Raw genomic sequence first — 48,732 nt, 5'->3', positions numbered from 1 at the left:
TTACACTAGGAACAGGCAACTGATTAGTCGCATAACTACAAAATCCAGGATCATTGTTTACAGTTAAATCTGGAAATGCAGAAGCAAAAACAGGAGCTTGATCATCTGTAACCGTTACGGTCTGTGTAGTAGGAATAGCAGAATTTCCATTATCATCGGATACATTCCATGTAATAGTAGTTATTCCTACTGGATATGCAGCGCTTAAATCCAATGCATCACTTCTTACTCCCATTGGAGAAATAGGACTTGTACAATTATCAGTAGCCGTAGCTGAAACAGTTACCAATGCACCACATTGACCTGGATCATTAGATACTTCCTCATCACCTGAAGGAGTTATTGTTGGTTTTGTTACATCTTTCAAAGTAATTGTAAAAGTTGATGTAGCTGTATTTCCATTACCATCATCAGCTGTTAAAGTAATAATTTGCGTAGTATTATGACCCGACAAAGTCCCTGAAGCAGGTGATTGTGTTACAGTAACAGCTCCACAATTATCAAAAGTAGTAACTAAACCTGTATAATCAGGAATAGTAAAATCACAATTAGTTGAATTGATATCTACATCAAAATCTGAGACAGTAGTAATAGTTGGATCAGTTACATCTTTTAAAGTAATTGTAAAAGTTGATGTAGCTGTATTTCCATTAGTATCATCTACAGTTAGCGTAATAAGTTGTGTTGTATTATGACCCGAAACTATAGAACCTGCAGCTGGCGATTGTGTTATAGTTGGAGTACCGCAATTATCAGTAGCAGAAGCTAACACTACATAATCAGGAATCGAAAATTCACAATCAGCATCAAGATTCACATTTGCATCAGCAGGCGTAGATGTAAATACTGGATCTGTTACATCTTTCAAAGTAATTGTAAAAGTTGATGTAGCTGTATTTCCATTACCATCATCAGCTGTCAATGTAATAAGTTGAGTAGTATTATGATTTGACAATACAGTACCTAATAGAGGTGATTGTGTTATAGTTGAAGTCCCGCAATTATCAGTAGCAGAAGATAACACTACATAATCTGGGATTGTAAAAGTACAATCTAAAGAATTAACATTTACATTACTATCAGTAGGTGATGAAGTAAATACTGGATTTGTTACATCTTTTAAAGTAACATCAAAACTAGTTGAAACATCATTTCCATAATCATCAGTAGCAGTTATAGTTATTGTAACTACATCATTGTTCGCTACTGACAACTCTGAACCAGCTGCAGGGGATTGCGTTATAACAACACCTCCACAATCATCTGTAGCAGAAACTAAAGATCTATAATCTGGAATAGTAAATTTACAACCAGCACCTGAACTAATATTTTTTATTATGTTAGGCAAAGGTAACGTTGTACTAATAACTGGATCAGTACTATCATTAAAATTTATAGTAAATACTGCATTAGTTGATAGATTTGGAGTCGGCGCACCCACATCGGATAATTGTATTGTTACCGTTACAATCCCCGGAACAATTGGACCCACAGGTGTTACATCAATAGATCGCAAAATACCTGTAGGATCTTGTGTAAAATTAAAAGTAACATTTTGACCACCAACAGCAGAAGCTGTAGTTACTAAATTAGCCGCAGGTGTATTAGCATCCGTAACCTGAAATTGTGTATTCGCAGCTACATATCCAGGACAAATTAACCTATTAGATGGAGGTACCTGGAAAACCGGTGCGGTATTCTGACCGTTCACCGTATTAAATAATACGGATAAAATACCCATAAAAAATAATAATTTTAATTTCATAATTATAGTTTTTAAATTTTGAACAAAATAACAATAAATATTTATAATAAACAATCTAAAATACATTAGAAATCGATGAAATACACAAAATTAATATAGCACATAAGAAAAAGTGTGTCAGAATAATTAAATAAAATTATTTAAGTGTCTTGAAATCAATTATTTACGATTGAATTCATTTTAATTTTTTTTGTGTAAGTTTTTTCTTAATTAAAATTAAACACAAAACTAAAATTGTATTAAAAGTTTACAATAAAAATAAAAAATAATTAAATTTATAAATCAAACAATTAAAATTAAAATATCTTAAAAAAGAAACAAAAAAAATGATTAACAATAGTGCAATACTATTACCTACTAAATTTATACCTTAATATATAGGAATAAATTAAGAAGGAATAAAATAACCCGTTGGGTGTGATTAATAAAAAATTTAACCACACTTCGGCAAAGCTCAGTACAGGCTAGAGTCATAGAAAAAAAAGTTAGCTAGCCCAATTTTTGGATTAAGAAAGCTATTTTTTTATTAAATATAGTGAAACGCCTTTGCAAAATCAATTAAAACTATGATGCTATGTGTTATATAAATATCAAATTTAAATTACACCCAACATGTTCTTATACTATATCTAATTAAAAACAGACAAAAAACAAAAGTAGTAACAGACTATTGTTGAATATTTTTATATTTGCCTATGATTGATTAGTCAAATCAATCAAGTGAAGCAACCTTAATAATAATGACCTATTTTTCTTCAAATTTTAAACTCGGTATTCTAGGAGGCGGGCAACTCGGCAAAATGCTATTGTTTGAAACTCGCAAATTTGATATTCAAACCTATGTATTAGACCCGAGCAACGAAGCTCCAAGTAAAATCGCTTGCAATAAATTCTTTCAAGGTGATTTAATGAATTTTGAGACTGTCTATAATTTTGGGAAACAAGTCGATATTTTAACTTTCGAAATAGAATTGGTTAATATTGATGCTTTAACACAATTAGAATCGGAAGGAGTAAAAGTATACCCCTCTCCAAAAACTTTAAAACTAATTCAGAATAAAGGTATCCAGAAAGAATTTTATATAAATAATAGTATTCCAACTTCAAAATTCGAAAGATATTCAGATTTGCAAAATCTGCAATCTGCAATCTGCAATCTGCAATCTGCAATCCAATTGCCTTTTGTATGGAAATGTACTGAGTTTGGTTATGACGGCAATGGCGTAAAAGTAGTTAGAACCGTTGACAACTTAATTAATTTACCCAATGTAGAATGTATTGCTGAAGAAATGGTTGAATTCAAAAATGAATTATCAGTAATTGTAGTTCGCAATGTTTCAGGCGAAGTAAAAACCTATCCTGTGGTAGAAATGGAATTTCATCCCGAAGCAAACCAGGTAGAATATGTAATTTGCCCAGCAAGAATTGATGACAAAGTAGCTCAAAAAGCGACACAAATAGCCTTAGAAGTTTCAAAAGCCTTTGATCATGTTGGATTGTTAGCCGTTGAAATGTTTCAAACACATACTGATGAAATTTTAGTTAACGAAGTAGCTCCGAGACCTCACAATTCTGGTCATCACACCATCGAGGCAAGTTATACCTCGCAATTTGAAAATCATCTGCGTGCTATTTTAGATTTGCCTTTAGGAAATTGCGAAAGTAAAGTGGCTGGAATTATGGTTAATTTAGTGGGTTCCGAAGGGTATTCAGGAAATGTAGTTTACGAAAACATAGAAAAAATAATGGCTATTGATGGTGTAACTCCTCATATTTATGGCAAAAAACAAACTCGCCCATTCCGCAAAATGGGACATGTCACTATTGTCAACCAAGATATGGTAACAGCCCGGAAAATAGCCGAAGAAGTTAAGAATAGTATTAAAGTAATTTCTAAATAATTAAAAAATTTAAAGATTGAAAAATTTAAAGATTACAACACTAATTTTTAAATCTTTCAATCATTTAATCTTTAAATAAAAAACAATGAGTAAAGTAGCCATAATAATGGGAAGTATATCGGATATGCCTGTCATGCAAGAGGCCATCGACATCTTAAAAGGATTTGATATAGAAACCGAAGTCGATATCGTTTCAGCACACAGAACGCCCGAAAAATTATTTGATTTCAGTAAAAACGCACACACTCGTGGAATTTCGGTAATTATCGCTGGCGCTGGTGGAGCTGCACATTTACCGGGAATGGTTGCCTCGATGTCTCCCCTACCTGTAATTGGTGTTCCTGTAAAATCAAGCAATTCTATTGATGGTTGGGATAGCGTTTTGTCTATTTTGCAAATGCCAGGGGGTGTTCCTGTAGCCACCGTTGCCTTAAACGGAGCGAAAAATGCGGGGATTCTTGCCGCACAAATTATCGGAACATCCGACAAATGCGTTTTGGATAAAATTATAGCCTACAAAGAAGGACTCAAAGAAACTGTAAACAAATCATCCGAAAATTTAAAAAAATAAAATCACAGAATCTTAATGGTTCAAAATAAAAATAGTGCTATTATTATGAAAGTTTTAATTGAAAAATTTCAAACCAAACACAATACTGCTCCCTTTTCGCAAATCAAACTTGACGATTATAAACCTGCTTTTCTAGAAAACATTGCTGCTGCAAAAGCCGAAATTGATAGTATCATAAACAATCCCGAAAAACCCACTTTCGAAAACACTATCGAAGCATTAGATTTTTCAGGAGATGCGTTAGATAGATTATCTTCTATATTTTTTAATTTGAATTCAGCAGAAACGAGTGACGAAATGCAAAAAATCGCCCAAGAAGTATCACCATTGCTGACTGAATTTAGTAATGACATCACTTTAAACGAAGATTTGTTCCAAAGAATCAAAACTATTTACGAGCAAAAAGAGGGTTTAAAGCTGAACACTGAACAAACTACTTTATTAGAAAAAAAATTCAAAGGTTTTGCCCGAAATGGGGCGCTACTTAAGGGAGAAGACAAGCTAAAATTACGTGAAATCGATACTGAATTAGCCAAACTAAAGCTTACTTATGGTGAAAATGTATTGGCCGAAACCAATAATTTTCAACTACATATTACTAACGAAAATGACCTAAAAGGACTTCCCGAAGGAACCATTGAAGCCGCTCAATCATTGGCTAAAAGTAAAGAATTAGAAGGCTGGTTATTTACTTTGGATTACCCAAGTTATATTCCGTTTGTGACCTATGCCGACAATAGAAAATTGCGAAAAAAAATGGCTATTGCAGCTGGGAAAAAAGGGTTTCAAAATAATGAATTTGACAATCAAAAAATAACTTTAAAAATTGCTAAATTACGTAATAAAAGAGCCAATTTATTAGGTTACACAACTCATTCAGACTTTGTTTTGGAAGAAAGAATGGCACAAAATCCCCAAAAAGTAAAAACTTTTTTGAATGATTTATTGGCTAAAGCAAAACCTGCCGCTGAGAAAGAATTTGCAGAACTGACAGCTTTTGCAAAAGAATTAGACGGAATAGACCAATTAGAGAAATGGGATGGTGCTTATTACTCCGAAAAGTTGAAGCAAAAACTCTTCAATTTAGATGATGAATTGCTAAAACCTTATTTTCAACTAGAAAACGTTTTAAATGGTGCTTTTACTATTGCTGGAAAACTTTTTGGATTAAAATTTACCGAAATTTTTGATATCGATAAATACCACCCCGATGTTACAACCTATGAAGTAATAGACGAATTTGGTGAATTTGTAGCGGTATTTTATGCCGATTTTTTTCCAAGAAAAGGAAAACGAAATGGAGCCTGGATGACCAGTTTCAAATCGCAATCTATCAAAGATGGCATAAACGAAAGACCTCATATTTCTAATGTTTGCAATTTTACACCCCCTACTGAAAGCAAACCTTCGCTACTCACTTTCAACGAAGTAACCACTTTGTTTCATGAATTTGGACACGGATTACACGGGATGTTAGCCAACACAACTTACCCTAGTTTATCGGGTACCTCAGTCTATTGGGATTTTGTAGAATTGCCAAGTCAAATAATGGAAAATTGGTGTTATGAACCCGAAGCTTTGGCACTTTTTGCCAAACATTATCAAACAGGTGAAATTATCCCGCAAGACTATGTCGAAAAAATCAAAGAAAGTGCTAGTTTTCAGGAAGGCATGGCTACCTTACGTCAAATTAGTTTTGGCCTTTTAGACATGGCTTTTCACAGTCAAAATCCAACTGAAATTACCAATATAAAAGCTTTCGAAAAATCCGCTTTTGCAGGCACCACTTTATACCCTGATGTTGCCGAAAATTGCATGTCGGTTTCTTTCTCTCATATTTTTCAAGGTGGCTATTCCTCAGGATATTACAGCTACAAATGGGCCGAAGTTCTCGATGCCGATGCCTTTGCTTATTTTCAAGAAAATGGAATTTTTAATAAAGAAATTGCCACTAAATTTAAAGACAATATCCTATCCAAAGGCGGCACCGAATTACCAATGGATTTATACAAAAAATTTAGAGGTCAAGAGCCAAAAGCAGATGCTTTGTTGAAAAGGGCTGGACTTTTATAAAATTTTAAAACAATAAACCATTAATAAATTGAAGAGGATTAAGATTTTGAGCTTAATTCTCTTAAAGGTTTTTTCAATGATATTATGCCTTTTTAGAGAACGTATTCACTGATTTTGTATGTTTTTCAGTGAATACATTCACTAAATATGATATTTTTGAAAGTAAATAGTAATTAGCCACCATAAAATCGGGACACTCTCCACCCAAAAAGAAGTGTAATATTTAGAACGTTTTTCATTGGCGAAAGCCAAAAAAAGAACAATGGCAATGGCAATACCAATTTCAAAAATCAATGGTAGTAATTGAAAGTTATCATTGTAATTGCTGTTTAAAAACGCTAATCCGCAAAAAATTGTCAATAAAATATATCCCAGATTTTTAGTTCGCTTCACTCCTATTTGCTGCGGAACAGTTTGCAAACGAGGATCGTCATTGGATAAATCAATAATTTCAAAAATCAAAACAAGTACAAAAATTAGAATAAACCTTTGAATTCCATAATAATAAACATGTAAATCAAGTGGGAAATTAGCATTCAAAAGAGGTAAAAAAACCGTCACTCCTAACCAACATAAAGCCACAATATAAATCTTAACACCCGCCCAATTTCTAGCATTTTTTTTGTTTGGAAAAAACGGAAGTGTATATAATAAAGTCAGAAATAGTATTAAAATCGAAACAAATTGAGTCATTCGTTCTAATTGAAAAAAACAAAAACCAACAGCAATAAATGAGGCAACACTCAAAATTAAAATTGCTTTAAGCTCCTTTCGCATTTGTGCTTTTTTGATTCTAGCCAAAACATCATATTTCACGAAATTATAACCTACAATAGTGCCAAAAAAGGCAAAAAAAGAAACAGCCTTACTTTCTGAAATATGGAAACTTAAAAAGGTAATTTGAACGAACGAAAAACAAGAAAAAGCCACGTGAATACTCGCGTCAATATAAAAATCTATTATTTTTTTTAAAATTTTCATTTTACAAAAATAACCAACACTGTTAACAACTAACGATTTTAGTTGAAAGATTCATTAAAATGAACAGTTTGAACAACTATTTTTTATGATTATAATCCATAAATTTGCACTTTTAAAAAATTACTTCTTTTTTACCGATACATGAGAACAGATGCTTTTGCTTTAAGACATATTGGACCTAGAGAAAACGAAATTCAACATATGTTGAAAACCGTTGGTGTTGAATCTATCGATCAGTTGCTTTATGAAACTTTTCCTGATAACATTCGGCTAAAAGAACCTTTAGTTTTAGATCCTCCCATGACAGAATATGAGTATCTTAATCATATTTCGCAATTAGGATCAAAGAACAAAATGTTTCAATCCTACATAGGTTTGGGATACAACCAAGCTATTGTTCCGGCGGTAATTCAAAGAAATATTCTCGAAAATCCGGGATGGTATACCGCTTATACACCCTATCAAGCTGAAATTGCTCAAGGTCGTTTAGAAGCCATTTTAAATTTCCAAACTATGGTTATCGAATTAACCGGAATGGAAATTGCCAATGCTTCACTTCTTGACGAAGGTACGGCTGCCGCAGAAGCGATGGCTTTATTATTTGATGTTCGTTCCCGTGATCAAAAAAAGAATAATGTTTGTAAATTTTTCGTTTCAGAGGAAATTTTACCTCAAACGGTATCGGTTTTACAAACTCGTTCTACTCCCATTGGTGTGGAATTAGTAGTTGGAAATCATGAAAATTTTGATTTTTCAACTGAATTTTTCGGAGCCATACTCCAGTATCCTGGTAAATTTGGGCAAGTTTTTGACTATAGCAATTTTATAGCAAAAGCAACTGCAAATGAAATAAAAGTTGCCGTAGCTGCTGATATTTTGAGTCTTGCACTACTTAAACCTCCCGGAGAAATGGGAGCTGCAGTAGTCGTTGGAACAACACAACGCTTTGGAATTCCATTAGGCTATGGCGGGCCTCATGCCGCTTATTTTGCGTCCAAAGATGAGTATAAACGAAGCATGCCTGGAAGAATTATTGGGGTAACAGTAGATACTGATGGTAATCGAGCTTTGCGCATGGCTTTACAAACTCGTGAACAACATATCAAACGGGATAAAGCAACATCAAATATTTGTACTGCTCAAGTATTGTTGTCGGTTATGGCTGGTATGTATGCCGTATATCATGGACCAAAAGGCTTACAATATATTGCAAATAAAGTGCATGCTTTGGCTGCTACACTTGCGAATGAATTAGAAAAATTGGGGATTCAACAAATTAACACTGCTTTTTTTGACACTATTATTGTCAAAACAGACGCCAAAAAAATTCGCTTAATTGCCGAAGAAAGCCAAATCAATTTCTACTATATTGACGAAAATACAGTTTCTATTTCATTGAATGAAACTAACAATATTGCTGATATAAATAAAATTCTATCTGTTTTTGCAAATGCAAACAACAAACAGGCAAACTCAATTAAAAAACTGACTGAAACTAACCATTTTCCAGTTAATTTAGAAAGAAAATCCAGCTTTTTAAAACACGAAGTGTTTAATAAATTCCATTCAGAAACTGCTTTGATGCGTTACATCAAGATACTGGAACGAAAAGACTTAGCTTTAAATCATTCTATGATTGCGTTGGGTTCTTGTACCATGAAATTGAATGCAGCAGCCGAAATGTTACCATTAAGCAACCCACTTTGGAACAATATTCATCCGTTTGCGCCATTAGATCAAGCTCAAGGATATCAGGAAATGTTATCTAAACTTGAACAACAATTAAATGTAATTACAGGTTTTGCAGGGACTACGTTACAGCCCAATTCTGGTGCGCAAGGAGAATATGCAGGACTTATGGTTATTCGGGCTTATCATCAATCAAGCGGGGATCATCACCGAAACATTGCTTTAATACCATCTTCGGCACATGGAACGAATCCTGCATCGGCAGCCATGGCGGGAATGCAAGTCGTGGTAACCAAAACATTAGAAAACGGAAATATTGATGTTGAAGATTTAAGAGAAAAAGCAATTTTACACGCAGCAAATTTATCTTGTTTGATGGTAACTTATCCATCCACTCATGGTGTTTTTGAGAGTACCATCATAGAAATCACACAAATCATTCACGATAACGGAGGTCAGGTTTATATGGATGGCGCCAACATGAACGCTCAAGTAGGATTAACCAATCCAGCTACCATTGGCGCAGATGTTTGTCATTTAAACTTACATAAAACATTCGCTATCCCTCACGGCGGCGGAGGGCCAGGTGTTGGTCCTATTTGTGTTGCGCCACAATTAGTGCCTTTTTTACCAACAAATCCCGTTATTCCAACAGGAGGTGAACAGTCCATAACAGCAATTTCGGCTGCTCCTTGGGGTTCGGCTTTGGCATGCTTAATATCGTATGGTTACATTTCGATGTTAGGAGCTGAAGGTGTTACCGAAGCAACAAAAATTGCGATTTTAAATGCCAATTACATCAAGGAAAAGCTAAATGGTCATTATGACACTTTGTATTCTGGCGAAATGGGTCGAGCCGCTCACGAAATGATTTTAGAATGTCGCCCATTCAAGGAACGCGGCATCGAAGTTACTGATATTGCCAAACGATTGATGGATTATGGTTTTCATGCGCCAACGGTTTCATTCCCTGTGGCAGGAACCTTGATGATTGAGCCTACCGAAAGTGAAAATCTAGAAGAATTAGACCGTTTTTGTGATGCTATGATTTCGATTCGAAAAGAAATTGAGGCTGCAACACTTGAAGATAAAAATAATATCTTGAAGAATGCTCCACACACTTTAGCGATGCTCACTGCCGATATTTGGAATTTTCCATACACCAGAGAACAAGCTGCTTTCCCACTAGACTATATAGCGGAAAACAAATTTTGGCCAAGTGTTCGTAGAGCCGATGACGCTTTTGGAGACCGTAATTTAGTGTGTACTTGTGCACCAATTGAGGCGTATATGGAAAGTTAATTGTGAAATACATATTCCAAATTTAACCAGTTGCTCTTCGGTAAAACCTTTATAAGACAATGGTAACTAATTTAAAATGAACGACATTCAAAACCAAGACGATTTATACCTATTAGTAGACGAATTTTACAAAAACTTTTAACCGACAATTCTATTAGCTATATTTTTACAGATGTCGTTAATATAAAAATTGAAGAACACTTACAAATTCTTGTAGCTTTTTGGTCCCAAACCATACTCGGAACTGGAGGTTACACTAATAACTTAACCGATATTCATTTGAATATTAATAAAGTAGAGCCTCTAAATCCTGAATTGTTCAAAATTTGGCTCCATCATTTTTTTACTACTGTTGACGAAAATTTTGTTGGAAAAAATGCTGAAAAAATAAAAACACAAGCTTTGAGCATTGCAACAATTATGCAAATTAAAATAGCTCAAAAACCTTTTTAAAAACAAAAAAGTATCCGAAAATTGATATTTTTTTAAATTGTATGCATGCCTATTAAATTTTATTGCTACATTTATTTTTCAAGTATAAAATAATCTAGCTCTTCAATAGAAAACGAATGAAAATAAAAATATCAGGTGTAGGAAGTTATATTCCAGAACTATCTGTTGACAATACAGACTTTAGTAAACATGTTTTTTTGAATGACAATGGAACACCTTTTGGTCATACAAATGAGGTTGTAATAGGTAAATTTAAGACTATAACTGGAATTGAAAAAAGGCGTTATGCCGATCCAGACCAAAACACTTCTGATTTAGCCTTTTTAGCCTCTCAAAAAGCAATCGAAAACGCAGGTATTGACCCAGAAACCATCGATTATATCATTTTTGCACATAATTTTGGTGATGTGAAATATGGGACAATCCAATCGGATATAATTCCGAGTTTAGCTTCTAGGGTGAAACACAAATTGCAAATAAAAAATCCAAAATGTGTGGCATACGACATCCTTTTTGGTTGCCCTGGATGGATCGAGGGGATGTTACAAGCCAATGCATTTATCAAATCAGGAATGGCAAATCGATGCTTGGTTATAGGAGCCGAAACCCTTTCGAGAGTTACAGACCCGCATGATAGAGATTCTATGATTTATTCAGACGGAGCGGGTGCAACAATTGTAGAAATGTCAGATGATGAGAGCGGATTATTATCTTATGAAAGTGCCACTTTTACTGTTGACGAAGTTGGGTATTTGTTTTATGGAAAATCATACAATCAAGACTTAGATCCTAACACTAAATACATCAAAATGTTTGGTCGTAAAATTTATGAATTTGCACTAATCGAAGTGCCTGCAGCCATGAAAAGTTGTTTAGACAAAAGCGGGTATGGGATAGATGATGTGAAAAAAATTCTTATTCACCAAGCTAATGAAAAAATGGATGAGGCCATTATTAATCGTTTTTATAAGTTGTATGAAAAACCAGTTCCTAAAGATATCATGCCCATGAGTATTCACGAGTTAGGAAATAGTAGCGTTGCAACTGTACCTACCCTTTTGGATTTATTAATTCAAGGAAAAATAGAAAATCAAGAATTACATAAAGGAGATGTTATTATATTTGCATCTGTAGGTGCAGGTATGAATATTAATGCTTTCGTCTACAAATATTAAAAAATTAAAAGCTTAAAGCTTAAGGTTTAAAGTTATCATAAATGAGAATTTTGAACCTTAATTTTTAAAATCAAATAAACTAAAGAACGAGAGATTGCCTCGTTCCTCTCAATGACAATGTACGAAAAAACGTTTCCCAATAAAAGGTTTAGATACACCTTATATTTTTTAAAAAAACACATTTCTACCTCTGAAATCATCCTTGATTTGGGTGTTCCAAATCCATTTTCTAAGATAATGTTAGAAAATAGCTATCGAGTGGTAAACACCATTGGCGAAGACATCGATGTGGATCAAACTGCCTTAAAAGTAGAAGAATATGATGTGGTTACAGCATTCGAAATTTTTGAACATTTACTAAATCCATACACTGTTTTAAATGAGATTAAATCAAAAAAATTATTGATATCCATCCCGCTACGATTGTGGTTTTCTCCTGCGTATCGCAGTAAAACCGATATGTGGGACAGGCATTACCATGAATTTGAAGATTGGCAATTAGACTGGTTATTAGAAAAAACAGGTTGGAAAATCATCGATAGAGAAAAATTTACCCATCCTGTAAAAAAAATTGGTTTTCGTCCATTGTTGCGATATTTTACGCCTAGATATTATATCGTTTATGCCGAAAGAGTTTGAAGTTTGAAGCAGGAAGTTTGAAGAAGTTAAAAAATAAAATGCGACTTTGCGAGAATATGAATTACTATATAGTCATACCTGCCTATAACGAGGAAGCATTTATTGCTTTGACATTACAATCATTAGTAGAACAAACAGTTTTGCCCAAAAAAGTAGTGGTTGTAAATGATAATTCAACAGATAAAACAGCCAAAATAGTTACAGTTTTTACCAAAGAACACTCCTTTATTTCTTTGGTAAACAAAACCTCTAGTGCGGTTCATTTGCCAGGAAGCAAAGTCATTCAAGCCTTTCATAAAGGATTTGAAACTTTGGACAATAATTACGATATCATCGTAAAACTGGATGCCGACTTGATTTTTCCTTCCAATTATTTCGAAACTATCATTAAACATTTTCAATCGGATTCGAAAGTTGGAATGGTGGGTGGATTTTGTTATATCGAAAAAAATGGTGATTGGATTCTAGAAAACCTGACCGACAAAGATCACATACGAGGCGCACTCAAAGCCTATAGAAAAGAAACTTTTAAACAAATTGGAGGTTTAAAACCCGCTATGGGTTGGGACACAGTAGACGAATTACTAGCGAAATTTTATAATTGGAAAGTGGTTACTGATTCTTCTTTAATCGTAAAGCATTTAAAACCAACAGGAGCAAATTACAACAAAGCAGCACGTTTCAAACAGGGTGAAGCTTTTTACACCCTAGGGTATGGTATTTTGATTACTGCCATTGCTTCGGCAAAATTGGCCATGATGAAAAAGAGACCTTTGCTTTTTATAGATTATTTACAAGGTTTTTGTAAAGCAAAATCAGCACAAAAACCACTGTTAGTTACCGAGGAACAAGCCTCATTCATAAGAAAATATCGCTTTAGGAAGATGAAAGAGAAATTGTTTCAAAAATTTATCCTTTTGTAAATAAAACAACGTCTATAATTTCAACAAAATAGAGTATTTTTGCATACCTATATTTGCAACTGAATACTAAGAACTGTTAACTGAATACTTAAAAAATCATGCTCATTCGCTATTTATCGCAGATAGGAAAATATTTTTTAATGTGGAAAGAAATTTTCAACAAACCTACCAAATGGTCTGTAATGAGAGGTCTTATCTTCAAGGAAATTGATGATTTAATTATTGATTCTCTTGGTATTGTGGCCTTTATTTCATTCTTTGTTGGAGGCGTTGTAGCCATACAAACCGCATTGAACTTAACCAATCCATTAATTCCAAAATATTTGATTGGTTTTGCTACAAGACAATCTGTAATATTAGAATTTGCACCCACTTTTATCTCGGTAATTATGGCCGGAAAAATGGGGTCTTTTATAACATCCAGTATTGGAACAATGAGGGTTACTGAACAAATTGATGCCTTAGAAGTCATGGGTGTTAACTCTCTTAATTATTTAGTATTTCCAAAATTAATTGCCGTCCTTTTATACCCTTTTGTTATTGGAATTAGCATGTTTCTTGGCATATTTGGTGGCTGGTTTGCAGCGGTTTATGGTGGATTTGGAACAAGTGCTGAATTTATAGGTGGTATACAACAAGAATTTATCCCGTTTCATGTCGTTTATGCCTTTATAAAAACTTTTGTTTTTGCCTTGTTACTCGCCACTATACCTTCTTTTCATGGCTATTATATGAAAGGTGGGGCTTTAGAAGTAGGTAAAGCCAGTACAGTATCTTTTGTTTGGACATCGGTTATGATTATTTTGACAAATTATATTTTAACTCAATTACTTTTAACACAATGATAGAAGTAAAAAACTTAGAAAAATCATTTAATGATAACAGTATATTAAAAGGAGTTTCTACTCTTTTTGAAACAGGTAAAACAAATCTAATTATTGGCCAGAGTGGTTCTGGAAAAACAGTGTTGTTAAAAAGTTTGTTGGGAATTCACACACCTGAAGTAGGAACAATTTCGTTTGACGGTAGAATATACTCTGAATTAACAGCAGACGAAAAGAGAGAACTTCGAACCGAAATAGGAATGGTTTTTCAAGGAGGTGCCTTGTTTGACAGCATGACCGTTGCCGAAAACGTAGGTTTTCCGCTTAAAATGTTTACTGAAAATTCTAAATCAGAAATTCAAGACCGAGTAGATTTTGTACTTAAAAGAGTGAATCTAATTGATGCTCACCATAAATTACCTTCGGAAATATCGGGTGGAATGCAAAAACGAGTTGCTATTGCTCGTGCAATAGTCAACAATCCTAAGTATTTGTTTTGTGATGAACCCAATTCAGGATTAGATCCAAATACTGCCACATTGATAGATAATCTTATTCACGAAATTACCGAAGAGTATAATATAACCACCGTAATCAATACCCACGACATGAATTCGGTGATGGAGATTGGAGATAAAATTTTATTCTTAAAAAATGGTGTAAAAGCCTGGGAAGGGACAAAAAAAGAAATTTTTATCGCTGACAACCAAGCTGTTGTCGAATTTGTATACTCTTCTAATTTATTTAAAAAAGTTAGAGAGGCTTATTTGAAGGGATAAAAAAAGTGAATATTAAAATTTCGCTTTTTTTATTTTTATTGTTTTATGAGTTGACTTACTATGCCTTTTATATCTTGTTCTTTCTTTTTAGGATATATTAATAAAACATTGTCTTTATCGACTATAATAAAATCTTCTAGTCCGTCAATTATTACTAATTTATCTTTTGAAGTACAAATTACATTACTACTAGAATTGTTCAATAAAACACTTGCATTGACCACTGCATTTTTATTTTCATCTTTATCCAATTTTTCATATAGAGCACCCCAGGTTCCTAAATCATTCCAATCGAAACTAGCAAGGAGAACATAAACATTCTGAGCATTTTCCATTATCGCATAATCGATCGCAACATTCTCGGCACTGGTATAGTTTTGTTCTATAAACTCTTTTTCAGATGGTGTATTATAACTATCCCAACCTTTCAAAAACAAAGCATTCATTTGAGGTTGAAAATTTTCAAAAGCCTCAACAATAGATGCTATATTCCAAATAAAAATTCCTCCATTCCAAAGAAAATTTCCACTTTTTAGAAATGATTCTGCTGTCTCTTGATTTGGCTTTTCTCTAAACTGACTTACTTTTTTGATTGGATTAGTATCCGTTTTATCATATTCGATATACCCAAAACCAGTATTTGGAAAAGTAGGTTGAATTCCTAGGGTCATCAAGGCGTTTTCATTGGAACAAAAATCAAAACAACGCTCTAAATCATCCGTAAATGCCTTTTCATTGTCAATAATATGATCACTTGGCGCTACAACAACAAAAGCATTTGGATTTTGTTTTTTAATTTTTAACGATGCGTAGAGTATGCAGGGCGCAGTATTTCGCAATACTGGCTCTAATACCACTTGCTCTTGTTTCACCATTGGCAATTGTTCTAAAACCAGATTATTATACTTTTCGTTAGTTAAAATCAGAATATTTTCAACGGGTATCAATTGTGATAATCTAGTAAAGGTTTTCTGAATTAAAGTTTGTCCAGAACCTAACATATCGTGAAATTGCTTAGGAAATTCGGTGGTACTTACTGGCCAAAATCGAGACCCTACTCCACCAGCCATTATAATTGCGTAATAATCTTTGTTCATTTTTTTTTATTTACCATCTTTCAATCGTCAGTGCAAATATATTTATATAAACACAATAAAATAGAAATAAATCACAGAATACCTATTACTTTCTATCAATAACGATTTCGTAAAGTCAAATGGAATTAACCTGGTATAATTTCTACCTCAGCATTAGCATTAAACAAATACAATTTTCCCGTTTTGATTTCTAAACATTCGTAACGTTTAACACGAAGTCCGTTTTTTTGAAAAATTCGTCCGTTTTTAATTCGAAACATACTGCCGCTGGGCACTTCGTGAATGAAATAAATATCTGATTTTCGTTCGTCAAATTGTTTCAAGGCAAAAGCCAAACGGGCATCGGTATCGCTACTAGCAGTGGGGTTTCTAAAATGATTGGCAACCAAGGACAAAACCGAATGTGGGAATATTTCTGGTCGAATAAAAGACAACATCAATTGCTGAAAAGTGAGTTTCCACTCCGTTCCGTGGGGTTTTATACTAGGCCCAAATTTTTCAAAAGCAGCCAGATGAGCTATTTCATGAACTAAGGTGATTAAGAATCGGTATTTGTTTAGATTAGCATTAACGGTAATCTCGTGTTTTCCACTCATCCCCATACGATAATCGCCGTGACGAGTTACCCGTTCATTAACGATTTTAAGATGCACTTGATTGGCTACAATCAATTCAAAAACTGGTTTTACAGAATGTTCTGGCAGGTATTTTGATAGGGTTTCGCTCAATTATCAATTTTCTTGTTAGATTCCAATAAAGATTTGGCGTTTAATTCTGTAACCACTTTTTTGCCTGTTTTTGCTTCGAGTTCTTTCATTGCAACTTTGGCAACATTACCGCCTTGTTTTGCCACTTTTTTATTGTCTTCAAAAGTTTTAGGATTTACTGCTTGTGATATGTCTTTGGTCGATGCTTCGGCTAGCATATTTAATATTAATTCGGTATTTGTCATATTGTCCCGAAGATTTTCTTTTTTTAACCCTTTCAAAACTTTATATTCTTTGGTCGTTTTTCCAGACCAAGATTTTGAAATAATATCTGTTAAAGTTGCAAATTGTTGTCCTTCTTTTAAACCCCTACTTTTCCATTCGTCAGTGAGTTCTTTTCTAATCTCAATACTTTTTAAACGCTGATTTATCCAGTTTTCAGAATATCCCAATTGTAGATATTGCTCTAAAGCTCTATCAATAGTGAGTTCAGGATCTTGCATTTCGTCTAATCTTTCGGATGCAATTTGTGCCAACCAAAGTTTAAATGGTTCTGCTTTTGGAGAAGGAATAGATTGAATTAATCGAAAAAGCTGTTCTGTATCAGCGACATCTGTTTTGTAAAATTTCCCGTCAGATGATTGCATTTTCAGTTGTCCGATTTTTTCGGACAACTCACTTCCTTCTTTTTTTAACTTTGACTTTAAATCGCTCCAATATTTTCTTGGCCTATCGGTTTCGGTCAAAATGGCAATCACATCAATAATAGAAATGAACCATTTTTCCTGCTCGGAATCCCAAACCGTTCTTACTTTTTTATTTTCGAATAATTGTATGGCGTCTTGTTGTTTCATCTTTGTGTGATTTGATTTTTGAAACTTTAATCAAGGATTAGTTGATGAAACCTGCAACACTTTTCCGTTGTAATATTTATTTCCAGTCAACGCAAAATCAAAAATATAATTGGCCATATCCACAGCCGAAATTGGCGCTTCATACCCCGGAAATGCTTCTTCAAGCATCTCGGTTTGAACAGCGCCAAGAGCCAAAACATTAAACGCAATTCCTTTTTCTTTGTATTCTTCGGCTAAGAGTTCCGAAAGGGTAATTACAGCTCCTTTGCTCGAACTGTAAGCAGCCAATCCCGCAAATTTAAGACTTCCCTGTATACCTCCCATCGAACTGATGGTTACTACATGACTTCCTTTTTGTAAATAAGGCAAACAAACCCGAGTTAAATTGGCAACGCCAAAAACATTGACTTTATAAATAGTTGAAAAATCAGTTTGAGTAGTTTCAGCAAAAGGTTTGAATACTAAACTTCCGGCATTGTGAATGATTATATCTACTGTTGCCCAGGATTGTGAAAGGAAATTTTTAACCTTTTTGATTTCAGATTCGTCAGACAAATCGACAGAAAGACAGCTAATATTTTGATGTTCGATAAGTGCCTGAGGCGTTTTTCTGGAAATAGCTAACACATTGTGTCCTGCATTGGCAAACTGCAAGGCTAATTCATAACCTATTCCTCGAGAAGTTCCTGTAATGATGATGTTTTTCATGTACTAAATTTATAGTCGTAAAGATACTAAAACAAAAGAATTGTTTCTTATTTCCAATACTTCTTATAAAATTTAATAGCCTGAAAAATTCCAAGTCCCACAAACACTAACGAAATAATGATTTACAGGAGTTATTGGGCTAAAAATTTAACGTTTGTAGCAAAATAATGAAGCGAAAGAATTAACACCAACATGCCACAAAAGTCCCAAAAACAGTCCCAAAAAAATAAAAATATTTTCTTGATTTGGAAACTTCGATGTAATTTCCATTCAAAAGATAGAGGTTCCAACTGGTCCAAAAAGGAATTTGAATAAAATTCAAGCCACACAATACAATTCCTAAAACAAATGGTGAGTACTGAATTTTGGCAACATAAATTGTCTCTGAGGCTTCACTTAAGTATAAAATATAGGCCAACGTAAAAATGAAAATCACCGAAAATCCTTCAATATATTTGGTTAGCTATTTATTGGATGTTAATTTATTGGCAAAAATTAGGGTGAAATAAATAACAAAAAGCTCAATAGAAATAACACCAAAAAAGTAAAAAATGTTGGCTGAAGCCCTTGTTTATTATAGATATCAAAACCAATCACATTCAAATAGCCCAACGGAATAGAACCGATGAAAATGACAAAAAATCCAACAAATATCTTTTTAAAGTTTGTCAATACTAACCCGTTGGGTGTGATTCAATTAATTTATTTCTCCAAACTCAAATACGCTTTTCCAATATTCGCGATAACATCCGAAGCGACAAAGGATTGATAACCCGTTTCGGGCAAGGCTATATCGACAGTCAATCCGTGGAGGTAAACACCCAGAATTGCGGCATCAATGGGTTCGTAAGATTGCGCCAACAAACTAGTAATCATTCCGGTTAAAACATCGCCAGTTCCAGCTGTTGCCAAAGCGGCGTTTCCGGTGGTGTTTTCATATACTATTTCACCGTCAATTATAAATGTTGGGGCGCCTTTCATCACTATGATGAGTTGATGCAACTTTGAAAAAGCGATCGTTTTTTCGAATTTCTCGGCATCTGAATTCCATTTCCCTATAAGTCGTTCTAGTTCTTTTGGGTGTGGCGTAAGAATGGTTTTATGAGGCAACAACGAAATCCATTGTTTGTTTTGGGACAAAATATTCAGCGCATCAGCATCAATAACTAAAGTCGTTTTGTCATTAGTCAGAAATTCGTGAAATGCATTTTGGGTTTCCAACTCCTGCCCTAGACCGGGTCCAATTCCGATGGCTTTGGGCACGAAATCAAATTCTATTTTCGAAATGTATTTTTCTTGAACATCGGTCAAAACCATCACTTCTGGATTGGCAGTTTGAAGGATTTCGTAACCACATCGCGGCATAAATACGGTGACCAATCCACAACCAGTTTTCAAACACGCTTTCGAGGATAAAACCATCGCTCCAATTTTGCCATAACTGCCACCAATTAACAAAGCGTGACCCTGAATGCCTTTGTGCGTTTGCGCATCAATGGGTTTGTATATTTTTAGGATTGCAGTGCGGTCTATCGGGATTGGATTTTTCATTGCATTTGTTTGTTTAAAGTTACAAATTTTCAATTGAAATGATTGAGATATTATTCAATTCTCCAAGGTGGATTTACCCTATTATCGCCTGCGAAATATAAGATGATTTGGTTATTGTCTGGGTCCTTCAGTCTTGCTTCTCGCCACAACCAAGGCTGATCGGCAGGAAGTGCTTCAAAAACAATTCCTTTTTGTTGCAATTCAGATACTTTATCTTCCAAATTATGGAGTTCAAAATAAACCCAAACGCCTTCTCCTTTTGGCAATTGTGGTACTTGATGCAGGGAAAAAGTTGTATTCCCGTCTTCACATACAAAACGGGCATAATGAGGCAAAGAACAAACGATTAATTTTAATCCCAGTTTTTCATAAAAAACTATGGCTTTTTCTACATCTAGAACAGGAACTGTTATTTGATTTAAATTCATAAATGCATAATTTTTTATGACTTGATTATGGATGTGCTTTTAGCCTGAAAGCTTTACAACTTCGTAATATCATCAATCAAAATTTCTTTTCTGGTGTAAAAAATCAGTTGTTTTTCTTCCATTTCATTGAGCAATTGGGTTGCCGTTTGGCGGGATGTCCCAATGATTTTGGCGATATCGGCTTGGGTTAAGTAGTTTTCGATAGTGACTTTATTTCCGTCTTTCTTGCCTTCTTTTTCTGCCCATTCCTTGATAAAAGTATTCAAACGGGTTTTGGCATCTTTAGACATCAAATTCGAATAATTGTTTTTGATGCGTTTCATTTTTAACCCAACAAACTTGGTGTAGGTCAATGCCAAATTAGGATATTGTAACATTAAATTCTCAAAGTCCGACATCAAGAAACTACAAATTGCCACTTCATCGGTAAGTGCTTTGGCGTATTCGTTTGAATTTCTATCGTTTTCCAATGTCAATTCGCCAAACAAATCGCCTTTTTGAATGATGTCTTTGATGGTTTCGTTGCCGTCTTCATAGACTTCAACAATTTATATATTTCCTTTTTTAAGTAAAAAAAATACGAGGCACATCAGAAGAAGAAAAGTAAATAATATCCCCTTTTTGGCTTTTTTAAACCCTGTGATGATGCACAACTGCTTAACTTGAGACATACTCAATGTCCAAAACAATTTATGATCGCGCAAATACCAATATTTCAGTTCTTCGGACATAATTCAGAATATTTGGGTAAATATACTGATTTTGGTAAAAAAATTTAATCTCTTTAGGTTTAATTTCTCGAAGCTCTGCTTCGATTTTTTGACACAGATTTCACAAATTAACACAGATTTTTCTGTGCAAATTTGTGAAATCTTTGTTTTTTTTTAATACCTCCAGGGGCTCTGCCCCGAGGTAGTTTATTTCTGTTTTGTCCGAAAAAAAAATATTAGCTATTTAATTTTCTAATAAAAATTGTATCACTTCTGTTTGTAATTTTTTGCTTTTTAAGGCGTGCCCTAAACCTTCGGTTAAAATTAATTTACTTTCTTTCCAATTTTCGTGTAGGGCAACAGAATATTGATAGGCAGTGTCTTTGTCTTCTTTGTCATGAATAATCAAACTTTTAGTAGCTAAAGATTTTGCAAATGAAACAGTAGAAAAATAATTAGGTTCCTGTTCTAATAATTCGATAAACCTGTTTTTGATAATTCGACGTGTTCGATTAGACAGTCCTAAAGTTGCTTGATAAAAATTAAAAAAATCATCAGCTTCGCCCGGAGCAGCCATAATTACAACATTTTTAATAGGGTTTTCTTTATTTTGAAAAAGCCAATAAATAGTAGCAAATCCACCGATAGAATGACTCATAATATGTTTTATATCGGTGTTTTGTTTTAAAAACAAATCCATTACTTTACTATACAAAACTACATGTAAAATTTTGCCTTCTGACAATCCGTGGGCGGGGGCGTCAAAAGCATAAACTGTGAAATCATGTGACACAAGTTGTTCAATATAGGCTTTCCAGCGAAAAGAATGACTTGCCCAACCATGTATCAAAAGGATTTTTTTAGATCCAGTTCCCCATTTATAGGTTTGTATTTTTTTAGTTTCAAAATCTAAAAGACTATCTTTTCCTGTGGCTAGAAAATCACTTTGATGCTTTTTTAACTTTGGTGACATTGGGCTACAAAACAGAACAAATCCCTTTTTTGCGACCCATTTTGGATGGGTGAATGAAGCCATATTGAAATAAGAACCTATCGATTTCTGAATAGATTTTAGCACTAACTTTTGAATAGATTTTTTCATGAAATAGGCTACAATTATTTATGAAATCAAACCGCGAGAGATTACAATTTTCTGAATTTCAGAAGTCCCTTCATATATTTGAGTAATCTTGGCATCACGCATCATGCGTTCTACATGATATTCTTTTACATAGCCATTTCCGCCGTGAATTTGAACTGCCTCGACAGCAGTATCCATCGCCACTTGTGATGCATATAGTTTTGCCATAGCGCTACTCATATCATAGTTTTTATGATTGTCTTTGTCCCATGCTGCTTTCATACAAAGATGACGGGCAGCTTCAATATTTACTGCCATATCAGCCAATTTAAAAGCAATGGCTTGATGGTTAAAAATTTCAGTCCCAAAAGATTTTCTTTGTTTCGAATATTTTAAAGCCAATTCAAACGCGCCGGAGGCAATTCCTAAAGCTTGGGAAGCAATACCGATTCTTCCCCCTGCTAAAGTTTTCATAGCGAATTTAAAACCAAAACCTTCTTCTCCTATTCTATTTTCTTTGGGTACTTTCACATCATTAAAAAGTAAAGAATGGGTGTCAGACCCTCGAATACCCATTTTTTGTTCTTTGGGCCCCACCGTGAAGCCAGGCATATCTCGCGTCATAATCAAAACATTGATTCCTTTACTCTTTTTCTCAACATCGGTTTGCGCAATCACCAAATAAAAAGAAGCCGTGTTGCCATTAGTTATCCAGTTTTTAGTGCCATTAACCAAATAATGGTCGCCCATATCGATGGCGGTAGTTTTTTGGGATGTAGCATCACTCCCAGCCTCGGGTTCGCTCAAGGCAAAAGCGCCATGAATTTCGCCTGAAGCCAAAAGCGGCAACCATTTTTGTTTTTGTTCTTCGGTTCCAAATTCTTCCAAACCCCAACAAACAAGCGAATTATTAACTGACATAATCACCGAAGCCGAAGCATCTACCTTAGAGATTTCTTCCATAGCAATAACATACGAAATGGTGTCCAAACCGCTTCCTCCGTATTTTGGATCTACCATCATACCCATAAAGCCGAGTTGTCCCATTTTTTTGACTTGCTCGGTTGGGAAAATTTGTTTTTCATCTCTTTCAATTACTCCCTCCCATAATTCGTTTTGAGCAAAATCACGTGCGGCTTGTTGAATCATCAAATGTTCTTCGGTTAGACTAAAATCCATAGCTATAGCGTATAAATGTTTATTTTATAAAAATAGTATAAAAAGAATCACAATAATATTAAAATTGTAAATTTCGGATTGTAAATTTGAACAATGAAGCAAGAGCATTATAATGTTATTGGAGTGATGTCTGGAACCTCTTTGGATGGCGTCGATTTAGCACACATACATTTTACAATCGATACTAAAAAATGGGACTTTACTATTTTAGAATGCGAAACTATTCGGTACACAAATTCCTGGATAAACAATCTAAAACTGGCTGTTAATTTTTCGGAATCGGAATTAAACAACCTGAATCAAGAATATACCAAACTCCTAGCCCAAATTATTACTGATTTTATAAAAAAAAACAAAATCGATGCTCTTGATGCGGTTTGTTCACACGGACATACTATTTTGCACCAACCCCAAAATGGGCACACCTTACAAATTGGTAATTTACCCGAAATCGCTACACTGATAAAACAAAACATTGTTTGTGATTTTCGAGTTCAAGATGTACAATTGGGCGGACAAGGCGCGCCATTGGTACCCATTGGAGATCAAATTTTGTTTTCGGAATATGATTATTGTTTGAACTTGGGTGGCTTTTCGAATATTTCTTTTGAAGAAAAAGGCAAACGTATTGCTTTTGATATTTCGCCCGTGAATACCGTTTTGAATTATTATGCCAATCAATTAGGATTTGATTATGATGACAAAGGGAAAATAGCACGTTCAGGGAAAATAAACACCAAACTAATAGAAGATCTAAATGCTTTAGACTATTATCAAAAAGCATTTCCTAAATCACTAGGTTTTGAATTTGTAAAAACTATTATTTTACCTTTAATAGAAAAATATGAAATTGCAATTGAGGATAAAAAAGCTACTTTCGTAGAACATATCGCCCAGCAAATTGCTTTTGTTTTGCCCAACAATAAAAGCAAAATACTTATTACCGGTGGCGGGGCTTATCATGACTTTTTAATAGAAAGAATACAATTTTATAAGCCCAAAATGCAAATTATAATTCCAGAAACTACCATTTTAGAATATAAAGAAGCCTTAATATTTGCGCTGCTTGGGGTTTTAAAAATACGCAACGAGATTAATGTATTAAGCAGTGTTACTGGCGCCAAAGAAGATCATTCTTCTGGGATAATTTATGAAAAAACGTTATGAAAAAAAAATGGCAAGACAGAAAATTGTCAAAATTATTCGATGAATTTTTCGAAAGCGAAAAAGCAGCTGGTTTAATTTTACTAGCCTGTACCTTAATTTCATTAGTTATAGCTAATTCTGTCTTTGGCACTACTTATCTTCATTTTTGGCACACCAATTTTGAAGGTCAATCCATCGAATACTGGATTAATGATGGGTTAATGACCCTATTCTTTTTACTCATTGGTTTAGAATTAGAAAGAGAGATGTACATTGGAGAACTATCAAATATAAAAAAATCTCTTTTACCCTTTTTTGGAGCTTTGGGCGGAATGTTAGTCCCAGCAGGTCTGTATATATATTTTAATTTTGGAACGACAACTCAATCAGGAGCTGGAATCCCAATGGCTACTGATATTGCTTTTGCATTAGGGATTTTGTCTTTATTAGGAAAAAAAGTTCCTGTTTCTCTAAAAATATTTCTAACAGCCTTAGCGGTAATTGATGACTTGGGAGCTATTTTAGTCATTGCTGTGTTTTACACCAAAACTTTACTTTGGACAAACCTTTTAATCTCATTGGGGATTTTTAGCTTTTTAGTTATTCTTAATCGATTAAAAGTTAGAAACTTAATTCCGTACTTAATCGGAGGAATTCTCATGTGGTATTTCATGCTCCATTCGGGTGTTCACGCAACAGTAACAGGTGTTTTATTAGCTTTTGCCATTCCGTTTGGAAATGGAGACGAAAAGTCAACTTCTTATATTTTACAGCATTTTTTACACAAGCCAGTAGCTTTTTTTATACTTCCCTTGTTTGCTCTCGCCAATACCGCGATTAGTTTAAACGGAGATTTAGGAGAAATTCTAACGGAGCATTATAGCATAGGAATTGCTACAGGACTCATTGTGGGTAAGCCTTTAGGGATTTTTGCGATTAGTTTACTAGCTGTTAAATTAGGGGTTTGCAAACTTCCATCTGACTTAAATTGGAAATCAATCCTTGGCGTTGGCTTTTTAGGTGGAATTGGCTTTACAATGTCTATTTTTGTAACGCTGTTAGCTTTTGAAGACGCAACCATTATCAATAACACAAAATTTGTAATTATACTATCCTCTTTAGTAGCGGGAACTATTGGTTATTTGGGATTAAAAATAAGCTTAAAAAGTAAAGTGTAAACATTTAATTTAACAACAATTTTTAGTACATTTCGACGTTTTTAGAATTAGCACAAATAAACTTTCTCGAGGCAAAGCAAGGAGTTTTTTGCATAACACTAATTACTCAAATTTTTACAATCCTAAAACCTGTGAAAATCCGTGAAATCCGTGGCAAAAAAAAACGAAGCAAAGCTTCGATAAATTAAATCTAAACAGATTAATCCATTACCAATGAGTTTTACAGATTCATCAGATCAAAAAAAATCATTATTTATTTCCACTTTATTATTTGGAACACTATTATTGATTTTATTTTTTATTCGCTTTTGGCCTCCTGCAAACTTAGAAGAATTAACTGGTGGTGGAGGTGGCGGTGGCGTTAGCATCAATTTTGGAGACAGTGATTTAGGTTCAGGAGCCAATTATAAAAGTGAGGTTTTAGACGTTCAGAATAAAGCCAAGCAAACTACAACAAAAAACACTCCCGAAGAAGCTATTTTATCCCAAGAAAACACCTCAGAAGAAAGTGTCGTGATTTCTCAAAAGGAAAAACCGCTAAACCCTAAACCAATAGTAAAAGAAGAACCAAAACCTGTTGTTGTTAAACCCAAGGTTTCTAACAATACAAACGATGCCTTATCGAGTATTTTAAAAGGCTCTAACAAAGGCGGTGATGGCGATGACAAAACAGCGGGCAACAAAGGAAAAGCAAACGGAAGTTTAGGCTCTAACGGCTATTCCGGCACTGGAGGTTCTGGTGGGGGAACAGGCGGAGGAAATGGAACTGGTAATGGCATTGGAACAGGAAGTGGTTATGGTGCTGGAACAGGCGGAGGTTCAGGAAATGGAACAGGGTATTCTTTAGGAAACAGAAAAGCGATTTCTAAACCTAAACCTAATAGTGATTGCAGCAACGAAACTGGAGTAGTAGTAGTAGAGATTACAGTCGATAAAAACGGAAATACTACAAATGCAGTTGCGGGAATAAGAGGCACTACAATTACTGCAAAATGCTTGAAAGACCAAGCTAAAATGGCTGCTATGAACACCAAATGGAGTTCCAGTGGCGATGCGCCCGAAAAGCAAGTAGGCAAGATTATCTATAATTTCAATTTGAATTAAAATGATCCTTAAACAAAAACTATTCATCGGGTTTTATACCCTATTAACTTTTGGCATTACAAACGCACAAGACAAATCCTATTTAGACAAAAATAAACCAACAGAGGAACGTATCGATTTGTTATTAAAACAAATGACTCTAGCCGAAAAAGTGGGGCAAATGAACCAATACAATGGTTTTTGGGAAGTGACAGGGCCAGCACCAAAAGGAGGCAATGCGGAACAAAAATACAATCATTTACGTAAAGGATGGGTAGGTTCTATGCTATCGGTTAGTGGCGTAAAAAAAGTAAAAGCCGTGCAGAAAATTGCAGTGGAAGAAACCCGATTAGGCATCCCGTTGATTTTTGGATTAGACGTAATTCACGGCTTCAAAACGTTGAGTCCAATTCCGCTAGCCGAAGCCGCAAGTTGGGATTTGGAAGCCATAAAAAAATCAGCGCAAATAGCTGCAGACGAAGCTTCGTCAGCAGGAATAAATTGGACATTTGGTCCCAATGTAGATATTGTAAACGATGCTCGTTGGGGTCGTATTATGGAAGGTTCTGGCGAAGATCCTTATTTAGGAAGCAAAATTGCAACAGTAAGAATTACAGGATTTCAAGGCGATACAAAATCTGATTTGTCAAAAGTAAATACGATTGCAGCCTGTGCCAAACATTTTGCAGCCTATGGTTTTGTTGAAGCTGGACGCGAATACAATACGGTAGATGTCAGTATTTCTAAATTATACAATACTGTTTTACCTCCGTTCAAAGCTGCTGCCGATGCTGGGGTTCGAACTTTTATGAACGCTTTTAACCTATTAAATGGGGTTCCTGCTACTGGAAATAACTTTTTGCAAAGAGATATTCTAAAAGGAAAATGGAAATTTGATGGTTTTGTAGTTTCAGATTGGGGTTCAATTCGTGAAATGATTAAACATGGCTATGCCTCAGACAGTAAAGATGCCACTACAAAAGCAGTTATAGCAGGTTCAGATATGGATATGGAATCCTATTTTTATGTGTCAGAATTAGCTAATTTGGTCAAATCGGGCAAAGTAAACGAAGCTTTGGTTGATGATGCGGTTCGCAGAATTTTACGCGTAAAATTTGATTTAGGTTTGTTTGATGACCCTTATAGATATTGCGATGAAAAACGCGAAAAAGCATCTCTAGGAAGTCAAGCCAACAATGAAGGCGTTTTGGAAATGGCAAAAAAATCGATTGTGCTTTTAAAAAACGCTCCCTCTCCTTCGGGGAGTTCCGATAATTCGGGAGGGGAGGCGATACTTCCTTTAAAAAAATCAGGACAAAAAATCGCTTTGATTGGTGCTTTGGCAAATGATAAAAATAGTCCGCTAGGAAGTTGGAGAGTTGCATCTGATGATAATACCGCCGTATCTGTTCTCGAAGGAATGCAACAATACAAAGACAACCTACTAACATTCGAAAAAGGAACTGATTTAACCATTGGAAAAACATCGTTTGTAGAAGAATTAGTTTTTAACACAACCGATACTAGCGGATTTGATGCTGCTAAAAAAGCTGCGGAAAGTGCCGATGTTGTAGTCATGGTATTAGGAGAACATGGTTTTCAATCTGGGGAAGCTCGCAGTAGAACCAACCTAGATTTAACAGGAAATCAACAAGAATTATTAGAAGCAGTTTTCAAAGTAAATCCCAATATTGTTTTAGTTTTGAATAACGGTAGACCACTTGCAATTCCTTGGGCTGCAAAAAACATTCCTGCAATTGTTGAAGCATGGCAATTAGGTACACAAACCGGAAATGCAGTAGCTCAAGTACTGTATGGCGATTACAATCCAAGTGGAAAATTACCGATGTCTTTTCCGAGAAACGTGGGTCAATGCCCGATTTATTATAATAATTACAGTACTGGCAGGCCCAAAAATAGCGAAAAAAATGTGTTTTGGTCACATTATAGTGATGTAGAAAACAGCCCACAATTTCCGTTTGGATTTGGGTTGAGTTATACCACATTCGAGTATAAAAATCTCAAACTAGACAAAACTAGTTTTGCAAAAGGGGAACGTATCAAGATTTCTGTCGAAGTTAGTAATACAGGAAATTATGATGGAAAAGAAGTCGTACAGTTATACATTCAAGATGAAGTAGCTAGTCTCGCTAGGCCTGTAAAAGAACTGAAAGGTTTTGAACTGATTGACTTGAAAAAAGGAGAAACTAAGACTGCTACTTTTATGCTAACCGACAAAGAATTAGGTTTCTTTGATAACGATGGAAATTATTTGGTTGAAGAGGGGACTTTCAGAATTATGGTTGGAGGGAGCTCTGACAAAGGTTTGGAGAGCAAATTTGAATTGGAATAAGTTTATCAAAATTATATAAAACAAAATGCCTCGATATTTCGAGGCATTTTGTTTTATATAATTAATTCATCACTTCGGACTAGTAGCAATCACAAATTTCAAGTTGTTCTTTACTCCTATTTGTAGCACATCGACTAAATCCTGTACTTGCAAATTAAATGGAATTCTAACAATAACAGTTTGGTCTTTTTCGGTATTCATTTTCGACATCAACGTAGTTTCTAATTCTTCGAAAGAAACGGGCTGTTTGTCGATGTAGAATTTCTTGTCTTCGGTAACGGATAAACTGATATACTGCTTGTTGGTTTTATCGTTTGATTTCGCTTTTGGCAAAGTCATTTTAATCACATTGGGATTAGCCAAAGTAGATATTATTAGAAAAAACAACAGCAAGAAAAACATAATATCACTCAATGATGAAGTGGCCACTTCGGCATGAAACCTTCTTTTTCGTTTTATGGACATTGGCTATTATTTTTGAATAATATTGACAAATTCTAGAATTTGCTTTTGAATTTTTAAGGCAAAATTATCAATCTTTCCGTTTAACAAATGATACCCACTGTAGGCAATAATACCTACCAAAAGTCCAGCACCACTGCTTATCATTTTTTCGTATAATCCGCCAGAAATATTACCAATACTAATGTTCTCAGTAACCGAAATGCTATAAAATATTTTGATAACTCCCGAAATAGTTCCAATGAAACCCAAAGTAGGTGCAATCCCAGCAATAAGTCCAAGATGCCCAAGATGTTGTTCCATTTCGCCAATTTCTATATCGGCTGCACGATCCATATTCGATTCTATTTCAGTGATTGGTCTTCCAATAACAATAATTCCTTCTTTAATAATATTTCCTGAAGCAGTGTTGCTCCTTTCGGCAATCGAACGAGCCAAATCTATATTACCAGAATTAAGGTGATCTCTCACATCTCTCATCAAAAGAGTATCAATTTTAGATGCTTTATTCACATATAAATACCGTTCAATAATGACATAAAATGTATAAAACAATAATATAGCAATCGGAATCAGGAAAAAACCACCTTTTAAAATAAATTCTAAAACAGAGATTTCGGTATGAGGAGCGATGTTTTCAATCACTGCATTGTTTGCTGCATTGGCAATAGTATCAGCTTGTAATTGTATTAAACTAAACATATAATATTATTTTACACATTAATTCTAAAAATTATTTCAATTTTGCAATCAAAGATACTTTTCGATTTAGTATTAAACTAAAAAAACTAAAAAATATTTTAATCACCACGCTTTTATTAAACAAATGAACTATCAAGAAACTATAAACTGGATATTTAATCAATTGCCCATGTATCAATTGCAAGGTGCATCGGCGTACAAAAAAGATTTAACCAATGCCTACTTACTGGTAAATCACCTCAACAATCCACAAGTAAAACTAAAATGCATTCATGTTGCTGGAACCAATGGCAAAGGGTCTACTTCGCACATGTTGGCTTCTATACTTCAGGAAGCTGGGTATAAAGTTGGTTTGTACACCTCACCGCATTTAAAGGATTTTAGAGAACGCATCAAAATTAATGGCGAAATGATTTCGGAAGAATTTGTGTTTGATTTTATTACTAAATACAAATCATTTTTTGAAGAAAACGACATGAGTTTCTTCGAAATGACCGTAGGTTTATCTTTCGAATATTTTGCCAAAGAAAAAGTTGATATTGCCATTATAGAAGTAGGAATGGGCGGAAGACTGGATGCTACGAATATAATTACACCTATTATTTCTGTGATAACCAATATTGGTTTAGATCACACCCAATTTTTAGGGAACACACTCGAAGCCATTGCAGGAGAAAAAGCGGGAATTATAAAGCCTAAAATACCCGTAGTTATTGGAGAATACACTCCTGAAACAAAATCTGTTTTTTTAACTAAAGCCATTGGAAATGAATCCGATATTTACTTTGCTTCGGAATTAATTTTCAAAACATATCCTTCGGATTTATTGGGAGATTATCAAATACACAATAAGAAAACGGTGCTTCAAACCATTGCAATTTTGAATGCTAATTCAATATTTAAAATTACAGATTCCAATATAAAAGAGGGATTGTTAAAAGTTAAAGTCAGTACGGGACTCGAAGGAAGATGGGATCAACTGGGAGAATTTCCAAAAATTATTTGCGATACAGCGCATAATAAAAACGGACTGGAAATAGTGATGAAACAAATTCAAAAAGAAAAATATGATAATTTACACATCGTTTTAGGAGTGGTAAATGACAAAGATTTAGACGAAATATTACCGTTATTCCCAATAAAAGCTCAATATTACTTCTGTAAACCCAATATTCCAAGAGGTCTTGACCAAAATGTTTTAAAAGAAAAAGCTTTTAAATTTGGACTTGTTGGCGAAGTATACAATTCAGTTTCAGAATCTTATAATCATGCTCTAAAAAAAGCGACGCCATCAGATTTTATATTTGTTGGTGGAAGTACATTTGTAGTAGCAGAAATAGTATAGTTTTTTGTTTATTTACTTGTCAATTTCAAAAAGTACTGTATATTTGCACACGCAATAACGAAAGGAATTGTTACCCGAAAGGGCGATTAGCTCAGCTGGTTCAGAGCACCTCGTTTACACCGAGGGGGTCGGGGGTTCGAACCCCTCATCGCCCACAAAAAAAACTCCATTAGAAATAATGGAGTTTTTTGTTATGCTAATTTAACAAGACTTAAAAATTAAATTTTTTATAAATTAATTATACACTCTTACATAATCTATTTCAAAAGTAGAAGACACAAAATTAGCATCTATTGCACCACCAAAATTACCTCCTATGGCACAGTTAATAATTATAAAAAACTTTTGATTAAAAGGCAAACTAGATGTGTTTGAGACAGTTTTAAACAATATTCCGTCAATATAAAAATTAATCGAAGTGGCTCTCCAGTCTATAGAATAAATATGAAACTCAGTAGTAGCATTTGATATTATTTTAGTCGTAGAATCTGCATTTCCCCCTGATCGACCTGAATAATGAAGTGTTCCAAATATTTTATTAAGTTGATTCCCTACATGCTCCATAATATCAATTTCGCCACAAGCAGGCCAGCCTGCAGTTCCTATATTATCCCCCAACATCCAAAGAGCAGGCCAAGTTCCACCACCAGCAGGCAGTTTGGCTCTAAATTCTATTTTTCCATATTTTATAGAAAATTTTCCTTTAGACAAAAGTCTAGCCGAGGTGTAATTACTGCCCTGAAAATCTTCTTTATTTGTGATAATTTTTAAAAAACCATTTTCAACTTTAACATTATCTGATCGGTTGGTATAATTTTGTTTTTCCTCATTTCCCCAACCATTATTGGTTCCTATATCAAAACCCCATTTAGAAGAATTTGGAGCACCATTGGTGTTAAATTCATCAGACCATACTGGTACAGAAGTAACATTTATACTTATTGTAACAGATGTGCTAATAGCATTTGTTCCATTATAGGCCGTTACTTTAACTATATAGCTGTAAGTTCCTGCTGTTTTATAAGTATAATCTATTATTCCACTAGTAAAATCTTGAACGTTTCCATCACCAAACGAAATTTTATAAGACGTAGCATTTGTTGCATTAATATTGAATTTAACGATACCACTTCCATCACCATTTGGGATATCATTACTTATACCTGAAATTTCAGTTGTTACTGTAAGATTAGAAGGCATAGTTCCTGAATCATTGTTTGAACCTCCGTCTGAAGAGCTACAAGAAATTAATAGAATTAGTGCTATTAATAATGTAAGATGCTTTTTGTTTTTAAGAAAAGAATTTAGCATTTAGTAAATATTTAATTTATAATTTTATATAAAAAAATAGGAGCTAAATAATTTAGCTCCTATTTTTTTAAAGTCTATAATTTATTCAGCTGGCACTAGTACAAACCACCATTCAAATTCATTATTACCATCGGCAGTACTTAAAACTATTTCGTTAGCCTCTCTTTTAAATATTCTATACTGATGACTACCTCCTATATAATAACCTATAAAACCAAGACCTGAAAGGGTTATAGTTTCAACACCATTAGGAGCTGTTAAAATATACTGTCCAGAATAACTAGCATAAGGATATTGAAGAATATCGCCACCATCTCCTGTACCTCCAGGACCGTTTAATTCTTCAATTAATGTTTTACGACCAAAAACTGTACCATCAGCTCCTGTATCGTGTGAAAAACTACCATCCAATTTAAAAGTAAAACGGTCATCATACATACCTGTATTGGCTTTTACATTTGCAGGAGCTGGATAATATTGATTAACTATCAAACCACCAACTGGACCTAATCCAAAGTGGCCATTCGCCTCTGCTTTTATTCTCCAAGTTCTCGAACTATTGGCATTTAGGATCGTAACCAATTCTGTTGGTGGTTCATATACGACCAATACCTCAAACTCAACTGTTTCACTTGTGCTAATACCCCCTTTTCCAGTGGCAACTACAGTTATGATATATTTATTAACACCTGTATTTCCAAAATTATACGGCAAGTATCCTGATGTTTTTACTTTTTCTACACCATTATATGTAAATTTATATGAAACTGCATTATCTGCTTTAGCGGTAATATTTACTACCCCAGATCCATCTCCAAATGGATTACTAGCATCTTTACCTACAATCTCAGGTGTAATTGTCAAATTAGTTGGAGCTATAATGGCTCCAAACTCATAGTTTTCTTTTTCACAACTACTAAAAACAAGCACAAGTGAAAGAAAAGTGATTAAATATTTTAAATTTTTCATCTTTATATTTTATTAAAATTGTTTAATATCATCAAAATAATAGTTTGTACCAGTGCCATTTACACCGAAATCAGGAAAAATAATGATTCTATCATAGGAATTGGCTGAGCTAAAAGCAGGAAAACTTGTTAAGTCAAATGTTAGTACTTGCCAAGCATTAGCAACCGTGGTTACAGCTACTACTTCTACTACAACTGATGGGTTTCCATTTCCGTCTTTTGGAGATTTAGAATCTTCCATTTTGAATAATATATTTGCTCCCACTTTTGGAGACCAAACATTAATAGAAACTTTTGTGCCTTTAGTAAAATTAACCGAACTGCCTAAATTTAAACTAGCACCAGCCCAAACCTCAGCTCCAGATGCTTTGTCTATTTTAACCACTTTGTTAGATAAATTAGCTCCTGACTTGTCCGGATTAGCAATAACACTTGCTGTAGCACTACCAAAACCACCCCAAGTATAAGTTAATAGATTGGATTCAAAATCAATAGGCATTTGAATTGATTCTATTGGTCCTTTGTAGAAATAAAGATTATCTACAAAAACAGTTCCAGTAGCCCATGGCGCTCCTACAAACTTAAATTGTTTTAAATTGTTTATTGGTAAAACTTGACTTGTAAAAGCAGTCATTGGAATATCAAAACTATTCCACTGATTGCCAACCAAAGTTTTAGTTACAAATCTTTCGTTTGCTGGTATAATACCATCTGGAAGTGGATAGATATCGATTGACATGTTTGTAGCAGACCAAACGTCAATATGAAGAAATTCCATAGAAGAGGCGTCAATAGCTGAACCAATATTAATTCCTTGATAACTTAACTTTATATAATTTAACATTTTATCACCATTCAAGTCAAATTCCGACCAACTGCTGCCTTGCCCACCTTGTCCCCAATCTGGAAAGTAGTTACTGTCTGCCACATTGCTGTATTTTGAACCATAAATTGAAATCACATTAAAAGCTTGTCTTAATGGCGGCGTTGGAGCAGAAATTGTTGGCTGAAAAATTTCAGTCACAACAAAACTAGTTGAGTAATCCGTAGTTTTAATTGCTGCACTTTTCGATACTATTTTTATCGTATAACTACCAGCAGCAGCATAGATATAGGAAGCTGTTTCGCCAATATTAGCAGACACAGGTGCCGTTTTACCGGGTTCTCCAAAATAAACGTCAAACATCGTAGCAAAATCGGCTGTTGCCTTAACATTTACTTTTTTCGAAACCACCAAATCATTAGTAATTGTAACTACTAAATTTTCAGGGGATTTTAAGGAAACTATTAGACTTTGAGTAACCTCTTTTTTTAATCCCGTAATACCTGTAGCTATTATTCTTACAGAATAAGTCCCTTCTGGATAAATGTGAGAAGTACTCTTACCTTGGGCTACATTTACAGGTGTAGCGGTAGTGTCACCATAATATATATCATATGATTCGGCACCTTCACCATTAGGGGTAATGGTCACTAACCCCGAATTGTCCTGAGTAATATTATAAAAAGCAACCACATTACTAGGTGCCGTAACAGAATCTAAAAATGAGGTATCATCATCGATACCCTCTACCGTACATCCTATAGCAAGAGCTATTAAGAATACGAAACCAAAAATAAATTTTATATTTTTCATAACTATACTTTTTTAATAAATAGGGTTTTGTTTCCAGTTTCTGCCTGAGAATTGAATTTCTTCAAGAGGAATAGGAAATAATTCATTTTTTCCAGCAACAAATCCAGGAATTTCCTGAGCTGCTTTGCCAGTTCTTACTAAATCAAAGAAACGATGCCCTTCTCCTGCTAGTTCAACTCTTCTTTCATCCCAAATTGCTTGTTCTGAAACAACAACACGATGTAAAGCATCACCAAAAGCTCGATCACGAACTAGATTTAAATAATCTTGAGCTTTGCCAACATTTTTTAGTTCTTTTCTAAAATTTGCCTCAGCGGCCATTAAAAGGACATCAGCGTAGCGAATAGCTCTATAATTATTTGGACTGGTTAATTTAACATCACCTGCTGCTTCTGGCTTTCTCGTTCTTGGTATGTATTTTTTATTAAAAAAACCAGTGTCTTCATGTTGTTTGGTGTAACTAGACCCAGGATGCGCAGGAAGCCAAGTTGCCATATCTAAAATAGTAGCTTCTTTTCTGGTATCACCAGCTATAAAAGCACCTACAATTTTTGGTGTTGGAAGGTTAAAATTGTTTCCATCGGCATAGGTAGGTCCTACATAACCAAAAGGGCCTGCAAATCCGGCTGCCACATTACCTTCAACATATTGTAATTGTCCGTAATTACCCCCTTCTACTTCTGTATACTGTATTTCAAAAACAGATTCTGGACCATTTTCTCCAGCTTCCTCAAAAATGCTTCCAAAGGGAGATAATCCATCTGTGATTTGTTGCGGAGTCAAATCTGACGTTTGTATTAGACGATAATTACCTGTATTAATTAAAGTTTCAAAAGTACTAGCAGCTTCAGTGTATTTTTTATCATACAAATACACTTTTCCTAGTAATGCTAATGCTGCACCACTAGTTGCTCTTCCTTTTTGTGCAGGGGCCACACTCAAATTTTCAGAAGCAAATATTAAATCCGCTTCAATTGAGGCATACACTTCATCAACCGAAGAACGTGGTATGGATTTTTCGTCGCCAGGAGAAAATCGTTTATCACCATTCATTGGAATACCACCAAACCATTTTACCAATTCAAAATGATAATAGGCTCTAAGGAAACGGGCCTGAGCAATCAGTTGATTCTTACCCTCAAAATCAATTTTATCTTTGAATTCTAGGATGTAATTAGCTCTTTGCACCCCAGCAAACATCCAATCCCACAATTGTTTTATTTGAGCATTTACAGGCGTGTGAATCATATCATCAACGGATTGATATCCTGGCACGTCATTAGGCCCATTTCCGCCCGCAAAGGTATTATCAGAAGCTATTTCGCCCATCAAAACATTGATAAAGGAGGAATGTAACATATCATAAGCCCCAATTAAAGCTTGATCATAATCGGATTTTGAATTAAAATAATTCTCCGAGTCAATGGAGTATTTAACAGGACGTTCAACAAAATCATCGTTACAAGAAACAACTGACGTTGCAAAGATTGCTAAAGTTGCTATTGTTATATAAATGTACTTTTTCATATTTCTTATTTTTAGAAATTAATATTTAAACCTAATAGATAGGTTCTAGGTATAGGGTAAAAACCATCATCAATTCCCGCTCCTATAGCTGATCTAGAAACATTATCTGCATTAAGAGGCCCATTAGAAGCGCCTGGGTCATACCCTTTGTACTTTGTGAAAGTGTATAAATTATTTACCCCTGCATACAATCTTAGTTTAGATATACCTGATTTTTCAATAAAACTAGAATTTATAGAATAGCCTAGTTGGGCACTTTGTATTCTGAAATAAGAAGCATCTTCGACAAAATAGTCTGAAAATACTCTATTAGTGTTTGCTCCAGTACTCACTTTAGGAACTGTAGTACTTGATCCTTCGCCAGTCCATCTGTCCAATACATAAGTTAATCGATTAGCGTCATCAGAGATACTTTCATAATTACGCACCATATTATTCCCAACAGAAGCAAAAGAATAAAGAGAAAAATCAAACCCTTTATAATTAAGTTGTACATTGAAACCCATAGTAGCTTCTGGGACAGGATCACCAATATCAGTTCTATCATCAAAGCTTATTTTGCCATCTCCATTGACATCAACATATCTTAGGTCTCCAGGAGCTGCATTCGCTCCTACCTCTAATTGTGAAGGATGAGCATCTACTTCCGCTTGATTTTGAAAAATTCCATCCGTTTTCAACCCATAAAAATAGCCTATTGAATGACCCACTTGCATTCTTGAAGGTTGTAGCTGACCAATTCCAAAAACACCCCCAGAAAGAAAATCGGCTCCAATTATTTCAGTAACATTATTTTTTAGTAGCGTCACATTATATCCTAAACTCATACTGAAGTTTTCTGAAAACTTATTTTTATAGTTTATAGCAAACTCAAAACCTTCGTTTTTTACCGTACCCGCATTAATTGTCGGATTAGATGACCCCGGCGCTGCTCCTCCAAGAATTCCAGATACTGGAATCAACGGAATTAACAAATCTTCTCTTGTATCTATAAAATAATCAGCTACGATATTTATTTTATTGTCTAATAAATTGACATCTAACCCAATATCAAGTTTTTTGGCTTGTTCCCATTTTAGTTTTTCATTAGGAATCTGCCCTGTCGCCACTCCATTGACTAAAGTGTTGTCAAAAACATAGGTAGATTCACCCGACAACTGCGAAATATAACCATTATTTGGTATTCTGTCATTACCAACAATTCCGTAGCTTCCTCTTAGTTTCATGAAATTGATGATCTTAGACTCTCCAAAGAAACCTTCATCAGAAATTAACCAACCTGCAGTAACCGAGGGGAAATATCCAACTTTATTTCCAGGACCGAATTTGGTAGATGCATCACGACGATACATTCCTGACAAAAGGTATTTGCCCTTATAGTCATATTGAACTCTCGTGAAGTATGATAATCTTCTTTCGTCGTACACGTATGAACCCGATGGATTTACACCTACTGGTGGCGCTCCTCTTGCTATAGCTATATCAGCAAAATCCCATGAATTATTAGGAACATCATAACCTGTACCAAACAAGCCATTACCGTATTCTTTGTAAATGGTATTTCCTACCATTGCAACAACCTTGTGATCCTGAGCAATAGTTTTAGTATATGTTGCAAAAAGGTCAAAAGAATAATTATTATCATTCACCGCATTTTGAGAAACAGAACTTCTAGGGGTATTAAACACCTTTCCACTGCCATAATCAACAATCTTCGCAAAAGTTTTACCTTCACTGTTCGCCGATTTAAAACCTAGATTGCTAGAAATTACAAAATCTTTAAATAGTTTATAATCTAGACCAAAATTACCGCTGATTTGTTTAAAATTAAAATTGTTATACGTATTGTCAATTTGCGCTAGTGGATTAATCATTTCGTTTCCTAAATTACCTCCTGGAAATATAGCGTAATTGCCATTGGTATCATACGGTTTAATTGTTGATGGCGCATTTACAGCATTTAAAAGTACCGATGCATTTCCATTTTCCAATAAGGTTCTTCTATTAAAATAGGTATAAATAACATTTGATTTTAATTTTAATTTTTCTGATACGTCAGCATTCAAGGAAACTCTTGCTGTATTTCTTAAAAAACCAGATTTAGCTCCACCAATAATTCCTTCTTGGTCTAAATGTGAACCACTTACCGAATAAGTAATTTTATCCGATCCTCCAGAAAAGGTTAAATCGTGGCTAATAATTGGGACACCTTTATTAAAAACCTCATTTTGCCAATCGGTTCCTTTGCCAAGATTTGAATTTAATATAGGATACGGTACAGTTTTACCGCCATTAGCATAACTTTCATTTAGCAAAGCTGCATATTGAGTAGCATTTAAAGTAGATAAGGTTTTGGCCGTTTCTTGAAATCCAGTGTAAGTATTAAATGAAAGCTTCCCTTTACTATTTTTTTTACCAGTTCTTGTGGTCACTAAAATAACTCCATTGGCAGCAGCTGAACCATAAATAGCAGCTTGGGCATCTTTAAGTACTGTAATGCTTTCTACATCATTAGGATTTAACAGCCCTAATTCTCCGATGTATCCATCAATAATAACAAGTGGCGAAGCGTCTCCATTAGTAGCGATACCACGGATACGTATATCTAATCCAGCACCAGGCGAACCCGAAGATGTAGTTACATTAACCCCAGAAACTGTTCCTTGTAATGCTTGTTCTATTCTAACTGGTTTTAGGATGTCTAAAGTCCTACTATCCACTACTGAAACCGCTCCTGTAACTTCACGCTTTTTCTGAGAACCGTACCCTATGACAACAACTTCTTTCAGATCTTGTTGATCAGGTTTTAAGTTAACATCAATAAGAGTTCTTCCTTTTACTGGTTCCTCAAGTTTAGTGTACCCAATGTAGGTGAAAATTAAAATTGCATCCGAACTTGTTGCAATTTGATAGTTCCCATCGAGGTCCGATGATGTTGATTTCGGCGTTCCTTTAATTTGAATGTTCGCCCCAGGAATAGGCATCCCTTTATCGTCTCTTATTTTACCCTTTACGGATGTATTTTGAGCTTGTCCACTAAAGGAATAAAGAAGAGCAAAAAAACAAAAAATAAGTAATTTTTTTAATTTCATTTTTCTAGATTTTGGTTAGTTAATATATAAATTTAACACCACTAAATTATAAATAAAAATAAAAATAACCAAAAAAAAAATAGCTATACAAAAACACATCAAACAAAAACCTAATAAACTCTTTATCATATATTTAAAAAAATAAATTATATTAAAGTTTGTAAATATTTAATATAATTAACTATTCTAATAAAATACCAAAAAAAGAAAATCAGTAAAAAAATTCACTAGGAGGGTTTAAAAACAAAAAAAAGCCAAAATAGGCTTTTTTTTGTTTTTAATTCGCTGATAGAAATTCTCTATTTCTTTATTATTTTTGATTCTTGAATTCCTTGTGAATTTTTTATCTTCAAAAAATACATTCCGGATTTATAATCACTCATGTCAATACTATAAGAGCCTTTCACATCTTTTTCGAAAAGAGTCCTGCCTAAAATATCGGTTACCCTAATTTGGTTTTGATCATCATTTAATATTAAATTCAACTTGTTTTCAACAGGATTAGGATAGTATGTTTGAGGAAAGTCAGAAATAGTTTCTATTCCTAAATTACAACTGCTACCCACTACATAAGAAATATATTTTGTTACAGATGACCCACCGGAATAAGCAAATTTACAAGCATAACTTATAGTTGAACCATACAAAAATCCATCTATAGTTTTGGTGAAAACCTTTCCTGATACTGGAGATCCCATACTCGTTTCTGAAAAAGGAGATTGTGTAAATAAATAAGCATTACTGACTCCTGACTTATCGGTATCCAACATTTCGAAAGTAAATTTAACACTTGTTCCTAAAGTTTCGAAAGCATATTTGTAACCCAATGAGAATGAACCTTGAGAAGCTTGGGTATCGGAACCTGCACAATCTAAAATTACTGTAGTTCTTGCCTTTAGCACAATTGGATTATTTACAAAAGTATTCCCTGATGCATCCGATGCCGAAACAGAAAATGTATAATCAGTATTGGGTGACAAACCTGAGATAACAAATGAATTTTGAACTCCAGAAGGACTAAAAGTAGAAGTTGCACCATTGGCTCCATACGTTACATTATAAGTCACATTTCCTGAATCATCATATGCATTCAGTAAAAGTGCTACGGTAGAACCTGTAATTTGACCAACTAAGGCGGTAAAATTTGTAGGTTTTTGAGTGTCAGTAGTAGTGTTTTGATACACCCTTACATAGTCAATTACCATCGTTGCTTGTGTGAAATTGGATGGTATTGTTCCTGCAACACCACCCATAGCAATATTTAACAAGATATATTGTTCTTTATCAAATGGCCAAGTACTAGCGTTTTTGTTTGATGGATTATAGGTATAAAAAACTACTCCATCCAAAAGAAATGAAATTTGGTTTGGAGACCAATTCATAGAATATATATGATAATTTTCGGCAATATTATCTCCTACAACCACACCTCCAATGTCACTAGTATTACCTGATGAGGATGGTGTGTGCATAGCACTTTGAATATAATTATCGGGTTTAGAACGCGTAATTCCGTGTTCTAATATGTCAATTTCACCACAAGCAGGCCAACTAGTATTTCCGAACTGAGAATCAAAAAAACCACCATCTTCATTTACATTTTTACCTAGCATCCATAATGCAGGCCAAGTACCAGCGTCTTTTGGAATTTTGGCACGAATATCGACACGTCCATATTTAAAGGCATATTTTGAATTTAATCGGGCGGAAGTGTATTGTTTAGTAACTCCTTGGTCAAAAAAAGGTTCTTTTTTTGCAACTATGTTTAGGTTTCCAGAATTTACAAACGAGTTTGCCAATTGATTGGTATAATGTTGCTCTTCGCCATTTGCCCAACTAGTACCAGCAATTAATTGCGTTTGATGATGCCAATTGAAAGCATTAATAGCTCCATTTATATTAAATTCATCTGACCACACTAAATCTTTGTAAACCACATCGACTTGAGCAAAACACAATTGACTAATTAAAAACAATGTGAATAAGATTTGAATTGGGGTATTTATTTTCATTAAGTTTTTTTTCATTTTTTTATTTGGCGCATTCTATTTATTAAAATGTCCTTTTATATTAGTTGTTTATACTCTAAAATTAGAATTTCAATTTTTCGTTTTTATCCCAAAGACCCCAATAAGCTCCTACTTCTCCTTCTGGACCTACTTTCCAAGATTCGTCAAATGAATAAAAATAGAAAATTTCGACATTGTTCTGTTTTGCCCAATTGACAGAAAGTAACTTGCCTAGAAAGGTATGCCGAAGAATTATTATTTCAATATTGATTTTCTGTCGTCTAATTCTTTTTTTATTGCTCTAGCTTTTTCTTCTGTTAAGTCATAATTCCACATCACCCACATGGCAATCGAAGTTCCAATAATAGGAACACCAGAAAAGAAAAGTCTTAAGCCTGTCACTGCACCTTCTACTTGTGTTGAAGAACCCGGTTCAAAAGCCACTGCCGACATGATTACTCCTGTTAATAGTCCTGCAATAGCAAATCCAAACTTAACCATCCACCAATAAATGGCTCCAAAAACCCCTTCTCTTCTTTTGCCTGATTCTAACTCGTCCATGTCACAAACATCGGCTGTCATTGACATCATCAAAGTGAATAAACTTCCTATTCCAAAAGAAAAGAAAGGTAAAGCAAACAAGAACATATATGGTTTTCCGGGAATGAAAAGAAACCATAACAATATATATCCTAAAATAGATATGCCTTGACAAATCAAAAAAGCTTTCTTTTTTTCCATTTTTTTGGCAATCCAAGCCACAATAGGAATAACAATAAAAGTGGTTGCTAAAGCGCCTCCACATCCAAAAAGTGTTGGCCAAATCCCTGCTGCTCCCGTATCTCCGTTAAATAAATAATACACTACGATAAAGAAGGTAAAACCTGCAACGGTATTAAAGGCATTAAAAATAAAGAAAGTAGCAATACAGAGTTTTCTAAAAGGGGTATTGCCAAATGCCTCTTTAAAACTAATTAAAATTTCTTTTAAACTTCCTCCAATATTTCTAAAAGTTAAGGGTTCTAAACTATCATCGAATTGGGTTGATTTACTTTTAATAAATATTGCTGGAACCATAGCTAATATCATAAATATGATTCCGACCCAAATGGATAATGTTCTTGTAGCTGTGTCTGCATTTGGAAACCAAGAAGGATCGTACATCACTACCCAAAACCATGGAGCAATAACCCAAGCCCACTGACCAATCCATTGAGAGATTGCCATAATACTTGTTCTTTCATGAAAATCATCGCTCATTTCATACCCCATTGCTACATAAGGAACACTGAAAATTGAAAGACCAATATGGAAAATAAGTGACCATGTTAGGAAAAAAACAAAATTATAATTTACACTATTTTCTCTATGCAATTGCCACATAATTATAAATGCGATCCCCATAATTATGGAACCAATAAAAACATACTGTCTTCTTCTGCCCCAAACCGATTTTGTGTTGTCTGATATAAATCCCATGATAGGATCAAAAAAAGCATCAACAATTCTTGGCACAAAAAACAAAACACCCCACATCCAAGAGGGCATTCCTAAATTTTCTACTAAAACTACCATGAAAATACCAAGAGCAGCTGGAAACATTTGATTGGCTAACATTCCTAATCCAAAGGCGATTTTTTGCCCCATCGGGACTTTTGCACTTGAGTTTGAATTTTGATTTGACATATTGTTTAGGTTATTTTATGGTTAGTATTTATTAATAGAAATTATATTGTTTACTATGGATTGATTACCACAGTTTGCAATGCATTTGCACTGATTTCAATATTTTTTGTTTTCTTTTTTAATTGTATAGCAATGTTTTCTTTTTTATCTGTTGGATTAAAAATTACTACCGCTATTGTTCCGTCAGGATTTTTGACAGCAGTTGTAACTAGATCTTTATTGTTAATTGTGCATCCAATTTTTACAGCTCCCGGTCGCATAAATTTACTGAAATGAGCCATCGTGTAATATAATGGCGTGAAATAAACTTCATCATTTTCTACATCGACAATAACGGGTGCTACACACCAGTTTTTGAACCAGTTTGGTCCTCCTTGACGATCTAAAACCATATTCCAATCTATCCATCCATCAACCCAATTGTTTAAACAACCGATGATATCATTGGCATAACGATTGACTGGTGCATATTTAGGATGTAAATATTTTTCTTTTTCGCTTGCCCAATCCCAACCCCAATCAGTAGCTTCTTTTTTCCAATACCAAGCATCGTCGTTCCAATGCGGAATTTCTGAATCAATACAACCTTCGGTTTCAATCAGGTATTTATTTGGGGCTTTTTGGTGTGCATATTGCAAATCTTTTGGAAAAACGGCATAGGTACTTTCATACCAGTGAATTGCCATTCCATCAAAATATTTTTTGGATGCTTCATCTCGATACATTTCATCGGCCCATTCTTTAATTCCAGCTCTATTTTGGTCGTAACCCAATATCTTAACTGCTCCCCAACCGTCATTTTCTAATTTTGGTCCCAAATGATTTTGAACAAAATCAGTCATTTCTTTTGGCGAAAACAAGGTGCTTTCCCAATTATTTCCGTTTCCGTGTGGCTCGTTAATAACTGTAATTCCCCAAATATTGATTCCTTCTTTTTTATAAGCATCAAAATATTTCGAAAAATAAAGTGCAAAAGCATCGTTAAATTCAGGTAATAATTTTCCACCTACATATTTTTTATTGTCTTTCATCCAAGGTGGACAAGTCCAAGGCGAAGCAATAATATTAAATCCCTCTTTTGAAATGGCTTTCGCCTTTAGAATCATCGGGATTAAATCGGCTTTATCATCTTCAATAGTAAAATGCTCCATTTTCAAATCGTTCTCTACTTTCGCATAGGTATAATTGCTTAATGAAAAATCACAAGAGGCAATATGAGTTCGAGTCAGAGAATAATTAGCACCCTCTTCACTAAAATAAGCATTCATTACTTTTTTTCGATTCGCCTCACCTAAATTATTCACCAAATGCGCCGATGCTTCCGTAAAAGAACCTCCGAAACCCGTTATCGTTTGGAATTTATCGTCAGGATTTAAAGTAATCACAACTGGTGTTTCACTTTTTGAAAATTCAGATATTTTTGTTAATGAGTTTCCTTGTTCCGAAGTTTCATAAACCGTTGCTTTCAGCTCTTGAGAAACTTTACAACTATTCAATGTGAATGCCATACTAAAAATTATCCCAAAAAAAACATTCTTTTCCATTTCTAATTTTTTCATCTTTGAATGAGGGATTGAAACATCCAACTACACGGTTTATTCATTTACTCAAATATTAATACTTACTGTTATTTGAATTATTTCTCCCGTTCGTTGAAATATTTTTTGACTGACTTCATGACTCAAAGTACTTGATGAAATAATTTGAGAACTTTCGTTTTTATACTTCAATTCTATTTGAGTTGTATTAGCCATTTTATAAACAATTGGCACTTGACATATAGTAAATGCTAAACTCCCTTTTTCTAATTTTAACGAAAATGGTTTATTATCAAAATCGATAAAATTCACTATTTCCTCTTCTTGCAAAAATTGATTTTTATTTAATAGTTTTGGTTGAAAATTAAGCTCTCCCTGTTTTACTTTTACCCCTAATTCTCCTTTTCTGGTAAGCACGTCTTCTTTAACCTGTCCTGTCATACCGGGCTGTTGCGCACCTCTATGCATTGGGGTGTGTGAGTACGGGTCTGTTGTAAATGCGCCATAAACCTCTGGCGTTTTATGAACACCAATTCCTTTTCCTATTTCATGATAATGAACGGATAAAGCTTCAATAACAGCAGCATCTTCATTGTCATTATGTGCATTTTCGATTACTTCTAGTACAGCCAAATGCAATTTAGAAACCATGTGCCAATAAATAGAGCCTAATCCTTCAAAAGCAAAGAAAGTTCCTGATCGACCTGTAAAGGCTTTATGATTAAAAACATCTTCGAAAATTTGAAGAATAGCATCGGATTCTTTGACCACTAAATCATGGTATTCATTTTGGTTTTTGAGTAAATCTAAGGCTTCGTTAAGGTAGTTTGCATTGTGAAAATTTCCATTAAAATGATAGTTCCCTTTAACGTCTTTATTAACAATAGCATTATTGTTATTTGCTAACAATTGAGTTAACAATTGCGATTCTTCAATACTTGCCTTAGGAATACTATTTTTCTCTAAGAACTTAGGTAAATTCTTGTTTGGATACAAAATATAACTGTTTTGATCCGGGCGATACAAAGCACTATTTCGTAAAGATTCAATAATTTCTAATGATTGAGAAGCATTGAGATAACCCGCACTTAAAACTGCTACTTGCCCTTCGAGCATTTCACTCAAATTCGAAACAATAACGGCATTGTTTTCTATAGACATCAAATTATAGGCATGATACAATTTGTCTGGTCTTTGATTGGCATTTATTGTATGTTCTATAAATGCTAAGGATACTTTTGTAAACGTCTTTAAACCCGCCATAGAATGGGTTCTTTTCTTGCCCCAAAATCCACTGTTATAGACTTGGAAACGATATTCTGAAGCTGCTTTCCCTAATCGATCTACAATTTTCCTGCGTGATTTATCATCGATTTTTCCAGAAAGCAAATGTTGATTTTCAACCAAGCATTCTCTTACTTCATGATAGAATTCGACCATTTCATTAGAAATTTTAATAGTTTCTAATTCAGACGCTTCCAATAATTTTTCAAAAGTTTTTAAAAATCGACGCAAATAACAAAGTGTTACCATCGAAACTCCATTTCCAACCAAGGCGTTGTTAGCATCATTCCATTCTGGTCGTTGCGTGTTCATCCAAATTCCGCCTTCTGGGATGAAATTTGACATTTTCGCCAATACGGTTGCCAAAATTTTCTCGATAAAATTTACATGATAAATATCATCGTTATTGTTTCGTAACAAAGCTCCATCAGCACCTATTTTTTCTCTTCGTTCAATGATTTTATGCTCCCAATTATGACTGTATTCAATAGTGTCTTTTGGATTTTTTAAAATATCATCATACGGTTTTATGGTATAAGGAACGGCTGCATACACAAAACACTCTTTTTCAAAATAAGAATTCAGTTTTCCTGGATAATATTTTTCTATAAATTCTAAAAACTTCAACAAATAAATAATTTGGTGATCGCCCCAATAGCCAATATAGGACCAAGGATTATCTGGTTCTATGGCTTCCCAATCAAATCCTGATTTAGTTACTCTATATGGGTTGTATCCGTCAAATGTTGATGCATTTAAAAACTTATGAATCATGCCCTCTATAAAATTCGGATAAGCATGTGCTAATGCTTCCCAATTCTGGAAAATGTCTCTCCAGTTTCCTTCGTAATCCAATATTTTAGAACCGTCTATTTCACTTCGCGTATTGATCGAAAATTTATTCCACGGGCGACTTGGATCTCCGTGTCTTCGGCTAAATTTCAAAGGTAAATATTCTGTACAAAGTCTTTCTAAGTCTTCATCATCTTGATTTTTAATTAAATCAAGTAATTCTAAATAAGAAAAGCTGTCATTTAATTTTTGAATAAAAGATTGATACTTTTCAAAAATTTCACTGTTTGCTTTTTCTAAATATTGGGTAAAATCTTTTTTTCCTATTTGATAATTTTCATCAAAAATACCACCTCTCATGATGTTGAAAAGCACATTTGAAAAGTGTCGGGTATCAATTAATTTATCAGCGGTAAATTGCAAACCATCGGCAGATGCATTTAGAGCAATAAGATTTTGCTTTCCTAATTCAATATCTTGAACAATTTGCATCTCGAGAGTTTTATCATAAACTATCGAATTACAAAGCTGAACAACCTGAGACTGATCTAGATTGACATTGGCAATAATTTTCCACTCTTTTGAAGCATTATGAGGTAAGAACAATTCGTTAGTAATAAAATAAGCCCCTTTTTCTCCTTTGATATCGGTTTCACCTGTTACTTTTTGAAATTTTCTAAAAGCAGGAAGTTGTTTAGACGATAGCAAATAAGTTGGGTTTTTCATTCCTATAGACCATACCACATTAGCTTTTAAGGCCTCACTTGGCTCTGCCTTATCAACAATAATCGCACTAAGCGCATAAATTCCTAAACCACTTTCTGCATGCAATTCGTTTCGCTTATAGGCGTCTACTAGATTGCTGGTACTGGATTGCAAATCACTACTCACACCCTGTGGCATAATATTTTGTATCCCATCTAGTACAGTAATGTTGTAGTCTTTATTAGAATGGTTTATAATCTCCGATTTTTTTAAAAATCCAAAAATATTGGTTGAACTCCATTGGTATCTATAAGTAAGTTGTAAATCATTATGAATTTCTTCGAAAATAATTTTATTTCCATAGAAATTTTTATACAAATTTCTAGTCAAACTGTATTTGTCATTAAATCGTTCGGAGAAGGGCTCCCAAATCAATTCTTTGCCTTCAAAACGAATTTGAAAAATAGTTTTACTACCTGTTACATCAGCAAATTCGGTGATTTTATCATCGGTATAATAGGGAAA

36 protein-coding genes, 1 tRNA gene and 2 pseudogenes are annotated in these 48,732 nt (G+C 34.3%); 16 read left to right on the top strand and 23 right to left on the bottom strand.

The window, feature by feature from the left end; genetic code table 11:
• Positions 1-1,765, bottom strand: a pseudogene (locus tag ACKVOD_RS10635) (hypothetical protein); the annotation flags it as partial.
• A gap of 740 nt (positions 1,766-2,505) precedes the next feature.
• On the opposite strand from ACKVOD_RS10635, the gene ACKVOD_RS10630 reads away from it, so the two are divergent.
• The 3 genes from ACKVOD_RS10630 to ACKVOD_RS10620 all read left to right on the top strand — a co-directional run bounded on the left by ACKVOD_RS10630 (position 2,506) and on the right by ACKVOD_RS10620 (position 6,310).
• Positions 2,506-3,666 (top strand): 5-(carboxyamino)imidazole ribonucleotide synthase, encoded by a 1,161-nt coding sequence (locus ACKVOD_RS10630; protein WP_409209444.1) that lies wholly within the window; start codon positions 2,506-2,508, stop codon positions 3,664-3,666.
• An 85-nt stretch (positions 3,667-3,751) separates the two neighbouring features.
• The gene (gene purE / locus ACKVOD_RS10625) at positions 3,752-4,237 is read left to right on the top strand and encodes a 5-(carboxyamino)imidazole ribonucleotide mutase (protein WP_409209443.1); all 486 of its coding nucleotides are present in this window, start codon (positions 3,752-3,754) and stop codon (positions 4,235-4,237) included.
• Positions 4,238-4,282: 45 nt separating this feature from the next.
• Complete coding sequence (locus ACKVOD_RS10620; protein WP_409209442.1) at positions 4,283-6,310, top strand: M3 family metallopeptidase; 2,028 nt, start codon at positions 4,283-4,285, stop codon at positions 6,308-6,310.
• Positions 6,311-6,451: 141 nt separating this feature from the next.
• Here the strand turns inward: ACKVOD_RS10620 and ACKVOD_RS10615 are convergent, their stop codons facing one another.
• Complete coding sequence (locus tag ACKVOD_RS10615) at positions 6,452-7,291, bottom strand: hypothetical protein (RefSeq protein WP_409209441.1); 840 nt, start codon at positions 7,289-7,291, stop codon at positions 6,452-6,454.
• Positions 7,292-7,432: 141 nt separating this feature from the next.
• On the opposite strand from ACKVOD_RS10615, the gene gcvP reads away from it, so the two are divergent.
• The 7 genes from gcvP to ACKVOD_RS10580 all read left to right on the top strand — a co-directional run bounded on the left by gcvP (position 7,433) and on the right by ACKVOD_RS10580 (position 15,075).
• Positions 7,433-10,282 carry an aminomethyl-transferring glycine dehydrogenase gene (gene gcvP, locus ACKVOD_RS10610; RefSeq protein WP_409209440.1) on the top strand — a complete coding sequence of 950 codons (2,850 nt, stop codon included), beginning with the start codon at positions 7,433-7,435 and terminating at the stop codon, positions 10,280-10,282.
• A 279-nt stretch (positions 10,283-10,561) separates the two neighbouring features.
• Positions 10,562-10,735, top strand: coding sequence for a hypothetical protein (locus ACKVOD_RS10605; RefSeq protein WP_409209439.1), 174 nt, complete (start codon positions 10,562-10,564; stop codon positions 10,733-10,735).
• 116 nt (positions 10,736-10,851) lie between these two features.
• On the top strand, positions 10,852-11,910 hold the full coding sequence (locus ACKVOD_RS10600) for a 3-oxoacyl-ACP synthase III family protein (protein ID WP_409209438.1): 1,059 nt from the start codon (positions 10,852-10,854) through the stop codon (positions 11,908-11,910).
• Positions 11,911-12,027: 117 nt separating this feature from the next.
• On the top strand, positions 12,028-12,549 hold the full coding sequence (locus tag ACKVOD_RS10595; RefSeq protein WP_409209437.1) for a methyltransferase: 522 nt from the start codon (positions 12,028-12,030) through the stop codon (positions 12,547-12,549).
• A gap of 56 nt (positions 12,550-12,605) precedes the next feature.
• Positions 12,606-13,472, top strand: a complete 867-nt coding sequence (locus ACKVOD_RS10590) for a glycosyltransferase (RefSeq protein WP_409209436.1) — start codon at positions 12,606-12,608, stop codon at positions 13,470-13,472.
• Positions 13,473-13,570: 98 nt separating this feature from the next.
• A complete protein-coding gene (locus tag ACKVOD_RS10585) occupies positions 13,571-14,317 on the top strand; it encodes an MlaE family ABC transporter permease (protein WP_409209435.1) in 747 nt (248 codons plus the stop codon).
• On the top strand, positions 14,314-15,075 hold the full coding sequence (locus tag ACKVOD_RS10580) for an ABC transporter ATP-binding protein (RefSeq protein WP_409209434.1): 762 nt from the start codon (positions 14,314-14,316) through the stop codon (positions 15,073-15,075). Before ACKVOD_RS10585 ends, ACKVOD_RS10580 begins: the two co-directional genes overlap by 4 nt.
• A 35-nt stretch (positions 15,076-15,110) precedes the next feature.
• On the opposite strand, the gene ACKVOD_RS10575 is transcribed toward ACKVOD_RS10580, so the two are convergent.
• The 9 genes from ACKVOD_RS10575 to ACKVOD_RS10535 all read right to left on the bottom strand — a co-directional run bounded on the left by ACKVOD_RS10575 (position 15,111) and on the right by ACKVOD_RS10535 (position 23,390).
• On the bottom strand, positions 15,111-16,172 hold the full coding sequence (locus ACKVOD_RS10575) for a mannose-1-phosphate guanylyltransferase (RefSeq protein WP_409209433.1): 1,062 nt from the start codon (positions 16,170-16,172) through the stop codon (positions 15,111-15,113).
• 125 nt (positions 16,173-16,297) lie between these two features.
• Positions 16,298-16,900 (bottom strand): SprT-like domain-containing protein, encoded by a 603-nt coding sequence (locus ACKVOD_RS10570; protein ID WP_409209432.1) that lies wholly within the window; start codon positions 16,898-16,900, stop codon positions 16,298-16,300.
• The gene (locus ACKVOD_RS10565) at positions 16,897-17,733 is read right to left on the bottom strand and encodes a Bro-N domain-containing protein (protein ID WP_409209431.1); all 837 of its coding nucleotides are present in this window, start codon (positions 17,731-17,733) and stop codon (positions 16,897-16,899) included. The genes ACKVOD_RS10570 and ACKVOD_RS10565 overlap by 4 nt, the downstream gene beginning before the upstream one ends.
• Positions 17,734-17,763: 30 nt before the next feature.
• On the bottom strand, positions 17,764-18,441 hold the full coding sequence (locus tag ACKVOD_RS10560) for an SDR family NAD(P)-dependent oxidoreductase (protein ID WP_409209430.1): 678 nt from the start codon (positions 18,439-18,441) through the stop codon (positions 17,764-17,766).
• 702 nt (positions 18,442-19,143) lie between these two features.
• Positions 19,144-19,992 carry an NAD(P)H-hydrate dehydratase gene (locus ACKVOD_RS10555; protein WP_409209429.1) on the bottom strand — a complete coding sequence of 283 codons (849 nt, stop codon included), beginning with the start codon at positions 19,990-19,992 and terminating at the stop codon, positions 19,144-19,146.
• A 50-nt stretch (positions 19,993-20,042) separates the two neighbouring features.
• Positions 20,043-20,420 carry a VOC family protein gene (locus tag ACKVOD_RS10550; RefSeq protein ID WP_409209428.1) on the bottom strand — a complete coding sequence of 126 codons (378 nt, stop codon included), beginning with the start codon at positions 20,418-20,420 and terminating at the stop codon, positions 20,043-20,045.
• Between the two features lie 53 nt (positions 20,421-20,473).
• Complete coding sequence (locus tag ACKVOD_RS10545) at positions 20,474-20,968, bottom strand: Crp/Fnr family transcriptional regulator (protein WP_409209446.1); 495 nt, start codon at positions 20,966-20,968, stop codon at positions 20,474-20,476.
• Positions 20,969-21,374: 406 nt separating this feature from the next.
• Complete coding sequence (locus ACKVOD_RS10540; protein WP_409209427.1) at positions 21,375-22,232, bottom strand: alpha/beta hydrolase; 858 nt, start codon at positions 22,230-22,232, stop codon at positions 21,375-21,377.
• 18 nt (positions 22,233-22,250) lie between these two features.
• Positions 22,251-23,390, bottom strand: a complete 1,140-nt coding sequence (locus ACKVOD_RS10535; RefSeq protein ID WP_409209426.1) for an acyl-CoA dehydrogenase family protein — start codon at positions 23,388-23,390, stop codon at positions 22,251-22,253.
• Between the two features lie 93 nt (positions 23,391-23,483).
• Here ACKVOD_RS10535 and ACKVOD_RS10530 point away from each other — a divergent pair, with 93 nt between their 5' ends.
• The 4 genes from ACKVOD_RS10530 (at position 23,484) to bglX (ending at position 29,150) form a co-directional block, all read left to right on the top strand.
• A complete protein-coding gene (locus tag ACKVOD_RS10530) occupies positions 23,484-24,557 on the top strand; it encodes an anhydro-N-acetylmuramic acid kinase (RefSeq protein ID WP_409209425.1) in 1,074 nt (357 codons plus the stop codon).
• On the top strand, positions 24,554-25,714 hold the full coding sequence (gene nhaA / locus ACKVOD_RS10525) for a Na+/H+ antiporter NhaA (protein ID WP_409209424.1): 1,161 nt from the start codon (positions 24,554-24,556) through the stop codon (positions 25,712-25,714). Before ACKVOD_RS10530 ends, nhaA begins: the two co-directional genes overlap by 4 nt.
• A 213-nt stretch (positions 25,715-25,927) precedes the next feature.
• Positions 25,928-26,818, top strand: coding sequence for an energy transducer TonB (locus ACKVOD_RS10520; RefSeq protein WP_409209423.1), 891 nt, complete (start codon positions 25,928-25,930; stop codon positions 26,816-26,818).
• 1 nt (position 26,819) lies between these two features.
• Complete coding sequence (gene bglX, locus ACKVOD_RS10515; RefSeq protein ID WP_409209422.1) at positions 26,820-29,150, top strand: beta-glucosidase BglX; 2,331 nt, start codon at positions 26,820-26,822, stop codon at positions 29,148-29,150.
• A 69-nt stretch (positions 29,151-29,219) separates the two neighbouring features.
• Here bglX and ACKVOD_RS10510 read toward each other — a convergent pair whose 3' ends face one another.
• Positions 29,220-29,615 (bottom strand): ExbD/TolR family protein, encoded by a 396-nt coding sequence (locus tag ACKVOD_RS10510; RefSeq protein ID WP_409209421.1) that lies wholly within the window; start codon positions 29,613-29,615, stop codon positions 29,220-29,222.
• A gap of 6 nt (positions 29,616-29,621) precedes the next feature.
• Complete coding sequence (locus ACKVOD_RS10505; RefSeq protein WP_409209420.1) at positions 29,622-30,314, bottom strand: MotA/TolQ/ExbB proton channel family protein; 693 nt, start codon at positions 30,312-30,314, stop codon at positions 29,622-29,624.
• Between the two features lie 124 nt (positions 30,315-30,438).
• Between ACKVOD_RS10505 and ACKVOD_RS10500 the strand changes: the two genes are divergently transcribed.
• Both ACKVOD_RS10500 and ACKVOD_RS10495 read left to right on the top strand, forming a co-directional pair.
• The gene (locus ACKVOD_RS10500; RefSeq protein WP_409209419.1) at positions 30,439-31,659 is read left to right on the top strand and encodes a bifunctional folylpolyglutamate synthase/dihydrofolate synthase; all 1,221 of its coding nucleotides are present in this window, start codon (positions 30,439-30,441) and stop codon (positions 31,657-31,659) included.
• An 80-nt stretch (positions 31,660-31,739) separates the two neighbouring features.
• Positions 31,740-31,814: transfer RNA gene (locus tag ACKVOD_RS10495), tRNA-Val, on the top strand.
• A gap of 79 nt (positions 31,815-31,893) precedes the next feature.
• Here ACKVOD_RS10495 and ACKVOD_RS10490 read toward each other — a convergent pair.
• The 10 genes and pseudogenes from ACKVOD_RS10490 to ACKVOD_RS10445 all read right to left on the bottom strand — a co-directional run.
• Positions 31,894-32,970 (bottom strand): family 16 glycosylhydrolase, encoded by a 1,077-nt coding sequence (locus tag ACKVOD_RS10490; RefSeq protein ID WP_409209418.1) that lies wholly within the window; start codon positions 32,968-32,970, stop codon positions 31,894-31,896.
• A gap of 81 nt (positions 32,971-33,051) precedes the next feature.
• The gene (locus ACKVOD_RS10485; RefSeq protein WP_409209417.1) at positions 33,052-33,939 is read right to left on the bottom strand and encodes a glucan endo-1,3-beta-D-glucosidase; all 888 of its coding nucleotides are present in this window, start codon (positions 33,937-33,939) and stop codon (positions 33,052-33,054) included.
• Between the two features lie 12 nt (positions 33,940-33,951).
• Complete coding sequence (locus ACKVOD_RS10480) at positions 33,952-35,574, bottom strand: hypothetical protein (protein ID WP_409209416.1); 1,623 nt, start codon at positions 35,572-35,574, stop codon at positions 33,952-33,954.
• A 12-nt stretch (positions 35,575-35,586) separates the two neighbouring features.
• Positions 35,587-37,101 (bottom strand): RagB/SusD family nutrient uptake outer membrane protein, encoded by a 1,515-nt coding sequence (locus ACKVOD_RS10475; RefSeq protein ID WP_409209415.1) that lies wholly within the window; start codon positions 37,099-37,101, stop codon positions 35,587-35,589.
• A gap of 11 nt (positions 37,102-37,112) precedes the next feature.
• Positions 37,113-40,193: a SusC/RagA family TonB-linked outer membrane protein gene (locus ACKVOD_RS10470; RefSeq protein WP_409209414.1), complete on the bottom strand. Its 3,081-nt coding sequence runs from the start codon at positions 40,191-40,193 to the stop codon at positions 37,113-37,115.
• Positions 40,194-40,492: 299 nt separating this feature from the next.
• Complete coding sequence (locus ACKVOD_RS10465) at positions 40,493-42,220, bottom strand: family 16 glycosylhydrolase (protein ID WP_409209413.1); 1,728 nt, start codon at positions 42,218-42,220, stop codon at positions 40,493-40,495.
• Positions 42,221-42,284: 64 nt separating this feature from the next.
• Positions 42,285-42,392, bottom strand: a pseudogene (locus ACKVOD_RS10460) (glycosyl hydrolase); the annotation flags it as partial.
• Positions 42,393-42,457: 65 nt separating this feature from the next.
• A complete protein-coding gene (locus ACKVOD_RS10455; protein WP_409209412.1) occupies positions 42,458-43,888 on the bottom strand; it encodes an MFS transporter in 1,431 nt (476 codons plus the stop codon).
• A gap of 53 nt (positions 43,889-43,941) precedes the next feature.
• A complete protein-coding gene (locus ACKVOD_RS10450) occupies positions 43,942-45,396 on the bottom strand; it encodes a glycoside hydrolase family 30 protein (protein WP_409209445.1) in 1,455 nt (484 codons plus the stop codon).
• Between the two features lie 99 nt (positions 45,397-45,495).
• On the bottom strand, positions 45,496-48,732 hold a 3,237-nt coding region (locus ACKVOD_RS10445; RefSeq protein ID WP_409209411.1), incomplete at its 5' end, for a hypothetical protein.

The organism is Flavobacterium sp. (genome assembly GCF_046155325.1).
Lineage (GTDB): Bacteria > Bacteroidota > Bacteroidia > Flavobacteriales > Flavobacteriaceae > Flavobacterium.
Note: the sequence above shows the minus strand (reverse complement) of the source record. Positions and strands in the feature narration are given on the sequence as shown.

Excerpts from the sequence above, each read along its gene's own strand:
- ACKVOD_RS10450 (WP_409209445.1), bottom strand. The coding sequence starts at position 45,396 with ATGGCATTCACATTGAATAGTTGTAAAGTTTCTCAAGAGCTGAAAGCA.
- ACKVOD_RS10510 (WP_409209421.1), bottom strand. The coding sequence starts at position 29,615 with ATGTCCATAAAACGAAAAAGAAGGTTTCATGCCGAAGTGGCCACTTCA.
- nhaA (WP_409209424.1), top strand. The coding sequence starts at position 24,554 with ATGAAAAAAAAATGGCAAGACAGAAAATTGTCAAAATTATTCGATGAA.
- ACKVOD_RS10580 (WP_409209434.1), top strand. The coding sequence starts at position 14,314 with ATGATAGAAGTAAAAAACTTAGAAAAATCATTTAATGATAACAGTATA.
- ACKVOD_RS10500 (WP_409209419.1), top strand. The coding sequence starts at position 30,439 with ATGAACTATCAAGAAACTATAAACTGGATATTTAATCAATTGCCCATG.
- ACKVOD_RS10465 (WP_409209413.1), bottom strand. The coding sequence starts at position 42,220 with ATGAAAAAAAACTTAATGAAAATAAATACCCCAATTCAAATCTTATTC.
- ACKVOD_RS10455 (WP_409209412.1), bottom strand. The coding sequence starts at position 43,888 with ATGTCAAATCAAAATTCAAACTCAAGTGCAAAAGTCCCGATGGGGCAA.
- ACKVOD_RS10530 (WP_409209425.1), top strand. The coding sequence starts at position 23,484 with ATGAAGCAAGAGCATTATAATGTTATTGGAGTGATGTCTGGAACCTCT.
- bglX (WP_409209422.1), top strand. The coding sequence starts at position 26,820 with ATGATCCTTAAACAAAAACTATTCATCGGGTTTTATACCCTATTAACT.
- ACKVOD_RS10535 (WP_409209426.1), bottom strand. The coding sequence starts at position 23,390 with ATGGATTTTAGTCTAACCGAAGAACATTTGATGATTCAACAAGCCGCA.
- ACKVOD_RS10540 (WP_409209427.1), bottom strand. The coding sequence starts at position 22,232 with ATGAAAAAATCTATTCAAAAGTTAGTGCTAAAATCTATTCAGAAATCG.
- ACKVOD_RS10590 (WP_409209436.1), top strand. The coding sequence starts at position 12,606 with ATGAATTACTATATAGTCATACCTGCCTATAACGAGGAAGCATTTATT.
- ACKVOD_RS10520 (WP_409209423.1), top strand. The coding sequence starts at position 25,928 with ATGAGTTTTACAGATTCATCAGATCAAAAAAAATCATTATTTATTTCC.
- ACKVOD_RS10505 (WP_409209420.1), bottom strand. The coding sequence starts at position 30,314 with ATGTTTAGTTTAATACAATTACAAGCTGATACTATTGCCAATGCAGCA.
- ACKVOD_RS10620 (WP_409209442.1), top strand. The coding sequence starts at position 4,283 with ATGAAAGTTTTAATTGAAAAATTTCAAACCAAACACAATACTGCTCCC.
- ACKVOD_RS10560 (WP_409209430.1), bottom strand. The coding sequence starts at position 18,441 with ATGAAAAACATCATCATTACAGGAACTTCTCGAGGAATAGGTTATGAA.
- ACKVOD_RS10550 (WP_409209428.1), bottom strand. The coding sequence starts at position 20,420 with ATGAATTTAAATCAAATAACAGTTCCTGTTCTAGATGTAGAAAAAGCC.
- ACKVOD_RS10615 (WP_409209441.1), bottom strand. The coding sequence starts at position 7,291 with ATGAAAATTTTAAAAAAAATAATAGATTTTTATATTGACGCGAGTATT.
- ACKVOD_RS10475 (WP_409209415.1), bottom strand. The coding sequence starts at position 37,101 with ATGAAAAAGTACATTTATATAACAATAGCAACTTTAGCAATCTTTGCA.
- ACKVOD_RS10485 (WP_409209417.1), bottom strand. The coding sequence starts at position 33,939 with ATGAAAAATTTAAAATATTTAATCACTTTTCTTTCACTTGTGCTTGTT.
- ACKVOD_RS10470 (WP_409209414.1), bottom strand. The coding sequence starts at position 40,193 with ATGAAATTAAAAAAATTACTTATTTTTTGTTTTTTTGCTCTTCTTTAT.
- ACKVOD_RS10555 (WP_409209429.1), bottom strand. The coding sequence starts at position 19,992 with ATGAAAAATCCAATCCCGATAGACCGCACTGCAATCCTAAAAATATAC.
- gcvP (WP_409209440.1), top strand. The coding sequence starts at position 7,433 with ATGAGAACAGATGCTTTTGCTTTAAGACATATTGGACCTAGAGAAAAC.
- ACKVOD_RS10565 (WP_409209431.1), bottom strand. The coding sequence starts at position 17,733 with ATGAAACAACAAGACGCCATACAATTATTCGAAAATAAAAAAGTAAGA.
- ACKVOD_RS10480 (WP_409209416.1), bottom strand. The coding sequence starts at position 35,574 with ATGAAAAATATAAAATTTATTTTTGGTTTCGTATTCTTAATAGCTCTT.
- ACKVOD_RS10600 (WP_409209438.1), top strand. The coding sequence starts at position 10,852 with ATGAAAATAAAAATATCAGGTGTAGGAAGTTATATTCCAGAACTATCT.
- ACKVOD_RS10490 (WP_409209418.1), bottom strand. The coding sequence starts at position 32,970 with ATGCTAAATTCTTTTCTTAAAAACAAAAAGCATCTTACATTATTAATA.
- purE (WP_409209443.1), top strand. The coding sequence starts at position 3,752 with ATGAGTAAAGTAGCCATAATAATGGGAAGTATATCGGATATGCCTGTC.
- ACKVOD_RS10585 (WP_409209435.1), top strand. The coding sequence starts at position 13,571 with ATGCTCATTCGCTATTTATCGCAGATAGGAAAATATTTTTTAATGTGG.
- ACKVOD_RS10595 (WP_409209437.1), top strand. The coding sequence starts at position 12,028 with ATGTACGAAAAAACGTTTCCCAATAAAAGGTTTAGATACACCTTATAT.
- ACKVOD_RS10575 (WP_409209433.1), bottom strand. The coding sequence starts at position 16,172 with ATGAACAAAGATTATTACGCAATTATAATGGCTGGTGGAGTAGGGTCT.
- ACKVOD_RS10630 (WP_409209444.1), top strand. The coding sequence starts at position 2,506 with ATGACCTATTTTTCTTCAAATTTTAAACTCGGTATTCTAGGAGGCGGG.